Source organism: Olivibacter sp. XZL3 (assembly GCF_004368405.1).
Lineage (GTDB): Bacteria > Bacteroidota > Bacteroidia > Sphingobacteriales > Sphingobacteriaceae > Olivibacter.
Genome location: NZ_SBJH01000095.1, coordinates 57,672 through 115,342, shown reverse-complemented (window position 1 = coordinate 115,342; position 57,671 = coordinate 57,672). Strand labels below are relative to the sequence as shown.

The 57,671-nt window shown below is 44.8% G+C and carries 41 protein-coding genes (2 of these 41 cut by a window edge); 22 read left to right on the top strand and 19 right to left on the bottom strand.

The features are described from left to right. Positions 1-409 carry the 3' portion of a dCMP deaminase family protein gene (locus EPX21_RS18930; RefSeq protein ID WP_134091235.1) on the top strand. 41 nt of this gene lie to the left of the window's left edge, so only the last 409 of its 450 coding nucleotides appear in the window; the start codon falls outside the window, past its left edge; its stop codon occupies positions 407-409. On the opposite strand, the gene EPX21_RS18925 is transcribed toward EPX21_RS18930, so the two are convergent. Continuing rightward, positions 406-1,080, bottom strand: a complete 675-nt coding sequence (locus EPX21_RS18925; RefSeq protein ID WP_134091234.1) for a trans-aconitate 2-methyltransferase — start codon at positions 1,078-1,080, stop codon at positions 406-408. The two genes, EPX21_RS18930 and EPX21_RS18925, sit on opposite strands and share 4 nt — an antisense overlap. A 207-nt stretch (positions 1,081-1,287) precedes the next feature. On the opposite strand from EPX21_RS18925, the gene EPX21_RS18920 reads away from it, so the two are divergent. From EPX21_RS18920 to EPX21_RS18895, 6 genes are all read left to right on the top strand, one after another. Then, the gene (locus EPX21_RS18920) at positions 1,288-2,346 is read left to right on the top strand and encodes a class I fructose-bisphosphate aldolase (RefSeq protein ID WP_134091233.1); all 1,059 of its coding nucleotides are present in this window, start codon (positions 1,288-1,290) and stop codon (positions 2,344-2,346) included. A gap of 107 nt (positions 2,347-2,453) precedes the next feature. Beyond that, positions 2,454-4,292 carry a UbiD family decarboxylase gene (locus EPX21_RS18915; RefSeq protein ID WP_134091273.1) on the top strand — a complete coding sequence of 613 codons (1,839 nt, stop codon included), beginning with the start codon at positions 2,454-2,456 and terminating at the stop codon, positions 4,290-4,292. Positions 4,293-4,368: 76 nt separating this feature from the next. After that, complete coding sequence (locus EPX21_RS18910) at positions 4,369-4,731, top strand: DUF6686 family protein (RefSeq protein ID WP_134091232.1); 363 nt, start codon at positions 4,369-4,371, stop codon at positions 4,729-4,731. Between the two features lie 226 nt (positions 4,732-4,957). Next, positions 4,958-5,485: a ferritin gene (locus EPX21_RS18905; protein WP_134091231.1), complete on the top strand. Its 528-nt coding sequence runs from the start codon at positions 4,958-4,960 to the stop codon at positions 5,483-5,485. Positions 5,486-5,738: 253 nt separating this feature from the next. Further along, positions 5,739-8,468, top strand: a complete 2,730-nt coding sequence (locus EPX21_RS18900) for a TonB-dependent receptor (RefSeq protein WP_134091230.1) — start codon at positions 5,739-5,741, stop codon at positions 8,466-8,468. Positions 8,469-8,658: 190 nt separating this feature from the next. Continuing rightward, positions 8,659-10,947 carry a GH92 family glycosyl hydrolase gene (locus EPX21_RS18895; protein WP_134091229.1) on the top strand — a complete coding sequence of 763 codons (2,289 nt, stop codon included), beginning with the start codon at positions 8,659-8,661 and terminating at the stop codon, positions 10,945-10,947. Positions 10,948-11,018: 71 nt separating this feature from the next. Here the strand turns inward: EPX21_RS18895 and EPX21_RS18890 are convergent, their stop codons facing one another. From EPX21_RS18890 to pyrR, 9 genes are all read right to left on the bottom strand, one after another. Further along, positions 11,019-12,323, bottom strand: coding sequence for a folylpolyglutamate synthase/dihydrofolate synthase family protein (locus EPX21_RS18890; RefSeq protein WP_134091228.1), 1,305 nt, complete (start codon positions 12,321-12,323; stop codon positions 11,019-11,021). A 21-nt stretch (positions 12,324-12,344) separates the two neighbouring features. After that, positions 12,345-13,163 (bottom strand): energy transducer TonB, encoded by an 819-nt coding sequence (locus EPX21_RS18885; RefSeq protein ID WP_134091227.1) that lies wholly within the window; start codon positions 13,161-13,163, stop codon positions 12,345-12,347. A gap of 22 nt (positions 13,164-13,185) precedes the next feature. Further along, entirely contained in the window at positions 13,186-13,596 is a 411-nt protein-coding gene (locus EPX21_RS18880) for a biopolymer transporter ExbD (RefSeq protein ID WP_134091226.1), read from the bottom strand. A 26-nt stretch (positions 13,597-13,622) separates the two neighbouring features. Next, complete coding sequence (locus tag EPX21_RS18875) at positions 13,623-14,324, bottom strand: MotA/TolQ/ExbB proton channel family protein (protein WP_134091225.1); 702 nt, start codon at positions 14,322-14,324, stop codon at positions 13,623-13,625. An 81-nt stretch (positions 14,325-14,405) separates the two neighbouring features. Beyond that, positions 14,406-15,446, bottom strand: coding sequence for a hypothetical protein (locus EPX21_RS18870; protein WP_134091224.1), 1,041 nt, complete (start codon positions 15,444-15,446; stop codon positions 14,406-14,408). Positions 15,447-15,487: 41 nt separating this feature from the next. Further along, positions 15,488-17,206 (bottom strand): TonB-dependent receptor, encoded by a 1,719-nt coding sequence (locus EPX21_RS18865; protein ID WP_134091223.1) that lies wholly within the window; start codon positions 17,204-17,206, stop codon positions 15,488-15,490. A 66-nt stretch (positions 17,207-17,272) separates the two neighbouring features. Further along, the gene (locus EPX21_RS18860) at positions 17,273-20,431 is read right to left on the bottom strand and encodes a tetratricopeptide repeat protein (RefSeq protein WP_134091222.1); all 3,159 of its coding nucleotides are present in this window, start codon (positions 20,429-20,431) and stop codon (positions 17,273-17,275) included. Between the two features lie 141 nt (positions 20,432-20,572). Then, on the bottom strand, positions 20,573-21,511 hold the full coding sequence (locus tag EPX21_RS18855) for an aspartate carbamoyltransferase catalytic subunit (protein ID WP_134091221.1): 939 nt from the start codon (positions 21,509-21,511) through the stop codon (positions 20,573-20,575). 18 nt (positions 21,512-21,529) lie between these two features. After that, complete coding sequence (gene pyrR, locus EPX21_RS18850) at positions 21,530-22,081, bottom strand: bifunctional pyr operon transcriptional regulator/uracil phosphoribosyltransferase PyrR (protein ID WP_134091220.1); 552 nt, start codon at positions 22,079-22,081, stop codon at positions 21,530-21,532. Positions 22,082-22,291: 210 nt separating this feature from the next. Here pyrR and EPX21_RS18845 point away from each other — a divergent pair, with 210 nt between their 5' ends. Continuing rightward, positions 22,292-22,453: a lmo0937 family membrane protein gene (locus EPX21_RS18845; RefSeq protein ID WP_134091219.1), complete on the top strand. Its 162-nt coding sequence runs from the start codon at positions 22,292-22,294 to the stop codon at positions 22,451-22,453. On the opposite strand, the gene EPX21_RS18840 is transcribed toward EPX21_RS18845, so the two are convergent. The 5 genes from EPX21_RS18840 to EPX21_RS18820 all read right to left on the bottom strand — a co-directional run bounded on the left by EPX21_RS18840 (position 22,454) and on the right by EPX21_RS18820 (position 28,842). After that, complete coding sequence (locus tag EPX21_RS18840; protein WP_134091218.1) at positions 22,454-22,888, bottom strand: DUF983 domain-containing protein; 435 nt, start codon at positions 22,886-22,888, stop codon at positions 22,454-22,456. It abuts the gene before it with no gap. Between the two features lie 304 nt (positions 22,889-23,192). Continuing rightward, positions 23,193-23,519, bottom strand: coding sequence for a DUF3276 family protein (locus tag EPX21_RS18835; protein ID WP_134091217.1), 327 nt, complete (start codon positions 23,517-23,519; stop codon positions 23,193-23,195). A gap of 210 nt (positions 23,520-23,729) precedes the next feature. Then, positions 23,730-23,960, bottom strand: a complete 231-nt coding sequence (locus EPX21_RS18830) for a hypothetical protein (protein WP_134091216.1) — start codon at positions 23,958-23,960, stop codon at positions 23,730-23,732. A 167-nt stretch (positions 23,961-24,127) separates the two neighbouring features. After that, on the bottom strand, positions 24,128-25,588 hold the full coding sequence (locus tag EPX21_RS18825; protein WP_134091215.1) for a RagB/SusD family nutrient uptake outer membrane protein: 1,461 nt from the start codon (positions 25,586-25,588) through the stop codon (positions 24,128-24,130). A gap of 59 nt (positions 25,589-25,647) precedes the next feature. Continuing rightward, complete coding sequence (locus EPX21_RS18820; RefSeq protein ID WP_134091214.1) at positions 25,648-28,842, bottom strand: TonB-dependent receptor; 3,195 nt, start codon at positions 28,840-28,842, stop codon at positions 25,648-25,650. Between the two features lie 658 nt (positions 28,843-29,500). Here EPX21_RS18820 and EPX21_RS18815 point away from each other — a divergent pair. The 4 genes from EPX21_RS18815 (at position 29,501) to EPX21_RS18800 (ending at position 34,968) form a co-directional block, all read left to right on the top strand. Further along, positions 29,501-30,055 (top strand): RNA polymerase sigma-70 factor, encoded by a 555-nt coding sequence (locus EPX21_RS18815; RefSeq protein ID WP_166670816.1) that lies wholly within the window; start codon positions 29,501-29,503, stop codon positions 30,053-30,055. 60 nt (positions 30,056-30,115) lie between these two features. After that, positions 30,116-31,084 carry a FecR family protein gene (locus tag EPX21_RS18810; protein ID WP_134091212.1) on the top strand — a complete coding sequence of 323 codons (969 nt, stop codon included), beginning with the start codon at positions 30,116-30,118 and terminating at the stop codon, positions 31,082-31,084. A 103-nt stretch (positions 31,085-31,187) separates the two neighbouring features. Continuing rightward, entirely contained in the window at positions 31,188-33,830 is a 2,643-nt protein-coding gene (locus EPX21_RS18805) for a TonB-dependent receptor (RefSeq protein WP_134091211.1), read from the top strand. Positions 33,831-33,837: 7 nt separating this feature from the next. Then, complete coding sequence (locus EPX21_RS18800) at positions 33,838-34,968, top strand: PepSY domain-containing protein (protein WP_166670815.1); 1,131 nt, start codon at positions 33,838-33,840, stop codon at positions 34,966-34,968. A 143-nt stretch (positions 34,969-35,111) separates the two neighbouring features. Here EPX21_RS18800 and EPX21_RS18795 read toward each other — a convergent pair whose 3' ends face one another. After that, positions 35,112-37,382: an aconitate hydratase gene (locus EPX21_RS18795; RefSeq protein ID WP_134091209.1), complete on the bottom strand. Its 2,271-nt coding sequence runs from the start codon at positions 37,380-37,382 to the stop codon at positions 35,112-35,114. A gap of 291 nt (positions 37,383-37,673) precedes the next feature. Here EPX21_RS18795 and EPX21_RS18790 point away from each other — a divergent pair, with 291 nt between their 5' ends. From EPX21_RS18790 to EPX21_RS18745, 10 genes are all read left to right on the top strand, one after another. After that, a complete protein-coding gene (locus EPX21_RS18790; protein WP_134091208.1) occupies positions 37,674-38,261 on the top strand; it encodes an RNA polymerase sigma factor in 588 nt (195 codons plus the stop codon). A 119-nt stretch (positions 38,262-38,380) separates the two neighbouring features. Beyond that, positions 38,381-39,523 carry a FecR family protein gene (locus EPX21_RS18785; protein WP_134091207.1) on the top strand — a complete coding sequence of 381 codons (1,143 nt, stop codon included), beginning with the start codon at positions 38,381-38,383 and terminating at the stop codon, positions 39,521-39,523. 135 nt (positions 39,524-39,658) lie between these two features. After that, positions 39,659-42,961 (top strand): TonB-dependent receptor, encoded by a 3,303-nt coding sequence (locus tag EPX21_RS18780; protein ID WP_240768732.1) that lies wholly within the window; start codon positions 39,659-39,661, stop codon positions 42,959-42,961. A 38-nt stretch (positions 42,962-42,999) separates the two neighbouring features. After that, positions 43,000-44,463 (top strand): RagB/SusD family nutrient uptake outer membrane protein, encoded by a 1,464-nt coding sequence (locus EPX21_RS18775; RefSeq protein ID WP_166670814.1) that lies wholly within the window; start codon positions 43,000-43,002, stop codon positions 44,461-44,463. A 12-nt stretch (positions 44,464-44,475) separates the two neighbouring features. Then, positions 44,476-46,479 carry an FAD-dependent oxidoreductase gene (locus tag EPX21_RS18770; protein ID WP_134091205.1) on the top strand — a complete coding sequence of 668 codons (2,004 nt, stop codon included), beginning with the start codon at positions 44,476-44,478 and terminating at the stop codon, positions 46,477-46,479. An 18-nt stretch (positions 46,480-46,497) separates the two neighbouring features. Continuing rightward, positions 46,498-48,168 (top strand): FAD-dependent oxidoreductase, encoded by a 1,671-nt coding sequence (locus EPX21_RS18765; RefSeq protein ID WP_206106111.1) that lies wholly within the window; start codon positions 46,498-46,500, stop codon positions 48,166-48,168. Between the two features lie 90 nt (positions 48,169-48,258). After that, the gene (locus tag EPX21_RS18760) at positions 48,259-49,212 is read left to right on the top strand and encodes an acetyl-CoA carboxylase carboxyltransferase subunit alpha (RefSeq protein WP_134091204.1); all 954 of its coding nucleotides are present in this window, start codon (positions 48,259-48,261) and stop codon (positions 49,210-49,212) included. Between the two features lie 47 nt (positions 49,213-49,259). Beyond that, positions 49,260-50,810 carry a glutamine-hydrolyzing GMP synthase gene (guaA, locus tag EPX21_RS18755; protein WP_134091203.1) on the top strand — a complete coding sequence of 517 codons (1,551 nt, stop codon included), beginning with the start codon at positions 49,260-49,262 and terminating at the stop codon, positions 50,808-50,810. Then, a complete protein-coding gene (locus EPX21_RS18750; protein ID WP_134091202.1) occupies positions 50,767-52,017 on the top strand; it encodes an amino acid ABC transporter substrate-binding protein in 1,251 nt (416 codons plus the stop codon). Before guaA ends, EPX21_RS18750 begins: the two co-directional genes overlap by 44 nt. 12 nt (positions 52,018-52,029) lie before the next feature. Then, positions 52,030-53,196, top strand: coding sequence for an RsmB/NOP family class I SAM-dependent RNA methyltransferase (locus EPX21_RS18745; protein WP_134091201.1), 1,167 nt, complete (start codon positions 52,030-52,032; stop codon positions 53,194-53,196). Between the two features lie 261 nt (positions 53,197-53,457). Here EPX21_RS18745 and EPX21_RS18740 read toward each other — a convergent pair whose 3' ends face one another. The 3 genes from EPX21_RS18740 to EPX21_RS18730 all read right to left on the bottom strand — a co-directional run. Next, positions 53,458-54,024: a MarC family protein gene (locus EPX21_RS18740; RefSeq protein ID WP_134091200.1), complete on the bottom strand. Its 567-nt coding sequence runs from the start codon at positions 54,022-54,024 to the stop codon at positions 53,458-53,460. Between the two features lie 138 nt (positions 54,025-54,162). Continuing rightward, positions 54,163-55,638, bottom strand: coding sequence for an amino acid permease (locus EPX21_RS18735; RefSeq protein ID WP_134091199.1), 1,476 nt, complete (start codon positions 55,636-55,638; stop codon positions 54,163-54,165). A gap of 200 nt (positions 55,639-55,838) precedes the next feature. Next, on the bottom strand, positions 55,839-57,671 hold the 3' portion of the coding sequence (locus EPX21_RS18730) for a sodium-translocating pyrophosphatase (RefSeq protein ID WP_134091198.1). The gene runs 384 nt beyond the window's last position; 1,833 of the gene's 2,217 nt are visible here — the last part of the coding sequence; its start codon lies beyond the right edge, outside the window; its stop codon occupies positions 55,839-55,841.

The following is a 57,671-nucleotide window of genomic DNA, read 5'->3' as shown; positions in this document are numbered from 1 at the left end:
CCTGGAGCTTGCGGAACGCTCACATTGTGTAAAGGCGCATGTAGGTGCCGTTCTCGCTAAAGATACCCGAATTATCTCCATCGGGTATAACGGACCGCCGTCGGGCACGCATAATTGCGATCAGGAATGGCCGGTGGATGGTTGCGCCCGCGATTCAAAAGGGAGCTGCTCCTTGGCGTTGCATGCTGAAGAAAACGCCATTCTGTATGCCGTAAAGAACGGAGCAGGCCTGCAAGGAGCAACGCTATATACCACCTTATCGCCCTGCTTGCCCTGCGCTCGCTTAATTTATTCGGCCGGTATTATGAAGGTGTTGTATAAATATTCCTATGCCGAATATAAAGGGCTGGCTTCGGACGAAGGTGTCGACTTTCTCAATAGATTCGGCGTAAGTGCCGTTAAGTTTTAGGTCTTTCTTCCTACCATAACGACAAAGTTATGGTATCTATAAATGCAGTCTACTTCGTTGAAGCCTATGCGCTGCAGTTCATTTAGCTGCCAGGACAAAGGGGCCAACTTATCTAAAGCGGTTCTTTTAAAGGCTTCTTGTATCGCCTCTTGACTTAATCCGGATTCGATAACGGAACGACGCCATTGCTCTTTATAAAAATTATCAATCGCCGGTGTTCTACCTAGAACCTGATCGGCATTGATGAATAAGCCATCGGGCTTCAAGGCTTTAAAAATACGTTTGTAAAGAATCGACTTCTCTTGATCGGTTAAATGATGAATGGAGAGGGATGAGATAATGATGTCGTACTTTCCTACAGGCGAACGTTCTCTATAATCCATTTCCAGGTAGGAGATATTACTTAAACCGGTGAAGCGTCTTTTGGCGATGGCAAGCATTTCGGGTGAAATGTCCAGCAAGGTGTACTTAAGCTTGGGGTTAACTTGATAAACGAAATAAGAAAATAGCCCTGTGCCAGCACCGATATCTAATAGTGTTTCTGCATGACGATGGCTTTGTATCAGTGGAAGACTGATATGGTAAAAGTCCTGAAAGCAGGGGATTAGGAATTCGCGCTCTTGGTCGTATTTCTCGGATATCTCGCCAAAGCGCCTTCGTATTTCATCCATAGAATGCTTCTATTTATTGGTACTTCATAATAAGTACAGCGAAAGCAATCGCTTTATGAAAAACGAATATAGTAAATAATCAAGTTTAGGAAAAGTTTAAGGGGTAACAATTGATAGGCATTAATGTGAATTTTCTGAGAACTAACTTCCGCCTAAAGTGTTCTGAAAGAATATGTACTCTCATGAACTTCATTAAAATTCAAGACAATGGCTTTACAAAAAATTCAGGAAATATTGGGCGATCACGCGGACGACTTATTGAATCACGTTTGCAAAACGATTGACAAACAGCAAATGCATACGCCCTCACCAACGTTTATTGACGATGTCTTTGTTCCTTCCAACCGAAATCCGCAAGTATTGAAGTCGCTCGCCTCTTTATACGGACATGGCCGGTTGGCCGGTACGGGCTACTTATCGATCCTACCGGTCGATCAGGGCATTGAGCATACCGCCGGGGCTTCTTTCTCCGCAAATCCCTTGTACTTTGATCCGGAAAACATCATCAAGTTAGCCATAGAGAGCGACTGTAGTGCCGTTGCAACGACCTTCGGCAACTTAGCGCTTTTAGCACGTAAATACGCGCACAAAATCCCTTTCCTTGTCAAGATAAATCACAATGAACTGCTGACCTACCCTACCAAATATGATCAGATTATGTTTGGCTCGGTGGAGGAGGCCTGGAATTTAGGAGCGACAGCAGTCGGTGCAACCATCTATTTTGGATCCGCGGAGTCAAGTAGGCAGATTGTGGAAGTAGCAGCGGCTTTTGAGCGAGCTCATGAGCTCGGGATGGCTTGCGTTTTATGGTGCTACACCAGAAATAGTGGATTTAAGAAAGACGGAATCAATTATGAGACCGCTGCTGATATTACGGGGCAGGCAAATCATATCGGGGCGACCATACAGGCCGATTTACTGAAGCAGAAAATGCCAGAGTCCAACGGAGGCTTTACCGCTGTCCAGTTTGCTAAAAGTGACGCGCGGATGTACACCGATCTCAGCTCGGAACATCCTATCGATTTGTGTCGATATCAAGTATTAAACGGATATAACGGGCGGATCGGTTTGATAAATTCCGGAGGCGAGGCAAAGGGTGAAACAGATTTGGCGGAAGCAATCAGAAGCGCGGTAATTAATAAGCGTGCAGGTGGGACAGGATTAATTTTAGGTAGAAAAGCTTTTCAACGCCCCTTCGGCGAGGGGGTGGAGCTGTTGCGCCTGGTGCAAGAGGTATACCTCGCGAAAGAGATTACCCTAGCCTAAGGGTCCTGCTGTTGACCACTTGGTGTTCACCTATCAAAAAACCTAAACATTTGGGAAAAAAGGGCTTTTTATCTAAGTTTGACGGCGAGAGAAAAGAAACAAAATACATGGGATATAACAGCTTGGCCGAATGTGTAAAGGATCTGGAACAACATGGGCATTTAATACGAATAAAGGAAGAGGTGGACCCCTATCTGGAAATGGCTGCCATTCATTTACGGGTATACGAGCATGGCGGACCTGCACTCCTCTTTGAGCGTGTAAAAGGTAGTAAATTTCCCGCAGTTTCTAATCTGTTTGGTACCTTGGCGCGGTCGCGTTTTATGTTCAGGGATACGCTTCCTAACATGAAGTTAATGGTTGATCTCAAAATGGATCCCATGCGGGCGCTTAAAAATCCGTTGAAATACGCAGGAATCTCACTGAACGCCTTGGCAGCCTTACCCATGAAGGTTGGCAAGCAGAGCCCCATAAACTATGGAAAGACGAGCATCAGCGCCCTGCCTCAGATTGTCAATTGGCCCATGGACGGTGGTCCTTTTATTACGATGCCTCAAGTATATACGGAAGATGTCACTAAACCCGGGATCATGCAGGCCAATTTAGGCATGTATCGCATTCAGCTTGGGGGTAACGACTACCTAAAGGATAAAGAAGTCGGACTTCATTACCAGCTGCACCGGGGGATCGGCATCCATCAAACGAAGGCCAATGAGCTCGGAAAGCCGCTTAAGGTGAGTATATTTGTCGGCGGACCGCCCGCCCATCCCTTGGCAGCGGTAATGCCTTTGCCCGAAGGCCTTTCGGAGATGACTTTTGCGGGAGCGCTCGGCAATAGACGATTCCGTTATTTTTATGATGACGAAGGTTTTTGTATTTCCGCCGATGCCGACTTTGTAATTACAGGAACGGTATACCCGAATGAAAATAAACCGGAGGGACCCTTTGGCGACCATATCGGCTATTACAGCCTTACGCATCCTTTCCCTTTGATGCACGTGCATAATGTTTATCATCGAAAAGACGCCATTTGGTCATTCACTGTAGTAGGGAGGCCTCCCCAAGAGGATACCAGTTTCGGGGAACTGATTCATGAAATCAGTGGCCCGGCCATTCCCAAAGAAATCAATGGGCTCCACGCAGTCCATGCGGTCGATGCTGCCGGTGTGCATCCTTTGCTATTCGCCGTCGGCTCCGAACGGTATACCCCTTATCTCGAAATTGATAGACCGCAGGAAATCTTGACCATCGCGAATCAGATACTGGGGAAGAATCAGTTGAGTTTAGCTAAATATTTGTTTATAACTGCCAAGGAAGACAATCCATCGCTGGATATACATGATATTCCGGCCTTTTTTATCCACGTCTTCGAAAGAATAGACTTCACAAGAGATCTCCATTTTCATACACAGACGACCATTGATACGCTTGATTATAGCGGTGACGGACTGAATTCGGGCTCGAAAGTGGTTTTTGCGGCTGCGGGGACGGTTAAGAGGGCGCTCTGGACGGAAATCGCTGCGGATTTGGATCTTCCGAGACCTTTTAATCACAAAAAAATGGTAATTCCCGGCATATTGGCTGTTCAGGCTCCGCCTTTTTCGTCTTATCCACAAGTAGCTGAAGAACTGGAGTTCCTTACAAAGGAACTGGTCGCCAAGGATCTGCAAGGTATCGCCTTAATCGTGCTTTGTGATAACTTGACCTTCACCGCCGAGCATATTAACAATTTTGTTTGGGTAGCTTTTACCAGAAGCAATCCTTCGCACGATATATACGGCGTCGATAGTTTTGTCGAACATAAGCATTGGGGCTGTAGGGGCCCCTTGATCATCGATGCGCGTAGCAAACCTCATCACGCGCCGACTTTGGAGAAAGTACCCGAAATCGAAAAACGCGTGGATAGGCTCGGCAGTCGAGGAGGCTCCCTTTTTGGGATCATTTAAAATTTATATCCATTAATTTGGACTGATTATACATAATCCCTATATTCGCATGGGTAAATAAAAATGTTTGCGGAATATGCTTTGTGGTCTTGCAAGTTTAGAAGAGATTTATAGAACAGAACATGGTGCGGTATTGCAATGCAGCAATAAAAATTGTTATTGGCTGGAATTTGCAGGCGACTGTACCCCCTTTAAGGTGGCCGATTTTTTGAACTTTAGAAAGCAGGTGGCCGATATAGCGGTAGATGAATTGCTGTATGCGCCGGCATCGAGCGCTGATTTAACAATCTTAATGCCTTTTCGATCGCAACGTTGTTTTGTACTTACTGTAACCGAAGTGCTGCGATTAAAGGAGCTGCTGCAAGGTGCGAAGTTTATGATGGAATTGCCGGGCGTGATTAAGGATTGCTTAAAGGTGTCCTCCCTGCTAAGCTGCTAATATTGGCAAAACGACTATTTCCGATGTCGGCACCTTCAGCTGCCGAAAGGTGGTTATAAACCAGATCCCTGCCAATACATACGTTCCTTTCGCCTCCTGAGATAGGGTCAGTAATTTAGACTGAATACGTATTGATTTTATTTTAAGTAACTTAAGTGTTAATTCTGTTATCTTTGTTAAAGATTGAATGGCGCCGACGGCTCCATTGGTTATTAATTATTTGAGTATGAAAGACCTATTGCGATTAAAAACTTCGTTAAATGAAGAAATAGAAAACATATTAAACGAACAGGTAAAAGTGGAAGCACACTCCTCTGCTATTTATTTAGCGATGTCTTCTTGGTGCGATGATCAGGGTTTTGATTTCAGCGCCGGCTATTTCGCTAAACAGGCCGATGAGGAAAGACACCACATGCTGAAGCTGTTTAATTATATCAACGATCGCGGTGGAAAAGCGATTTCACCTGAGATTGTGAACGTACCGAAAGATTTTGAATCGTTCAGAAGTGTATTTGAGTTGGCATTAGAACAAGAGATGCATGTAACGGCTCAGTTTAATACAATAGCAGAAAAATGTTTCAAAGTAAAAGATTTTGTTACTTTTCAATTTATTCAGTGGTTCTTAGCAGAACAGATTGAGGAAGAATATGTAGCAAGGAGAATCTTGGAAATGTTTGATGTAATTGGTGAGGAAGGTACCGGTCGTTGGGAAATTGACAAACATGTACCGAAGGTGACGTATAACGCGGAATAAGTGCTGCGTTTCAAACAAAAAAAGAGCCATTAGTGATAAACTAGTGGCTCTTTTTGATTGTAACTACGACTCCCAACGGACTATTACCTACTAACTATTAACTGTTCCCGCTACAACTCCCTACTTCCCACTAGCGATCTGCATAAAAAAAATAATCCAATGAAATAAACATTAATTCAGCTATATTAGGGTGTTCATAAGATTTAAAGTTATTTCTCGTTACTATTAAAGCATCGGTAGGATTAAGTATTATATGCAGCGGGCTTTTTTTTGCATAATCGTCATTTTTTCTTTTGTTATAAGTGCAAAGGGGCAGATTCAGACAAGAGAGGTGCGCGGTGTGGTGCAGGATTCTACCGGTAGACCCCTTGTCGGCGTGACGGTTAGGCTCTACGCAAAAAACGACACCATGATGGTGAGTACCAATGAACATGGCCGTTTTATTTTTAACAAAGTCGCTGCAAATGACTTTAAGTTAGCTTTCAGTTTAATCGGCTTTCAATTATATGAAAGGCATTATACTTCCAATGTATTACTTCCTATTACCGAACTTGTAACGGTAAATTTGAAGGAACAGCCGCATGAACTCCAGGAAATTGCAGTTTATGGAGTGGTTCCCGTCGTAATTAAACAAGATACTATTCAATATAATGCAAAGGCCTATGCTGCGCGTAAGAACGCCCTGCTAGAGGATATGATTAAGCAAATGCCCGGCCTACTGGTAGACAGGCATGGGAATATTGACGCGCAGGGACAACGCGTAACGAGGGTTAAGGTAAATGGAAAGGACTTTTTCGACGGCGATGTGCTTACCGCAACGCGTAATTTGCCCGCCGAAATTGTGGAAAATGTTCAGATAATAGACGATTACGGAGATCAAGCGAATATCACAGGCATTAGAAATACCGAACCCGAAAAGGTGCTCAATGTAACCATTAAGGAGGATAGGAACTTTGGAACCTTCGGCCAGGTGACGGCGGGAGGTGGTACGGATGTGAATGATGAAGTGCACGGCCGGTATATTGGTAGTTTTTCTGCGAACAAGTTTAAAGGAAATAAGCAGGTCTCTATTTTAGGGTCAAGCAATAACACCAACACAAGCTTGTTCAGCTTTGGCGATCTCAGCGGTGCCGGAAGCAGGAATGGAGGCGACTTGAGTAGCATGATCGATGGAGGAGACGGTATTAATAGTACAAACTCTATTGGCTTTAATTACCGCGACGAGGTTGCAAAGGGTGTGTCTGTCTACGGTGGGTATACCTTTACAAAACGTAAAAATGAGACGATCGGAACAACGAGACTGACCAGTGTTTATCAGAATCGACTTATTAACTCACTCGACGAAGTTCGATCGCTTTCCAATAATACGAAACATAAGCTTACCTGGACGGTTGAAGCCAATATAGATTCAGCGAATTACTTGAAAATTACGCCCACTGCTTCCTATAATACGAATGACTTGCTAAGTGAGAGCCGCAGTGCAATTACGGATAACAGGGTGTTTACCGACAGACATTATAACACCTCCGGAACCCATAATGATCCGAACTTTGATTTGGACCTTTTTTATAATCATCGCTTTCCGACAAGAGGAAGGAATTTAAGTGTAACGGCAAAAATGGAATACTATAAGCGGACTAGAAAGGATCTGGCAGATGATTTCTCTATGAGTATCGACTCCGCGTATAGCGACCCGGAGGTAGGTTACCAACAGTTTAAACAGCGACTGGATAATTTCAGCTACAATCGCAGTGCCTTGTTGGGCATCTCTTATACCGAGCCGGTAACGAAACGGAGCTATTTGGAACTCAACTACCAATACGAATCCAACTCTATAGCCAATGCTAGAAACACGTTTGACATCGATTCTATCCGATCCAGGGAATCTCTGGTGGATTCCTTGAGCATTGACTATGACTACCTCTTTCAAACACATCAATTTGGGGTCAACTATCAAGGAAGTTTAGAACGATTTAAATATACAGTGGGTTTTGCCCTGCAACCTACCAAGTTGGATGGCAAAACACCCTCGAGGGATGTGATTACCCATATAAATAATTTGAATTTCGTTCCCAGTGCCCGTTTTCAATATACGATTAATAAAAGCAGTAACCTTTCCTTAAATTATAGAGGTCAAAATAATCAACCGGCGTTCACCCAGATTCAACCCGTGAGGGACGTCTCCAATCCACAATATATCGTCGTAGGAAATGCAAATTTGAAACCGGAGTTTATGAACACCGTCAGCCTCCAGTATAGAAGTTTTAACATACAAAACGGGAGTTCGCTTTTTACCAATTTTTCGTTTACGCATATACAGGATAAGGTGGTAACCAATCGGGTAAGTTCACTGAACAGCACCATACAGGAAACCGAATTTTTGAATGCCAATGGTTATTACGATCTGCGGGGCTTTTATCATTACAGCGCTCCCCTGGCAGGAAAAGTGCTGACACTGAACCTAAATGGCTCGATGGACTATGCGAATAATTTAGCCTACATCAATAATGTAAGGAACGTCGCGAAAAATATGATCTTCTCACAAAATTTACAGGTCAACTTCCAAATCGAGGATTTAGTCGAAGCAGATTTACGAAGCAGTTATACGCTTAATAAGATAAAGTATAACATTCCGTCTTTTATGGATGCCGGAGCGAATACCTTTAGTCTGGGTTTTGGCGGAAAGGGCTATCTGCCGGACAACTGGGTCGTCAGTGCCGATTTTTCACAAAATTTCAATTCGGGATATAGCAGCTCTATCAATGTAAATCCAACCTTGTTAAATGTCTATATAGAAAAGTCCTTTCTGCAAAACGATATGTTGGCAATTAGATTCCAAGGCTTTGATCTTTTTAACAAGAACAGGGGTGTGCGGCGCGAAATTATAGGTAATAGCATTATGGATATGCAGAACAATCGCCTTGCTCGCTACTTCTTGGTATCCCTTAATATCCGACTACAAAAATTCCCTTCTGAAATCTGATCGTGGCCGCTAAGCCCAACCGTCACCGCCTAGGCGGTTGCACTACACCAGTACGGAACAAGGAAGAAACCAATTTCAGCTTTAACGTTTTAGCTATATAAATTATTTTACATATATTAGCCCCATGAGGAAAAAATCCTCAAATTAACCAAGTCAGCACTATATTGAATCAAGCAAAATCACAAATCTAATGAAACGCTTTATCCCTTTATTTTCTATGCTTATGTTTACTTTCGGCCTTTGGGCGCAGGAAGTAAAGACAGTTTCGAGTCCGGTTGATTATGTAAGCACACTGGTAGGTACCTTGTCTAAACACAGTTTATCTACCGGCAATACATATCCTGCCATTGCTCTCCCTTGGGGCATGAATTTTTGGTCGCCCCAAACGGGAAAAATGGGCGACGGTTGGATGTATACATACGATGCGGATAAAATACGAGGCTTTAAACAAACGCATCAGCCATCGCCATGGATGAACGACTACGGGCAATTTGCCATTATGCCTGTTACCGGAGCTGCCCGATTTAACGAAGATGATAGAGCCAGTTGGTTTTCGCATAAGGCAGAAGTGGCTACCCCTTATTATTACAGTGTCTACTTAGCCGATCATGATGTAACCACAGAAATTGTCCCTACGGAAAGAGCGGCGCGCTTTCGAATGACTTTCCCAAAAACCGACAGCGCATATGTCGTCATCGACGCTTTTGATAAGGGATCCTATGTTAAAGTGATTCCTAATGAAAATAAGATTATCGGTTATTCTACCAAAAATAGCGGTGGCGTTCCGGAGAATTTCAAGAATTATTTTGTGATGGAATTTGATAGGCCCTTTGATGATGTTGCCGTATTTGATGGAGATAAGCTTCAACCGGACGATGTGGAATTGAAGGGAGAGCACGCTGGTGCAATGATCCATTTTAAAACCGATAAGGCGGGTGAACAAGTGAACGTCAAGATCGCTTCGTCGTTTATTAGTCATGAACAGGCTGCGTTAAACCTGAAGGAAATCGGAAACAAGAGTTTCGAAACGTTAAAAGAAGAAGGTAAAGCCATCTGGAACAAAGCACTGAGTAGGGTAGAAGTAGGCGGGGGCAGCATCGATCAAGTACGTACCTTTTATTCCAATCTGTATCGTACACTCTTATTTCCCCGCATGTTTTTTGAATACGATGCAAATGGAAACGTTGTTCACTATAGCCCCTATAATGGAAAAGTACTTCCGGGCCATATGTTTACTGATACTGGATTTTGGGACACTTTCCGGTGCTTATTCCCGTTCCTGAACCTTGTTTATCCCGAAATGAATACGAAGATGCAGGAAGGATTGGTAAACGCCTACAAGGAAAGTGGTTGGCTTCCAGAGTGGGCCAGCCCCGGTCTCAGAAATGTGATGGTGGGCAATAACTCTGCATCTGTAGTGGCAGACGCCTATATTAAGGGACTACGGGGGTACGATATCGAAACCCTATATGAGGCTTTGTTACACGGTGCAAATAATGCAGGACCGCTGACCGCCGTTGGACGGGCCGGTGCTGAGTTTTACAACAAGCTCGGCTATGTGCCTTATGATGTAGATATCAATGAAAATGCGGCACGGACCCTGGAATATGCTTATGACGATTTTGCCATTTACCAGCTGGCGAAAAAATTGAATAAGCCTAAAAAGGAAGTTGAACTTTATAGAAAGAGAAGTTTAAACTATAAGAAGTTATTTGATCCGGAAACGGGATTGATGCGCGGGAAAAATCAAGACGGTAATTTCCAGAAACCTTTTAATCCCTTCAAGTGGGGCGACGCCTTTACAGAAGGAAATAGCTGGCATTACTCATGGTCGGTGTTTCATGATATACAGGGACTGATTGACCTGATGGGAGGCAAAAAGGCATTCGCGAATAAGCTCGACTCGGTCTTTACTTTGCCGCCTATTTACGACGATAGTTATTACGGACAAGTTATTCATGAAATTCGCGAAATGCAGATTGCCAATATGGGGCAATATGCGCATGGAAATCAACCTATTCAGCATATGATTTACTTGTATAACTATGCAAATGAGCCTTGGAAAGCGCAATATTGGGTTCGTGAGACCATGAATAGAATGTATTTGCCTACGCCGGATGGATATTGCGGTGATGAAGATAATGGCCAGACATCGGCTTGGTATGTGTTTTCAGCCCTTGGCTTCTACCCCGTGGCACCGGCTACCGATCAGTATGTTATAGGAGCGCCTTTATTTAAACAGGCTAAGATTAAATTGGCTAGTGGAAAAGAGATTATATTAAACGCGCCGAATAATAGCGTGGATAACAGGTACATCGACAACCTACGGTTGAATGGTAACTCGTATACGCGGAATTTCTTCTCGCATGAAGCGTTAATACAAGGAGCAACGATTGATTTTGACATGGGAAGTCAACCGAATAAATCGCGCGGCGTGTTGGATGCAGATTTGCCGTATTCGCTCTCAAGAGAGCAATAAGCTAGTACATTATCGGGCTTGTCTAAAGATCATGTTTTAGACAAGCCCTTTTACCATTGCTATAGACCAGATTATTGAAAAAGGGGCAAGGCTTCGGCCACCACAAAAGTGCTTCCACCGATGAAAATCAAATCTTCTTTTAATGCGACGCCTTGAGCAGCCTTAACCGCGTCTTCCACACTATCATAAGCTTCCCCAATCAATGCATAGCCGACGGCTTGCACTTTTAACTCTACTGCAGGGAGAGCGCGTTGAAAACCCGGACTACAAAAATAGAAACTTGCTTCTTTGGGAAGCAGGGTAAGCATATGTTCGATGTCTTTATCCCGCATAACGCCCAGTACGATGTGTAGTTTCCGATGGGGCGTACGGGACAAATCTTTGATTATTTCTTTCCAGCCGGCTTCATTGTGGCCCGTATCGCAAATCGTCAGCGGTTGTGTCGACAGGGTTTGCCAGCGCCCCATTAAACCGGTCAGTGCTTGAACCTTTGCCAAGCTGTCAACCAGGTGACGCTCGGTGATTGTGAAGCCGTTTTCTTGTAATACACAAATGGAACTTAGTACGCCGGGGAGGTTCTTCTGCTGATAGCTCCCTCTCAAATCCAAATGAATATCAATTGCCTTTAAAGCGCCTGTTTCTTTGGGTATTGCCTTTAAATGTTGAGACTGTGCCTCCATGGAGCACGCCTCGATGATCCATTGATCGGTGGCAAAAACGATCGGAGCGGCTAATTCCTGCGCCCGGTTGATAAATATAGAATCGATTGCCTCCTGTCTTTCGCTAACCACAATTGGGGTTTTGCGTTTAATAATGCCGGCTTTTTCTCCGGCGATCTCCGTTAAGCTGTTCCCCAACATGTTCATATGGTCGTAACCGATATTGGTGATCAAACTCATTACCGGCTCGATAATATTGGTGGAATCCAGTCGGCCGCCAAGACCTGTTTCAATGACGGCGATATCGACCGCTGCATCGGCAAAATAACGGAAGGCCATCGCTACGGTCACCTCAAAAAAAGAAGGCTGTATGGCTTCAATCAAGTCTTGGTTGGTTTTAACGAAATCGACTACAAAGGCCTGCGGCACCAGCTCGCCGTCGATTTTTATTCGCTCTCTGAAATCCAATAAATGAGGCGAGGTATAAAGGCCGGTTTTATATCCGGCAGTCTGCAATATCGCTGCCAGCATATGGGAGCTGCTCCCTTTTCCGTTCGTGCCCGCTATATGGATGGATTTAAACGCTCTTTCCGGATTTTTCAAGGCATCACAAAGTGCCCGGATATTGGTTAAATCTTTCTTGAAAGCTGCGGAGCCGTCGCGCGTAAACATCGGCAGACGGCTATACAGATAATCTATTACTTCGAGGTAATTCATGGTTCGGGAAAACGAGCGTCCTTACTTTACTTTAAAGTTGAACACGACAATGCCTGACTGAAATTCGGGGCCTCCGTCCGTTGCATTTAACCGCGCATTTCTAACCGCCGTCTCACATTTTTCCCACAGTGACGCATCCGATAACGTGGTGCCTTTCGCACCCGCCCTTGCTCGGGTTACAACCCCGTTTCGATCGACGGTGATTTCTACGGCCACCCGCCCTGAGAGCTGTCCTTTATCTTCAATCTGTGGCATGACAGCAAAAGATCGGTTCGGTAAGCCTACCAGGCCATTGCCAGATCCTCCTTCACCGTAATTCGTGGCCATGTTATTCCCTTGTAAGCTCCCTTGATTCCCCGGCGTGGATCCCGTTCCGTCACCCACACCCACACCGTTATTTTTTTTGCCGGTGTACAGGGCATTAGGATTCACCGTTGGTTTACTTTCCTTTTTCTCTGGGGTAATTGTCGGCGTATTCGAAGTCGGTTTTGCTTTTTCTTTTGTTACCACAGCGGGCGCATCCTCTACGTCTTGTGTAACCACCGTTTTATCGTTGGTTTCCTGAGATGCCACAGGGGTAGGTTCTTCGTTGGGGATAACTTTGTCCGGACGCGTTTGATTTGCATTCGGATCCATAGAAGGCTCGTCTAGACTCATATAATCTTCTCCCATTCCTTCCTCAGCCGTCCCGTAGTTCACAATCAATCCGCCTGTTCCGAACTCGATAGCCGGTTGGCTCAACATCCAAAAGAAACTCATCAGTAGGAATGCCGCAAATACTCCCGCTGATATGGCAAATGCCTTTGGGTAGTTGTTTTCTTGCTTATGCTGATGGTTCATCACGCGCTCTCCAATTTAAATGCTAACTCTTCTCTTTAGGCTCGGTAGCTAAAACAAGTTTGATCTTCAGTTTGTTGGCAATATCCATAACCTGAATGACGTCTTCTATTGCTACCGTCCTGTCTACGTATAAAAGAACCGTTAATTCCTGCCCCTCCTGTACATAATTTTGTAAGGTAGGCGTTAACTGATCCAGCGATACCGGTTTATCCTCTACAAAGTACTGCAATTCTTTATTAATAGACAAGCTTATCGTTCGCTTCGCTACGGATTGCTCTCCCGACTGGGAACGTGGCAATAGGAGTTTCACGACTTGCGGATTAGCCACTGCAGAAGCTAATAAAAAGAAGAGCAGCAAGAAGAACATGATGTCGTTCAGTGCCGATGTATGCACTTCTGCGGCCGGTCTATGGTGTCTTTTCCTTAAATTCATCAGAAATCTTTTTTAAGAAGCCTCGCTTAGCTTCCGGGTTCATCTAATAGATCGATAAATTCGATGGCATCTGTTTCCATGCGCAGTATTAAACGGTCAACCATCATATTTAAAATATGGTAACCTACATAGGCAATGATACCAATGATAAGCCCCGAAGCCGAGGTGATCATTTTTGTATATAATCCGCCGGATACCGTGCCAATTTCAATTACGCCTTTTATAGATACTTCATGAAAGATGGTAATTACTCCAATGATCGTACCAACGAAACCCAACATAGGCGCGATACCCGCAATAATACCTAAAACGTTGATATTCTTCTCCAATTTCGATACTTCCAATTTACCTACATTCTCAATCGCTCCCTCGATATCTTTGATCGGCCGGCCAATTCGCGTAAGTCCTTTCTGGAGCATAGCACCTAACGGACCGTTGCTGTTACGGCATAACGCCAATGCAGCTTCTAAGCGGCCCGACATAATGTGCTGTTTCACCTGAATCATCAGGTTTGAATCGTAGCGCGATGCCTTTTTTATGGTTAAGTATCTTTCGATGAAAATGACTAAGCCTAAGAAAGCCAGAATAGCGATGGGAACCATCACCCATCCTCCTTTGATAAGCAGATCTAACAAACTTAAATCTTCAATGGGTGCGGTAGAGGGCCCTGGTGCTGTCAGCATGGAATCCAATGTTGCGGGTGTGTCTGTGACTTGTAATAAGAACATGTTCTATTAAATAATAATTTTGTTTTACACTGTTTGTTTAATATCGGTGCCAAGATAAAATTTATTCCCGGCATTTGTATGTCAAGGGTATATATATGCTTCTTTGGTTATCTCATTTCTAACTTTTTCCAACTCTTCTTTGGCTGCTTCTTTCGTAGCGTAGGAGCCATAGCATATTTTTTTCCTGTTGTTAGGCATATTGCTTTCCAGGACAAATGCATTGATACCGATCGTTCTAAAATATTTAGCCTGTTCAATGGCCAATCTCAGCGTTTTGAATGAGCCGATTACGATGGAAAAAGGTCTTTCTTTAGACGCTTTCCGCACCAGCGGCTCCTTTTCCGGTGCCGGCGCTTGACGCAGTGTATCGGCGACGCTATCTGCCGGATGAACGGTTGTTGCTGTATCCGGTACAATGGCCGACGGTTGCTGCCCGTCGCCACTTGCGTGATCGGTCGTGTCAACTGGTGTTATAGCTGTTTGGACAGGATCATTCGGAATAACGGCGTTTTGGCGCTTCCACACCAAGAAACCAATCAGGCCAATAAACACAACAGCCGTTAAACCCCAGAGCCATGTGCGTTTACTGCTTGCTGCTTGGCTCGGTACTTCTTCCGCCTCTGCTTCAAACGGTGCTTCTTGCTCAAGAATAGGCGCGTTCACTTCGTCTGGCCTCGCTTCTTCTGCTTCCGATATGATAGGCAGCTCTTCGGAGACAGTCGTCTTCTTATAGTCGCCAATAGGCTGTAATCCCCAAAAGCTTGGATCGGCCTCCGCAACCAATGTATAGATACCGGCAGTCTCTTTAAGCGTACCGATAGGCTGCAGTTTAGCTTCGCCCTGTTCTTTGATCGCTGTTTGTAGGTGACTTATCGCCTCGCTTATAGCAGCTAGGGCTTCTTCATTGGATAGATGAAGAGATTTCGCTACGCAGTCGACTAAATGGCTGTCGGTCACCGCCTGCGGAACCAAGGAATAGCTACTTGCTGGAGGCAAAAACTTTTCCAATTGTTCATCGTATCGAGCCGCAATACGGCTCTTTGAAAAAACACCAATACCCGGTACACCAACCTGTGGGTGGAGGAGTAAGAGCTGATACAAGTATTGGCCTAAATTGAGCATTCTTTTTTCGTTTGAGTCGGCAAATTTAAAAAGCTTAATAATTAAAACGAAACGTTAACGCCACCTATTATATTAAAGCCTAAACGTGGGTAATATAGGAATCGTTCATAACCTTTGTTCAACAGGTTATTTCCCCTTACATATACACCAATCTGTTTCGTAGCCCGGTATTCCAATCCGGCGCTAACATCAAGGAATGAGGGCATAGATACTGTTACAGGCGCAGTGGGATCCATCGTACCTATCCCAGCGTACGGCTGGTAACTTTTGGCTTTCATCGCATCGTTGAAGAACAGTTCTCCATCCAAATAGACTTTTTTGCTAATATTGATGCGTGTGTTCGCTGCTAGACGCAGTTTCGGAATAAACCACGCTTCTGCCTCATTCTCCAAATCATATTCATTGAAGAGGAGGTTACCTCCTAAGCTCACCGCCTCGGATACGCGGACGTTGACATCGCCTTCTAGACCAAAGACTTTATTTTTTTCTCCGCGGTCGTAGATGATACCGTACCTCGACGGCGCATTGGGCTGGATCGCATAAAATGGAAGATCGCTGATCTGCTTGTAAAATACACCGATTTTATAACCGAATGTCGCACCTGCATTTCCTTTTATCCCACCGAAGACATGCAGTTTTTCGAGCATATTATGAACCGCCAGCGTATTACTGGCTGTGTCGATAAATGGGCTTTCTGTAAGAAAGGGATTCTCATTGGCTAATGTTCGGAACGAGGTCTTAACAACATCACCTTTCACACCAGCATAAATACTGGCATATTCCGGCACTAAAGCAAAGTCGAAATCAACGCTTGGAAAGATGTTATTCCGCGTTTCGTCGCCGCCAAATTCGCTTACAAAGGTAGCTCCCAAGGTCAATTTATAGTTTGATCCCTGAAAACGGATATAAGGATTTAAACGGGCTATATGGTTACCTAAGGTCAAATTGTTGCTCTCTAAACCGGTGAAATCGCCAGATAAATTTGCTCCTACATTAAAGGCGTTGATCTTTTTATTGATGTTACCGCTGAGGGCAAACGAATTCTCTTTTGAAGAGAAAGCATTTCCGAAAAGATAGCCATCTACCTTTAATGAGTAACTCAACAGCTCCTCGTTGTCTACGTGATTACTATTTAATTCCCCCTTAATATAGATGTCGTTATAGTGTTGTTTAACAGGGTCTGTATTTAAATCGGGTTGCAGGGGTACGAAACCATAATAGCGAGTCGCGTAGCGATTAAACCCGATCTCTCCGTTTAGCGTAATCCGATCGAGGATACTTCTTCCAAATAAACCTATCTTTTGCTCACTGAAATTTTGTCCTTCATAATCCGAACCTTTTTGACTCAGGTGTTTAACGAAGCCGCCTACCTGAAGGGCCTCATCCTCGCCATTACTGATATACAACTCACCTAAAAGGGTGTTAAAATTCCCAGCGCCTATCTTCGCGTAATTATTGGTTAATACGTCGGGACGCATAGCCGGCAATTGCTGTATCTCCAAACGGTGAGTACCCGTGTTGATGTCTAGTTTTCGGTCGAAAGTGGAATAATTGAGTTTAGACAAATATTTGCGGTTGTTCGTGAGATCCGGACTTTGCCTGATTTTAACCGCGTCAGCCAGAATAGGCCTATAGTCTCTAACGACTTCAATTTCTCCTAAATTTCCTTTAGCCTCTTCTTGAGGTACTTGTTCTTCTTCTTGCGCGAAAGCTGCGAAAGAGCAAAAACCTAAGCCGATTAATAATGTATATTTTAACATTGAAGAATTCAATATCATGGTTCTTTTTATTTAGATAGTATGAATGATCTCTAAAATTTATAAAGCCTATTTCTCAACTGCCGACGAATCCAGCGCTACGCTGTCTGGTTCTACGACCGTGCTGTCAGTTTCAACGCTGTCTACCGCAGTAGAGTCGCTTTTCGTTTTTACACTATCTGTTGCTTTCTTATTATCTGTTTTCTTTCCGGTTATTTTTTCTAAACGTTCTTTCGCCGTCGGAATGATGTCATCTTTGCCCTCATAGTTTTCGATAATACTTTGTAGGGTGCTCTTTGCCTGGAATTCATCTTTCAGCTTGATATAACAGTCGGCCAACAAAATAAAGCTTTTGGCCACCCAGTAATCATATGACGGCATATTTTTGATTAGGTCGAAAGCAGTTTCTTGAGCCGCTTTGTATTCGCCTGCCTCATATTGCAATTTGCCGATATTATATTTTGCTTCCGCGCCAACAACGGTTTGGCTGCTTGCCACGGCACTTTCTAATTCTTTTCTGGCTGTAGTCAAGTCGCCTTTCAACATATGTGCCTTCGCTGCGTATAGGTCGGCCTTTGCCTTATCTTCTACAGACGACTTCTCATACTCTCTAACATACTGTGCGTACATAAGCGTATTATCGAAGTCGTGAATATGGAAGTAAGCCACCATCAGATTGTTAATGGCAAAGCTGTAGTGCGACTTATATTCGGCGGTCAGTTCTAATTTCTTCAAAGGAGCGATCGCCTCGTTATATTTCTTTTGATCGAGGTATAAATTAGATACGCTCAATAGCGTACGTTCCGTATAAGCGCTGGTCCAATCGTTCAAAATAATGTTGAAGTCGTGCAATGCCTCTTGTGGATGCCCGGTTTTGTACAAGCTTTCCGCCCGGATGAAGCGTGCAAATTTTTCCTGTAAGGGTTTGGGGAATTTATCAAAGTAAGCGTTTACCGCGTCAATAGCTGCTTGGTAATCTCCCCTTGAAAAATAGTTGTTTGCCACCTGGAAGGTTATATTGTCCTGTTCGGCTGTGGACAGGTCACCAATGGCGGTTGTACTTGCATAATCCAGAAATCCTTGCGCGTCACCTTTATCAATATAAATGTTCTGTATGGATTTCAGCGCTTGTTTTGCCTCTTCCGTTGTGGCGTGTTGTTCAACCACACGTTGGAAGGTTCTGATAGCGGCGTCATTATTGTCGCTGTTATATTGTACCAAGCCAATGGTTACCAGCGCTCTTGGTACATAGCTACTGCGCGGATACTTTTCAATCATATCCTGAAGTCCCTGAATAGCGATTTCGTTTTCACCTTTTAAGAAGAAGGTGTAAGGTATCTCAAAGCTGGCATCGTCCGCATAATTTGAATTGGGATATCTCGCTAGCAGATCAGTCATAATAGCGATTTTTCCGTCGGCATCGCCTTGCAAACCTCTGATAATTCCACTTTGGAACAAGGCATAGTCCTGCGTCTTTGCTTTTGAACTCATGAGCTTATTATATTGCTCCATGGCACGACCATAGTCTTTCAGCATAAAATATGAATCGCCCAAACGAGCAATCGCATCGTTTCTGGTATTAAGCTCAATCGGTTCCCCACTGTTCAGGAATTTAGCAAAATAGTTGGCGGAGGTGCGGTAATTGTCATTGCGGAATGCCGCATAAGCAAGTGCGTAGTTGGCGTAGTTGTATACGTCGGTATTCTTTGCAGCCGGATATTGTAAAAACTTGCTGAAGTTGGTGGTCGCCTCTCCGTATTTTCTTACTTCATACATTGCCTCCGCTTTCCAATAGGTGGCCAGAGCAAGCAGTTCGGGGTCGTAGGGGTTTTGCTCAGAACGCATAAAGATAGAAATCGCGTTTTCAAATGCGCGTTCATTATAGTATTCCAATCCGCGGAAATAGGTTACTTTCTGGTAAGCGGCATTCGCTTCCTTTGTCCGTTTCGGGATGGATTCCAGAATATCAACAGCTGAGCGGTAATTCTTCGTGCTAAGTAAAACTTCTGCTAACAAGGTTTTCGCTTCGTCGACGTTTTTCGAGCGGGGATAGGTTTTCAGGTATTCTTGTGTAGCATCCAGTGCTACCTGGTGAAATTCCAGCTCATAAGATAATTTCGCGTAATTCAAAAGTCCCTGCTCTTTCATAGACGGATCGAAATCAAGTTTGGACGCTCTAAAAAAGGCGTTTCGGGCGCTTTCCTTATTGCCAAGCTTTAGAAATGAATCGCCGAGAATGATCATGCCACTTTGGAAATAGGCATCGGGTTCTGTTAACTTTTCTAGCTCTTTAATAGCCTTTTCATAATTGCCATTTTTGTAAGCTATATATCCGATCTGGTAATCGTCTTGATTATTCTGGGTTTTTCCTTGATCGCGAGCCTGAAACTTATCATAGTATTCTTTTGATTTTGCTAAGTCGTTCTTCGCAAAGTAGGTAGCTCCTACAATCCGGAATATCTCTGTTTCATTTTCCTGTTTGGTGCGCTCTAATATCGGAAGTATATAAGAAAGTACATCGTCATAACGCTTGTCGAGGAAATAGAGCGCTGCAATATAATAAGGATAGCTGTTCTCGTACGTTTTCGACCCTTTGAGGCGCTCAAATTCCCTGAGTGCGACCTTATACTCAGCGTCCAGATAGGAAAGATAGGCATAATAGTAAACCGATGCTTCTTGATATTGCCCTCGCTCTTCTTTTAAGCGCTCAAACAGCGGTTTCGCGGCTTGATAATCTTCTGTCATAAAAAGCGCATAGCCAAGCTTGAAACGGTATTCTGTATTCTCGGCGCCGCTTAAATTTCCGTTATCCAGCTTTTTAAACCACTCAATCGCTTTTGGGTAGTTCTTTTTTGCAAAATAAGAGCGTCCTACTTGAAAATAAGCCGCTTTGGTATTAGCGCTCGTTGGGTGATCCTTTATGAATTTTAAGAATAAGCCTTCTGCATCATGATTACCTAATTCCAGCGCACAGACGGCTTGGTAGAATCGTGCGTTTTCTTTAAGCAAAGAAATTTGATCGCCTTCATCCTGTTGAATCGTGGTGCTTGTACGTAAGGTTTCCACTTTACCCAGTTGGTTGTAAGCGGAGGCATATTTCCCTTTTTCGTATAGCTCCATACCTGTTTTGTAAGCTTGGTTGAGAGATTGCCAAGCACTTTGTTGGGCCACTGCACTACTGGCAAAAAGACTAAGTGCTAGACTAATACGAGTGAATTTATTAAACATGTTGTTCAAATTCTTTTATACTAAATTAATGGGACGTTATGAAGTTTTGTACACTATTACTTAACAAATGTTAATAACCTCTTACTATAACGGCAATAGTTGTGAAATAATGTGCACGGTGATTTTTTTCGGTTGCTGCGTCTAAATTCGTTTTCCGGCAAGTAGATACAGCACAGCCATCCTGACGGCGACACCATTTTGTACCTGATCAAGTATAATCGAATGCTTGCTGTCAGCCACGTCACTGGTGATTTCCACGCCGCGGTTAATCGGACCGGGATGCATGATGGTTATTTTTTTATCCAACGATTCGAGGATGGTTTTATTTAAACCATACAACATGGAGTACTCGCGTAAAGACGGAAAGTAGTTGATGTCTTGCCTTTCCAATTGAATCCGCAGCATGTTTGCTACATCACACCAACGAAGCGCTTTGAGTAAATCATGCTCTATCTTGACGCCTAAGGAAGCGATATATTTCGGAATGAGTGTCGTTGGACCGCAAACGAGCACCTCGGCCCCTAATTTTTGCAGGCATAGTATGTTCGAAAGGGCAACACGCGAATGTAGGATATCGCCAATGATGGCAACCTTCTTTCCCGCAACGTCGCCGTATTGCTCGCTAATGGAGAAGGCGTCGAGTAAGGCTTGTGTAGGGTGCTCATGTGCACCGTCGCCGGCATTTATGATCTGCGCATTGACATGTTTGCTCAAGAATACGCCCGCACCCGGATAGGGGTGACGCATAACAATCATATCCACTTTCATTGCTAATATGTTGTTGACCGTGTCAATCAGCGTTTCTCCTTTGCTCACCGACGACGAGGAGGCCGCAAAGTTGATGACATCGGCAGACAGGCGCTTTTCGGCGAGCTCAAAAGAAAGCCGCGTCCGCGTGGAATTTTCGAAAAATACATTCGCTATGGTAATATCTCGCAAGGAAGGCACCTTTTTGATTGGGCGGTTAATGACATCTTTGAAAGTGCTAGCCGTTTCCAAAATCAAGTGTATATCTTCTGTGGTAAGATCTTTTATGCCGAGAAGGTGTTGAGTGCTTAGCTGTTGTGCTGTTTCTGCCATTTTTATGCAATCAAAAATTTAATCGTTTTCTTCTGTTAAGAGAATTATTTGGTCTTGCGTATCAGTTTCATGCCAATTGACGATCACGCGTTGTGAGTTAATGGAGTCGACCTGTATGCCTATGTAATCTGGCTGTATAGGTAGATGCCTAGAGAATCGGCGATCAACCAGCACCAGTAATTCCACTTTCTCGGGCCGACCAAAGGCTTGTATCGCATCGAGCGAAGACCGAATAGTCCGACCTGTCCATAGCACGTCATCAATCAAAATGACCTTTTTGTTTTCAATTACGAAATTTATATTGGTGCTGTTCGGAACAAGCGGGCCATTTTCTTTGCGCCGAAAGTCATCTCTGTAAAATGTGATGTCTAGCTCTCCGAACAAAATGTCGTCTACCTTTAATGTCCGCTGGAGCTCCTCGCGTATCCGTTTTGCAAGATATATTCCTCTTGGTTGGATACCGATGATGACCGAGTTCTTAAAATCGTGGTGGTTTTCGATTAACTGCTGGCAAAGACGCTGGATGGTGATCTGGAATTTTGGACCACTTAATAGTATAGATTGTTGCATTAGAAATCTGTTTGGTTAAGCGTATAAAACCTTGTTTTCTTCTTTTTCCCCGCTAATCTTTGTAATTGCCTCAAGCTAATGGAAGTATTACTTATGTTTTGCAAACTTAGATAAAATTGGCTTTATATGCAATGATTGTGCGATTGTTATCCCTTGCTGAAAAACAAAAGGATAAGCTCGTCGGTTGTTCTAGTAACAGACAGATACTCTATGAGAACACTATTTTATATTATCGCAATTATATTATTGGTAGGATGGGCAATCGGTACTTTTGTGTACGCTGTAGGAAACCTGATTTATATAGCGTTGGTGCTGGCCATCGTAGCACTTGTATTAGGTTTGGCGCGTAGGCGGAACACAAGGCGCAGTTAGCTAGGCCTTATTGTCTTTTGCTTCTTGCGGATCCGTTTTGTCGCCTGATAACTCCGGTCGGTATTTGAGCGTCGGGTCTAGCCAATACATTTGTATAATACGGGAATACCGAAAGTTGAGTGGTGCCAAAAGTAAGATTCCCGGAATAATAATACCTACATATAACCAAGGGTTGTCGGATCCGCCCGACAGCACAAAGGTGGCAATGCCAAGCGTTACGATTTCGGCGACATTAAAAACATAGGTTACATACATGGCCGTGTAGAAATAACCCGGATTGCGTTCAAAAGTTAAGCCGCAATGGCTGCACTCTTCATACATAGCACTCGAGAAAAAGCTCTTAAACATGTTGCCCCGCCTACAGCGAGCGCATTTTCCTTTTAGCATTGCCGGAAAGGCTGGAATAAATTTAGTGGAATGATTGTCGTGCTCCATGTAGATTGAACAATTTTATCTTCAGATTGTGCTAATTTCATCGTTGTTTACTTCTCTACACAACCTCTTCCCGACATCCCTCTGCGGTCTTCAAAGTTGTCGCTTTCCCTTCTGCCTTTCGGGCGCATAATAGTCCAATTTGGTGTATGATGTTTTTTAAAAACAAAACCTTCATGATCGAACGCACAATCATGGGATGAAGGATCATGAAGATTATTGATGGCCGCTATTAAACAGATACTTTAAGAAAAAAAAGCCTCAAATCGTTGAGGCTCTTAACTGATTTCGGTCAATTAAGCAGTCTTTAGAATGAAAAATCGTCGTCTTTTTTCAAGTCAGCAGTCACTCCGTTTTCGCTGAACTCATAACGTTTTTCAACTACTTCTTGATGGGCCTTAATATATTCGACAGTGTCATTAAGTCCTTCAGCAAATTTTTCAAAATCTTCTTTGTACAAGAAAATTTTATGTTTCACAAACACGCCATCTTCCAGTCTCTTTTTACTTTCTGTAATGGTTACATAGTAATCATTCGATCTCGTGGCCTTCACGTCAAAAAAATAGGTGCGCTTTCCTGCTCTTACCTTTTTTGAAAAAACTTCTTCCCGTTCTTTGTTGTCAAAATCTCCCATTGTCAAATCTTTAAGTTTAAGTTCTCCGATTCGGTATAAATATAAATCAATATTTTCTAATAATGCAAATAGATTTTTACAATGGTAGAAAAATAGTTTATCAACGGCTGGTTTTTTGGTTTAAAAAGCGACTTGAATGCCTCTTTCAGCATTTTTTTTATCTTTTAGAGGTGCAATAAAAAAATGAAAAAATATTGTGCGTTTAAACGATTATTTATCTAATAAATAGTCGAAACGATCGCCTAGATCCTCTTCGTTTCGATAACTTTTGATCATGTCGTCGTCCAAATCAATGCGATTGCTCCTAAAAGAGGGTATATCGGCACCTAAATTTTTTAACAAGGTGTACAAAGTGTTCAGATCAAACTCTGAACGCTGTAAACGTATCAAATATTGATTGTCAGTGATTTCGATGTTGAAGCTTTCCATGGTTGTAGACATTGTTTTTAGCAAATTTTATAATCACGTATGAGTTGCGGGTTAATTTTCTGTGAAATTTCGGTTAAATAAGGGGCGGTTTCAACTTCGGCTTGATCTTGGAGAACGTGGCTGTCTCCTATGTTTGTTCCAAGCAAATATAGAAGACAGCCTCGTGTAAAGCTAACAACCTAATTGATCAAAGCATTTGTTACTAACTCATTGTTCGAAATCGGCCAAATATAATTGCTGGCACTTGGCGCTACAGCCTGAGCAGGTGTTGGCCCCGACTTGGCGGGGAACGTTTGCAAGCGCCGCCTAATATCGTTCGAACGGAATCCTTCTCCTAAGAGTTCTATGCGTCTTTCTTTTAAAATGGCATCTACCAGACCGGTACTGTTGGATAACACCTCATTGGAAAAAGTATAGGATTCATCCGATCGCGCATGGACGGCATTCAGTAGACTGGCGGCCATCGTTACATCTCCTGTCTCAGCGGCCGCTTCGGCGTAGTTCAATAAAACTTCAGAATAGCGGATAACCGGGATGTAGATGAGGTAAGGAGACTGATTTCCGAATTTCGTTAGGAAACTGCGCCCGTTGTTGGCGTTTAAGCGTAAAAAGCCCCTTCGTGCATCTGTCTCCGCCCATTGGCTATCTCCGAATATACCGGCAGGGTTTAAGTAATATTCGGCATTCTGATCGTACATATAACCAATGGCGTTCTGGCCGCTGTAATAGTCTAAATTGGTAAAAGGCATGGATAGAATAGATTCCGTGGTGGTCATGTCTATCATAATAGCGCTGACCGGGTCCGCTTGTAGCGCGTGTTGTACGCCAAAGGTGGTCGAGAAAGGTGCGCTCGCCTGAGGGACGATTTTCTGTGCTTCGGCAATTACACGAGGCCAATTAGCTTGACTGAGGTAAACGCGGGTTTTTAGCGCAATAGCCGTGCTGCTATGTGCTCTCGTGGTGTTGAGTAAAGCGTTGGCATAGTTGTCTGGCAGATCGGATTCTGCTTCATCCAGATCTTGGATGATCTGTTGGTACACTTCCGCAACGGTGCTGCGCGCTAAATCGTTGTTTTCTGTCGATGTTTCAGCCTGAAGCCTTAAAGGCAATCCCGGAGAAGCTCCGTTGTCGTCGATATAAGGACGGGCAAATAGGGTAATCATCGTATAATACGATAAGGCACGTAGAAACTTCGCCTCGGCGATATATTGGGCTGCCAGCTGATCGCCAACAACGGCTGCGTTTTCCGGATCACTCAGTCCATCGATCACTATATTGGCGTTATTGATTGTGGTATAGCCCGCCGACCATACATTAATCACATCTGCTGATCCGGAATTCACTGTGTGCGCCCAGGCTTCAAAACCGGTAAAGGAATTTACGGTGGTATTGATAAAATCTTCTCCGCCGGCATCCAGAAACATGAGCAGCCGACCTCCGTAGAAATTAGCGTCCTTTAAAGCGGCATATATGCCATTAACCAATCCTTCGATTCGGGCAGGAGTGCTGAAAATATCGGCGTCGCTCAGCTCGGTGGGAGAGACGCGGTCGAGGTATTCCGATTCGCTACAAGACGTGAACTGTAAGGTGCTGAAGACGGAGACGAAGCAAACTATTTTGAGAATATTTTTTGTTTTCATTTTTTCTTTGTTATAAAAGTTCAAAATTGCTTTCAATAATTCTTTACATTCCATAGGGGTTAAAAGGCTACGTTAACGCCCAGTGTAAAAGTGCGTGAGTTTGGCAAAGAATTATAGTCAAGTCCCGACGAGGTCGTGGTGTTGCCATTAATACTCGCCTCCGGGTCGAGGCCGGTATAGCCTGTGATCAAGAACAAATTAGTTGCCTGTAAATAAACCCTGAGTGAATTGATGTGTGCTTTTGATAAGAATGTCTTTGGAAGGGAATAACCAAGGGCTAGATTTTGCAGACGCAGGAAATCTGCTTTTTCTACATTGGCCGATATATTCGGGATATTGGCACTGCCAAAATTGTCGTTATAAACCAACCTTGGTACGTCGGTTACCTGACCAGGGCTTGTCCATCGGTCGAGTACACGCGTCGAGTTGTTGAACATCCGCTGATCAATCCAGGTTCCCCTGTTTCCGTTGAACATATAGTAACCGCCTCCGTAGGTGAAATTAAAGGAGAGGTCAAAGCTACCGTAATTTAACGTATTGTTGATACCGCCCTGCCACTTCGGTAAGGTGTTGCCCATGGGCTGGTAATCGGAAGCGGTAATTGCAGGGGCTTCGGTTCCGTCGAGGTACGACCAGCGATAATCGCCGTTTTCCGTGTCTGCTACATGGGTGAATTGAACGCGTTCGCCTGCTGCGTTAACAAAGATGAGTCGGCCGTTATCCGGATTGACTCCATCGGTAATGGCACCGAACAGGGTTCCTACGGGTAAGCCGACCTGGGTGACATTGAAAATGTTGGCATCGCCCGAGGAGGTTGTTAAAATCCGGTCTCCCTCATTAACCAGGGAAGTAACATTGTTCTTCAGGTAGGTAAAATTGAAAGAGGTGTTCCACGAGAACTTCGAAGTCCGTATGTTGTCAGAGCTAATGCTGAATTCTAAACCTTTGTTGGTCAAAGAGCCCACATTTCCCAAAATTGAATTATCGGGAATACCCTTAGAAGGTGCTTGCGGAACGCTGAGGATAAGGCCGTTCACATTGTTGTAGAAATAGGTGAGCTCTACCTGCATCTTATTGTTGAAGAAGCTTAGGTCGGCACCAATATTCGTTTGTTCGCTGGTTTCCCAGCCGAGGTCTGCGTTCCCGGCCTGACTAAGCGCCCAGGTTGGGGCACCTCCATAAAGGTCCGAACCGAATAAGGTCAGTGCGGCATATTCATCTACATTGCCATTTCCAACACGGCCCCAGCTGGCCCGTAATTTTACGGAATTCATCACATTGGCTAAGGAAGAGTTCTTATAGAAAGATTCGTCAGATAACAACCACCCGCCGGAGATCCCGCCGAAGTTTCCCCATTTCTTGTCTGCCCCCAGCGAAGAAACACCGTCCCTTCGGAAGTTGAGCGTGAAGAAATACTTTCCGCCAAAGTCATAGGATACCCGGGAGAAGTAAGAGAGAAAGGACTTCGTGGCAAGTCGGTTGCCGCTCTGTGTTACAGCGCCCCAGTTTCCTTGGTAATCAGTGAAAAAGGGATCGGCTGCTTGCTGCACATTCGCTCCCCAGCGATTTACCTCAAAGTTTTGAGCATCGTAACCGCCTAATAGGGTGAGGTGGTGGTTTCCAAATCGTGTGTCGTAATTTAATGTGTTGGTGAAATTCCAGTTATCCATAACGCCCGAAACGTTTGTAACCGAACCATTGGTAGAAGAACCCGATCCTTGAACAGGGCTGACTGCACTGATCGTTGATATATTGGTTCGATCCAGGGAATAGTTGGTGGTAAAGGTGAGTCCTTTGGCTAGGTTCAAAGTAGCACCGACGTTCCCTATAATATGGTCGTTTGCCGAGCTATACCTCGCGAGGTCAAAAAAAGCAATCGGGTTATAGTAAACCCAGGTCACTTCATTATTTCCATTGCCGATCGTTCCGGCAGGTGATTCCGTATTGATATAAGGGGTGCCGTCCGGATTATAGGGCGGGACATTCGGAGGTAGGATGTATGACATCCTCGCAGCGCCGGCGATCGCCTGGGCCTGTCCGCTTCTGGAACCTGTATTGGGCGATTGGTTAAAGGATTTTGTGTAGTTCAAGCTCCCTTTCACTTGTAACCAAGGCGTCACTTGATGATCTAAATTAAAGCGGACGCCTCTTCTGTTGAATTCATTGGTCCGCAGGATGCCGTTTTGGTCGGTAGAGTTGGCAGAGAAGTAATAGTGCGTCGTTTCGCTTGCTCCACTGACATTGATGGAGTGATTATGCGACACGCCCGTTTGATAAATATAATCGTACCAGTTTGTGTTTACCAGGGAACCGTCTTCATTATACATAGGGAAGAACAATGCAGAAGCGACATTATCGTTGTTTTCATTGCCTCCGAGTATTTTACTGTTCAACACTGCTTCATTCTTGATCGCCATATATTGTTCAGCATCCAATTGTGTCGGCAACCTCGCGGCATTCGAAATGCCCACCCATCCTTGGTAATTTACTTTGGCAGAACCTTGTTTTCCTTTTTTGGTCGTAACTAATAAAACCCCCGCTGCGGCACGCGAGCCGTAAATAGCCGTTGAAGCGGCATCTTTTAATACATCAATGGATTCAATATCTGCCGGGTTGATGTCTGCCAAAGGATTATTGGCCACATTGGAACTGGCCGACACGTCGCCGGTATTGATTGGAATTCCATCCACAACAATGAGCGGATAAGAGCTTAGGGAAATAGAGTTTATGCCTCGCACCCGTATGACCGGTGCATTGTTCAGTTGGCCGTTCGGGATGGAAATATTGACACCGGCGGCACGCCCCGATAAGGCCTGATCGAAACTTTGGACAGGAACATCTTTTACTTCGTCTGCCAAAATTTGGGCGGCAGATCCGGTAAATTCTTTCTTGCTTTGTGTGCCATAACCAACAACTACGATTTCACTTAGCTCTTGGGCATCAGTAACCATTTTTACGTTAAGTACATGTTGACTGCCAATAGCGATTTCTTTTCGCTGATACCCAATGTAGGAGAAAACAAGTTTGGCGTTGGGGGCAACCGTAATCGCAAAACGACCGTCTGCATCGGTTGCTACGCCTCTTGTTGTGCCTATTTCGATGATAGACACATTGGTCAAGGCCTCACCGCTTACGGAATCGGTGACGGTACCCGTAATTCTTTGCGTGGCTGTTTGCGCCAAGGCAAGCTGAGCGAAGGAAATAAAAGTTAACAGAGATAAGAAATAGGACAGATTTAATAAACGATTTGTCATGATTATTGGGTTAATGGTTCATATAATAATAAAGAATTAGATGTAATACCTTCGTTAATGACACACAAATCTCCCTGTGACTACCTTTTTGATAGTACAAATTGTCCCTTATCCCTTTTTTTAGCTAAATTTTAGGCCTATTGGTGTTTGTTTTTGGCTTTATATCTATAAAAGGGCTCTGTTTAATAGAAATGCTTATGAAAATTGGTTAATGTTTTTATGGGTTTTTGTTGTATATAACCCATGTATTGTATAAAATATCTTTTTTGTTCTTTTATGGTACAAAAAAAATGGACGATCCCTGTTTTAAGATCGATTGTTTGATTTAGTTGGATTTTTTTTTCTAAACTAGCTAAAATATTGATAATGTCAAACTGTTTTGAATAAAAAGTTGGTTTTATTTCTATTTTCTATCTTTTTTTTTGATAAAAAAGCAGTAAATACCGCTTATGTTTGGGGATAATGAAATAAAAAAAATAGAAAAATGGTTTGCTTTAGGGTTACCGACGGTTGTGGTAAAAAACTTCAATAATTAGGACTTTCTTTCTAACTTTCTTATCTCCGCCCTTGCATAACGCTATTTAGATAAATAAAGAGTCTATTTAGAATTATTCCAATTAAAAAAGTATATTTGTTGCCGTCTAAAAAAAGCAACCTGGTGATAACGTTTAAAAAGCATAGGAAAGCTAACGCGGATGATTTGATCGACGAAGTCGGCTTTCGCTCCCTTTTTGACCAATATTGGAAACCACTAGTCGCTTTTTGTCAACACCATATTCGGGATGACGAAGCTGCTATGGATCTGGTGCAGGATGTTTTTTGCTCCATCTGGAAGCGCCGGAAGCATTTGCAGGTGAATAACAGCATGGAACATTACTTGTTTCGTGCGGTTCGCATCCGGATTAGCGATTATTACCGCGAAAAATTTAAAAGGGAAAATCAGCGGCATCTGCTGTCGAACGATTTCCAAGAGAGCATTAATAATACGGAAGAAGCGGTATTTTACAAAGACCTGAATCATTTTCTGGAAGAGCAGGTCGGAAGGTTGCCCTATAAATGTCAGCAGGTGTATACCTTGAGCCGGAACAAGGGACTGACCATTCCGGAGATTGCCCAACAATTTTCGCTCTCTGAAAAGACGGTAGAGGCGCACCTCACTAAAGCCCTTCGTTTCCTAAAAACGAAATTGACCAATCAGCTTACCGAAAAATAATTTTCTTTTTGACTAAGGGTAAATGGCCCGAACTCCGACTGGTATGTTAAAAAGCATAGCATGGAAGTGAATCAGCATTTGCTGGAGAAGTACTGGTCTGGTAAGTGTACAACAGAAGAGCGGAAAGCAGTGGAGCAATGGATGACTGCTGATGTCCCTGAAGTGGCCTATGAGTTGCGGAATGCTACCGATGAAGAGCAGACGAAGGAAAAATTGTGGCAGCGTATTTTGGAACAACAAGAATCCAATGAGCAAGATGTAAGGGAAACACGGAATCTGTTTCAGCCTGCCCGGGTGCAAAGAACCATGGTCGCGGCTTTGCTGCTCTTGCTGATGGCTGGTGGTGTTTATGTGTTTCAATCTGCCGGGTTGAATCTGTTCGGTGAAAAAGCCCATGCCTTGAAAGAGTTAAAAGTTCCCTATGGGAAAAAAATGAAATTGGCGCTTCCCGACGGTTCGCAGGTCTACTTAAATGCAGGCACTACGTTTCGCTACCCCTCGAAATTTTCGAAAAAAGAAAGAAAAGTTTATCTGGAAGGAGAGGCCTTCTTTATGGTAGCGAAGGAGGCGGAACATCCCTTTTTGGTGCAAACTAAAAGGACAACGACCAAGGTGTTAGGTACCAAATTCAATCTAACGAGTAGGGAAAATGACGCCGACGTATTGACGGTAGCAGAAGGGAGTGTGCAATTTACCGCGCCAGGTCAATCAGACACACTCATTCTTGGGGTTAATACTCAAGGCCGGTTCAACGGTACGGAGATGCTGAAATTAAAGGTAGATAGCCACCGGAAAACAGCTTGGACCCAAGGTGGGCTAGTGTTCGATAACCTACCGCTACCAGAGGTGGCGGCAGAACTGGAACGATGCTTTGACGTCAAAATCAACTGGGATGACCCGCAGCTGGCGGCCTACCGTGTGAAAGCAAACTTCGAAAATGCTTCATTGTCGGCAGTTTTGCAAGACGTGGCTTTTTCACTTCATATACATTATAAAATTAAAGACAAGGAGGTTACTTTATATAGATAGTTAATACAGAGGAAGAAGCCCGGCATACGCATCGCCAAAATTGTATACCGGGCGCAAGCAATGGAATTTTTCGTTTTTTAATCACATTACTTTTATCAAAAATATGAACTTTTTGCTACTTAGCACTACGTTGTTTTCCCGTGCGTTGAAAACAAGCCTTTTAATTATTCTTTTTACACTGCTTACCTTGTGTGTCACCGCTCAACAGGCCTTATTAGAGAAGAAAATCAGCGTGCATAGAAGCCGTGTTTCCATTTCCGAGGTGCTGGAAGAGATTGAAACAACCACCGGGTGCAGCTTTACTTATAGTCCTAACTTATTGGACGTGGAAAAGATTGTTACAATCGATCAGGATGATGTTTCGGTAGAACAGGTGCTTACCACGCTTTTTGGAGATGGGGTCGCGCGGATTTCGGTAAATGGAAATCGCATCAACTTGCAGGCTTCGGAAGGGAAGGGGCACTTGAAGGGGAAGGTAAGCACCCGGGATGGGCAACCCTTGGGTTTTGCGACCATTTCGGTCGTTGGGGGAGCAAGGACTATGACGGACGACCAAGGGAATTTCACTTTAAGCGGAGTGGAGGCGGGCGAGCGAACGCTTGCCATTAGCTTCGTGGGTGGAACGGCTGAGAAAAAAACGGTCGAGGTACAGGCCGGTAAAGTTAGTACCGTGAATTTTACGGTGGAAGCTTCTGAACAGGCCTTACAGGAAGTGGAGGTGACGGGACAGAAGAGAAAAACTTCCTCGGTGACCAAAAGTGACATCCCTTTGGAGAATCTTCCAATGATGGTGCAGATCATTGGGCAGGAACAACTTCAACAGCGGCAGGTGACTTCTATTCGGGAAGCTATTACGAATGTCAGCGGCGTAACCTATGCGAGTTCCTATGCTGGGGGCTATGATAGTTTTACAGGACGTGGTTTTGCGCTGAATATCATGCGTAATGGAGTGGCGGTATCCAATGCTGCCGGACAGTTGTATGGCGATAATATTGAGCAGATCGATGTGCTGAAAGGCCCTGCCTCCATCCAATATGGGGATATCGCTCCGGGATCGGTGATGAACTTGGTGACTAAAAAGCCTTTGGATTATGATTATAAACGTTTTGAAATGAAGTTAGGGCAGTACTCCTTGCTGCGCCCGACCTTCGATATCTCAGGGCCGTTGAATGAACGCAAAACGGTGCTGTTCCGATTGAATTCTTCCTTGGAAAAATCAAATAGCTTCCGGGATGAAATCAGCAATAAAAGCTTTTTATTTGCACCATCCCTAACCTGGAAAGTCCTTCCTAACCTGACCTGGAATCTAGAAGGGGTGTATTATGATGATGACCGGACAATGGATCCAGGTGTAATTTCTCCGGATAATACCTATGCTGGACTGTCGAAATTGCGATTCGGGACTTTTTTGGGGGAACCGGCCAATGTGTACCGGAGTACCGACCAGAATATTTTTTCGACCTTGGAGTTCAAGCTGTCGGACGACTGGCGTTTACGCAATATGTCCTATTACACCAAGGCTACGAGGGAATATGGCTGGATGTCTTTTACCTTGGCCAGTTTAACGGAGGCGGGAGATATTGACCGAACGTATTCATCCGAAACGGGCGAATACGGGGGCTGGGGATCGACCTTAGACCTGTTTGGTAAGCTTGATATCGGTGCCACGAAGCACCATGTCTTATTAGGACTGGAATACCTCTATGATGATCGCGACCGTTCGCTTTCGGGTTGGGGTACCTTAGACAGTGCCATTAACTTATATCATCCGGTGTATGGGCAATCTACCCTGATTATCGACAATCGGGGAACACCAGGGGATCCTTCTACGCAGCGGAGACGCTTCGGTGCTTATGCGCAAGATCAGATTTCACTGTTCGAGGAGCGATTGCAATTGCTCATAGGGTTACGCCTGAATCACGTGGAACGGTCTTCTACTTGGTCTACCGGTCCGGCTCCGGCAGCCTATGTGCCGGATAAGCAGACGATCTTCAACCCGCGCTTTGGGGTGTTGTTTAAACCGCTTACATGGATGTCTGCCTTTGCTTCTTATACTAACTCCTTTGAGATGAACGGGCAAGATCGGTTCACAGGGCAATTGCTGGATCCTTCTGATTCGCATCAGTACGAGGCGGGGATTAAAAGCAGCTTATTGGATGATCGATTCGGGATCACCCTGGCGGCCTTTAAGATTGATAAGAAGAATATTACGGGATATGTAACCGGACTGACAGAAGAACCTACTTTTGAACATAGCTATTATAGCGCGGAATCGGGAACGGCTACCTACCTGGGAGCCAATCATTCCAGTAAAGGGCTGGAATTGGATATGAACGGCTATATTTTACCGAATTTATTTTTCAACGGGGCTTTTTCGTATATCGATGCCACCATTGTGGATGATCCCGCTTATCCCAAAGACAATCAGTTGGGAGGTTCGCCCAAAGTGATCGCCAATTTATGGTTAAACTATAAATTCCAGCAAAAGGCCTTGAAAGGTTTTGAGCTGGGCGGCGGCTATTCGTTCAGAGGGAAGAATTATGCAACGAGCTATAACCGGGAAACAGAACTGGTGCCTGATTACGGTACGGTAGACCTGTCGGTAGCTTATGGCTTTAAAAACTTCTTTACCCGGATGAATGTCACGAATTTGACCGACGAAAAAAGCTATACCTATGGGATGTACGGAGGCTATTATCCGTTGTGGTCGAGAAGAGCTATTTTGAGTATTGGGATTAAATTGTAAAGGGGCGTTGAAAAAGAGATTGTTGAAAATTAATGCTTTCTTACACCGCTGGCTCGGATTATTGTCTGGGCTGGTGGTGTTTATCTTAGGGATAACGGGCTGTATCCTGACTTTTCAATCGGAAATTGAAGATTACCGGGAGCCTTGGAGACGTGTGGAACGCGCTCCTGCCTTTCATGAATCACCTAAGAAAATGGGAGCCATCTTATTGGATTCCCTGCCCAAGAGTGATATCAGAGGGCTGCGTTACCTAGGAAAGGGGCGGAGTGTGGTGATGGATTTTGTGTTGGAAGGGAAGCCGAGGACGGCTTTCGTAGATCCTTATCAGCACCGGATATTGAAAATTAAAGAGAATACAATCAGTTTCTTTCCGGTGGTATTGCATTTGCACGTGAACTTGCTATTGCCGGGGATGATTGGCCATGCGATTATTTCTTATGCAACATTGGTGTACATCGTTTTGTTGTTGGGTGGATTGGTTTTGTGGTGGCCAAAGAAATGGAACAAAAGGCTCTTACGAAATGCCTTGACCATGAAGTGGGGGGCGGGGCCAAAGCGGGTAAATTATGATCTCCACAATGTGCCGGGCTTTTATGCTTTCTTGCCTTTCCTGGTAATTGCTTGTACCGGTATTTTTATCAGTTTATCCTGGTTCTCCGGTTCGGTCTATTGGCTCGCCTCTGGTGGAAAACAACTGCCTAAGCGGGAACTACCCAAAAGCATCGTGCAAGAGCGGAGCAATCTGAGCCCTATGGACGCAGTAGATTCGGTTTGGCAACTTTTGGGGGCGGATAAACATCGTCCTGACTACGCTTTAAGTTTTGTAATGCCCGATAAAGAGGAGGATGTCGTCACCGTAACGGATAATCCGGCTCCGGAAACGGCTCATCTAGCGGTGATCCGCCATTTCGATCGGTATTCGCTGAAGCCTATTTCCATGCCTCATTATTGGCAGAAAGATATAGAGCAGGCTAATGGGGGAGATTGGATAGGCCGCTATAACTACGATGTGCATGTTGGGCGTATTGGTGGTATAGGAGGAAAATGCCTGGCCTTTATGATATCACTGGTATGCGCTTCCTTGCCCATAACAGGATTCTTTATCTGGTATAATAAAAGAACGGGCAAAAAGAGATAAAGAGGTCGATTTCTTTGTGTTCTTATCAGATGATTACCAAAAGGTTGGAATCAAAACTTAAGGAACCGCCCTGTACCGAACGGTACGCAGCGTGGTGTGAAAGGATAGATAGGGAATTAATCCCTATCTTCCTACTCAATTTATTAAGCCTGTTGGCTTTGATTCTTGCGAATTATATTTAAAGCGCCTCCGGCTTTAAACCATTCAATCTGTTGCGCATTGTAAGTGTGATTTACCTGAATGCGATCTTCCGTTCCATCATGATGTAATACCACGGTTAATTGCTTGTCAGGAGCAAATTCAGTTAAGCCAACAATGTCGAAGGTATCATCTTCTTTAATAAGATCGTAGTCGGCCGGATTGTCGAATGTGAGCGCCAACATTCCCTGCTTTTTCAGGTTGGTCTCATGGATACGTGCAAAGGATTTAACCAATATCACCCGAACCCCTAAGTGGCGAGGCTCCATCGCTGCGTGCTCCCTTGAAGAACCTTCTCCATAGTTTTCGTCTCCAACAACAATGGTGTTGATTCCGGCAGCTTTATAAGCACGTTGCGTAGCCGGAACCGGGCCATATTCTCCTGTAAGTTGGTTTTTAACATTATCGGCGGAATCGTTAAAATAATTAATAGCGCCGATCAGCATATTATTGGAGATATTGTCCAAATGTCCGCGATATTTGAGCCAAGGACCTGCCATAGAGATATGATCCGTGGTACATTTACCTTTTGCCTTTATAAGCAATTTTAAACCGGTTAGATCAGTGCCTTCCCATGCTTTGAACGGTTCAAGCAGTTGCAGACGATCGGATGTCGGACTTACAAGCACTTGTACTTGGCTTCCGTCTTCTGCAGGCGCTTGGTAGCCCGCATCTTCTACGGCAAAACCTTTTATCGGTAATTCCAATCCTTGTGGCTCGTCTAATTTAACCTGCTCTCCTTTTTCATTGGTTAGCGTATCGGTTAACGGATTGAATAACAAAGAGCCGGATATCGCCATAGCGGTAACAATTTCTGGAGACGCTACAAACGAATGCGTATTCGGGTTACCGTCGGCACGTTTTGCAAAGTTGCGGTTGAAAGAAGTGATGATGGAGTTCTTTTCTTTCTTTTCTGCACCATGACGAGCCCATTGTCCAATACAAGGTCCGCAGGCATTGGCTAAAACAACGCCACCGATCTTGTCGAAAGTATCAAGGAAGCCGTCGCGCTCTACCGTATACCGAACCTGCTCAGAACCTGGCGTAACGGTGTATTCCGATTTAGCTACTAAGTTTTTATCCACCGCTTGTTGAGCCAGCGAAGCAGCGCGGCTGATGTCTTCATAAGAAGAGTTTGTACAAGAGCCAATCAGTCCTACTTCTAATTTCTCAGGCCAGCCGTTTTCTTTAACGGCAGCGGCGAATTTAGAAATTGGCCAAGCAAGATCCGGAGTAAACGGACCGTTGATATGTGGTTCTAACTCAGAGAGATTGATTTCAATTACTTGATCAAAATATTGCTCAGGATTTTCATATACTTCACTGTCGCCAGTAAGGTGATCTTTGATGCTGTTTGCTAAGTCTGCTATGTCCGCACGATCGGTACCGCGCAAATAGGCTTCTGATTTTTCGTCATAACCGAAAATAGAAGTCGTAGCGCCGATCTCTGCTCCCATATTACAAATGGTACCTTTACCGGTTGCAGATAAAGAACGGGCACCTTCTCCGAAGTATTCAACAATAGCTCCGGTGCCACCTTTTACGGTTAAAATGCCTGCAACTTTCAGAATCACGTCTTTTGCTGCTGTCCAACCGCTTAATTTGCCCGTTAATTTTACCCCGATCAGCTTAGGGAATTTGAGCTCCCACGGAAGTCCTGCCATCACATCGCAAGCGTCCGCACCGCCCACACCAATGGCAATCATACCCAAACCACCGGCATTCGGCGTGTGTGAGTCTGTTCCGATCATCATCCCACCTGGGAATGCGTAATTTTCTAATACCACTTGGTGGATAATACCCGCTCCCGGTTTCCAGAAGCCAATGCCGTATTTGTTTGACACAGATGCTAAGAAATCGTACACCTCTTTGTTTTGGTCAGTCGCTACCGCCAAATCGCTTGAAGCACCCACTTTCGCTTGAATCAGGTGATCACAGTGTACTGTTGAAGGAACAGCTACTTGCGGACGGCCAGCCTGCATAAATTGAAGAAGAGCCATCTGCGCCGTTGCATCTTGCATCGCTACACGGTCGGGTGCGAAATCTACATAAGACTTGCCACGGCCATACGCTTCTTTTGCTTCACCATCCCAAAGGTGGGCATATAAAATTTTCTCAGTTAAAGTAAGAGGTTTACCAACAGCGTTGCGGGCCGCTGCTATACGGCTTTCGTAGCGTCCGTAAACCGCTTTGATCATGTCTATGTCAAATGCCATTTTATATATGTTTTTTGTTTTGGATGTTACAACGCTTTAGGGGCTGTGATGGAGCAACAAACCCAGCTATATTGCTCTGCTGCGCTCATTCTCAGCTGTTAAAGCGAGGCGAATTTAAGAAAAAAAAGAGATGAAAGGTGTATGTTTAGCGGTTAAGCGCTTATTTGGAAATGTTCTAAACAGGTGTGGAGATAAAGGCATAGGGATCAAGGTCTACGCAGAACGACTTCCTTTTTCTACGGAATTTTGTATTATTGCAGTATAGACCAAGGAAGCCTAATTCACCATTTTATGGCAAAGGAACGCGATCACGACCAATTATGCCTACTCAAAAAGGGAGATGAGCAGGCTTTTGCCGCTTTATACAATGAATACTGGGAAGCACTGTTCAGATTTGTGAAGCGTATTCTGCCCGAACAGGAGGAGGTTGCCGATGTTTTACAGGAAACATTCGTCTCGTTTTGGGAACTGCGCAATAATTTGCATCGCGTGCGATCGATAAAAGCCTATCTTTTTATTATGGCCCGCAATTTTGCCTTTAAGCGCTTACGTGAGCATTTAAAACGAACGGAGGTCGTAGATCGACTGGTAATCTTCTATGGCGAGCCTTTAAACAGCCCGGAGGAAAATCTCGATTTGAAAGAGCTTGCCAATCTCATAGATGCTGAAATTGATAAACTGCCGGAAAGGATGCGCGAAGTGTTTCTGTTAAGCCGGAAAGAGCATCTTTCCTATAAGGAGATCGCCGAAAAGTTGCAGATATCCGATTTAACTGTCAAGAAGCAAATTAACAATGCGTTAAAAAGCCTCCGCTTAAAAATCGATGAGGAATATATCCCCTATTTAGTCTTGCTCATCATCATTGATCTTGCTCGCTGACTAGGCGCTTGAAGAACGGACGCCACCTCTTGCAAAAAAAATAAATTTCCTCTACTACTTTGCAGTGGTAAAAAGCTCTTATCTATAAAAGACCGATTATCCAATTATCAAACGAAGCCATGCAACCAGAAAAATTGCGCGAACTTTTACGGAAATATGCTGCTGGCGAGTGCACGGTACAAGAGCAAAAATGGCTCGAAGACAAGATGCTTCGTAAACCTATAGCGGGTGCTTGGGATTGGAGCAGTGAGGAAGAAAAGATCCAAATGGGCCTCCGGATCAAGAAAAATATTGATAGGCAACGACTAGCCAAAAGAGATAAAATAATTAGGCGTTTATGGATCAAAGGCGTGGCCGCTTCTTTCTTACTGTTGCTAGGATATCTATGGATAGCACAATATCAACAGAAAAAAGAGGAGAAAATAGATCGACTGGTTATTAACGAATCGGTTTCACATGCAGTAGACGGCATCGTTTTAACGCTGGCCGATGGAACCAAGATAAACCTCGATCAACAAGAAGGAGCGCTTATTGAAGAACAGGGGGTGTCGATCCGAAAAACGCGCGATGGTTTGCTTGTTTATGAATCCGATGGAGACGCTTCGCCAATGGCAGCGGAAGCGGTTGCACAAAATACAATCTCAACACCCAATGGCAAGCAGTTTCAGCTGAGTTTGCCAGATGGCACTCAAGTTTGGTTGAATACAGCAAGTAAATTAAGCTATCCACTCGTTTTTACGGGTGGAGAACGGCGGGTGTCCTTAGAGGGGGAGGCCTACTTTGAGGTAGCGCCTAATTCCGCCAGGCCATTTAAGATTACGGCTTTGGAGACGGAGATCGAGGTAACAGGTACGCACTTTAACGTATCAGCCTATACTTCTGATAAAAAAGTAATCACCACATTGCTGGAGGGCGGCGTCCGGGTATATAAAGACGAAAAGCAAGTAGCGCTTGGCCCGGGTTATCAAGCTACGACTTATCAAGGAAAACAGGGAATTGAAAAGCGTGTCGGGAATATAGAACAAACCATGGCCTGGAAAAACGGCTACTTCATATTCGATAATATGGATATCGTCTCCATCATGAAGAATGTGGCCAGATGGTATGATATACAGATCGTCGTGGAGGGAAAAATGCCGTTTAAACAGTTTGGTGGCACTTTTCCGATGACCGGAGGTCTTGATGAATTATTAAATGACTTGAGTACAATAGGACAAGTGCAATTTGAAAAAAAAGGAAAGGAGGTGCGGATTATATGGTAACATAAAGTCGAAGAGTCCGAAGGCCTAAAAACCAGAAGTGCGGCTAACACCTCTGGCTGAAGGCGATAAAAATATCGCTTTAGGTCTTAAATATGGGTCGCTAAACCACATTAAACTTTAAAACCTGAATGACAAATGTATAAAAAATTGATTGCATTTAATGGCAAGGACACTGCACATGTCCTGCTTAAACTGCTTGTAATGTTAAAAATCTCGCTATTGCTTTTAATGATTACCGTTTCGCAAGCGGGGGCGGAGGTCTTTGCTCAAAAGGCAAGTATTAAAGCGAATAAGATAACGCTCAAAGAAGTATTTAGTGAATTACGGAAGCAGACAGGATACCATTTCCTTTATTTAACGGAGGATTTGCGGGATACGCATCCGATAAGCTTGGATTTTAAGCAAACGGATTTGGAAGAGATTCTACAGTACTGTTTCGCTGATCAACCGCTTAATTATCAGATTAGACAAAATCGGGTGTTGATCTCGCGTAAGGAGATTTCAAATCCCAGAACGCCGACAGTACAGGAATTCCTCATAAGAGGAAAAGTGACGGACGACAAAGGCAATGCCTTGGAAGGGGTTACCGTTGCCTTGAAAGGTACGTCACAGGTGACGATGACAAATGCTGCGGGACAGTATCAGCTAAATATGAACAAGGAAAGCGGTACCGTGGTGTTTTCTATCGTCGGTTTTACGGTAGAGGAACGGAGTGTACAGGCCGGTGCCACGATGAATGTGACCTTAAAGGAGCTTGTTGCAAACATGGATGAGGTCGTGGTGGTGGGCTATGGAACGGTGCGCAAAGGCGATCTGACAGGATCGGTCACTTCCGTAAAATCGGAGGATATTACGGCTTTGCCGTCCATTAATGCGATGCAAAGTCTTACCGGTCGCAGTGCGGGCGTACAGGTGATTCAAGGATCTGGCGCCCCGGGCTCGGGTATCAATGTGCGGGTTCGTGGCGGGAATTCTTTGTTGGCAAGCAACGAGCCGCTTTACGTGGTGGACGGTTTTGCTATCTCCGGTAGCCCCACCATCCTGGATCCGGCCGACATTGAGTCGATGGAAGTATTGAAAGATGCCTCGGCAACGGCTATCTATGGGTCTAGGGGTGCCAATGGTGTCGTGATTATTACAACAAAGGCAGGCAAGAAAGACCTGAATCAAGTGAGCTTTAATAGCTATCTCGGCTTTCAACACGTGATCAAGAAGCTGGATATGCTGAATGCCCAAGAGTTCGCAAGCATTGCCAATGAACGTGCGCGGAATGATGGTGTAACACCTTATTTTACGGAGGAGGAGGTCGCCGCTTTTGGAGAGGGAACCGATTGGCAGGACGCGATCTTTCGTACGGCTCCCATTCAAAATCACAGCTTGAGTATCGGCGGTGGAAATGATCGAACACGCTATGCTGTTTCGGGTAGTTATTTCGGGCAGGACGGCATCGTGATTAATTCGGGATATAAAAGAGCTTCTATCCGATCCAATCTAGAGCAGAAAGTTTCCGACAAGTTCAAGGTGAACTTAAGCACGATTTTAAGCCGGACCATCAGTGATGCTTTAACCAATGATAACCAGTCGAGAGGATCTGGTGTTGTTTCCGCCGCGCTGGTTGCCCCTCCCACGGTGCCGGTTTACGATGAAAACGGTAACTACTCCAATGTTGTGCCGTACTCGTTTAGCTCCAATGCAGCAGAAAATCCGGTAGCATTGGCTTATGAACGCTTGAATAAAACAACGGGAAGTGGTGTCCTCTCCAATTTGGCCCTTTCTTATACCTTTGTAGAAGGGTTAACCTTGCGTGTCTCCGCGGGGATCGACTATGCAAATTCCAAACAGGATTATTACTCTTCGCGCTTAATCCGTTCCACACCGGCCGGAAATGCCAGTACCACTTATTATACGCGGACGAACTTTCTGAATGAAAACATTTTAAACTATAATAAGACCTTTGGCATCCATCAGCTAGACCTTACCGGAGGAATCACCTATCAATCGGAGATTGTACATAATAACAGTCAGACCGCAAGTGGCTTTACCACCGATGTCCTGAAAAACAATAACCTGCAAGCAGCAACGGTAATCGGAACGCCGCAGGCCAGCGTTTTGGAGTGGAAACTGCTGTCAGGATTGTTGCGGGCGAATTATACCCTCCAAGGTAAGTATTTGTTCACGGCGAGTATTCGTGCAGATGGCTCCTCGCGATTTGGAACGACCAACCAATGGGGGTATTTCCCATCAACGGCTTTTGCCTGGCGGATAAACCAAGAGGATTTTCTGAAAGATGTGGAAGCTATTTCAAACTTGAAATTCAGGGCCAGTTGGGGGCAATCGGGTAATACGGCCATTAATCCCTACGGGTCGCTCAATGTATTGTCGGGCTTTAATATCATTCTTGGTGATAATTTATATACAGGCTTCGCCCCACAGGATATCCGTCCAAATCCTGACCTTAAATGGGAAACCACCACGCAAACCAATGTGGGTTTTGATCTCGGCCTGCTGAACGAACGCATTCGGTTTACATTCGATTTTTATAATAAGAATACGCGTGATCTGTTGGCGAGTGTTCCGCAGCCAACCTCCACTGGCTACGTTTCTCAGTTCCAGAACATCGGTAAAATCCGTAACCGTGGAGTCGAATTTGAACTAGGGGCAGATCTTTTCAGAGGCGATTTTAAGTGGGACGCTTCCCTGAATTTTTCGGCCAATAGAAATAAGGTATTGGAACTGGCGAATAACGCGGACGTTTTCGGACAGGCGCTTTCCATACCTTTAAGTGTAAGTCCGAATTTAGTAAGGCAAGGCCATCCCGTGGGTGTGTTTTTTGGATTTGAAGAAGATGGTTTGAATGAACAAGGACGTATTCAATACCGGGATCTAGATAATAATGGCGTAATCAATAATTTGGATCGCACCATTATCGGCAACCCAAATCCTGATTTTATTTTTGGATTTAACAATAATTTGAGCTACAAGAATTTTACGCTTAATGTTTTCTTTCAGGGAACGCAGGGAGTGGACGTGTTTAATTTTAACTTATCCAATCATGCCAATGCCTTCAATTTCGGAGAGAATCAGGTGCGCAGTAGTTTAGACCGCTGGACGCCGGAGAATCCGGATCCAAATGCGCCTAATCCCATGGTCAGTGTCGCTTCCAGCTTCCGTGAATCAGATCGTTTCATTGAAGACGGCTCTTTTATCCGCCTAAAAAACATTCGGCTGGGATATAATTTTCCGGTGAGCAAGCTTTCCTTTATTAAGGCGCTTCAGGTATATGCAAGTGGCCAGAATTTATGGACGCGTACCAACTATTCTTGGTATGATCCTGAGGTAAGTACCCGTACGAACCAATCAGCAACCACCATCGGAATCGATCAAACCAGTTATCCGGTTGCTAAAACTTTTACGTTCGGACTACAGGCTAGTTTTTAAAGGTATTCACAACTTTTTGAATCTTTATTATGTACACAATGAAACCATTCCAATATCTCTTTATAGTCATGCTTTTTTTGGCGGGATGTGCAAAGACCCTCGAAGAAGTTCCAAGCGATCGCTTGTCGGAAGAAAATTTTTATCAAACCGAGCAAGATGCCGAAGCTGCGGTTAATGCAATTTATGCGCCTTTTCGCGAGTTAGGGTATTATGGCGGCTTTTATATGTTGCTAACGGAATCATGTTCCGATTATGCAAATGGCAGGGGCTCCTTTGCACCGGTAAGTGAATACAATGGCTTGGATGGTGCAAATATTGCCCGGGCAGAAACCATTTGGACGCTAGCCTATCGTGCTATTTTAAGAGCCAATACGGTTTTGGATAAGGTGCCGAATATTGCCATGGATGAAGCTGGAAAGGCCGCTCTTTTGGCCGAAGCACGCTTTTTACGGGCTTTGGCTTATTTTGATCTGGTAAGAAATTTTGCCGGTGTACCCTTGAGGCAATCGTTAAATGACCCGACCGACATGCCGCGCAGTAGCGTGGAGGAGGTGTATCAGTTTATTATTGCCGATTTGGAAATCGCCGGTAACGATTTACCCAATATAGCAACGGTACCGGGCAGGCCGAGCGCGCTGGCGGCCAAAACGCTGTTAGCTTATGTTTACTTGACCTTGGAAAATTGGGAAGCGGCACGCGACCTTTCGAATGAGGTAATCCGCGCCGGAACCTATCAACTCGTTCCGGTAGCCGAAGCAGAAGATTTCGATAATTTATTCGGGGCCGGCGTCACGAGTAGTCCGGAAGAAATATTCTCCTTTAAATATTCCTCCTCGGGCGGACAAGGCTTTCAATATCTTGTGTATATTCATGGGGAGAATACCTTATACGCGCCTTATGGATTTCGAACCATCTATGCGCGCGAGACTTTTCCGCTCATAGCGAATTGGTCGGACGACGACCTTCGGAAAGCGTTCAATTTATACGGCTCTTATGTCCATCGAAATAGCGGTGCCCTCGTGCAGCTGCCATCCAATGAGCCTTATCAATTTAAGAAGTTCTCGGACTTGTCTTCGGTAGCAGTAGATGCTAGCGGGAATGATATGCCGGTACTTCGATACGCGGATGTGCTGTTGATCTATGCGGAGGCGGCAAGTCAGGCAGAGGGCGGGCCGAGTCCGGCAGCCTTTGAGGCTATTAACCAAGTAAGAAGGCGCGCATACGGAGCAAATACGCAGGTTGCTAATCCAGCAATCGATCTGGCGGGCTTAGACCAAGCGGCTTTTAGGAATGCGGTATTCGAAGAACGTGCCTATGAGTTTATGGTAGAAGGGAAGCGATGGAATGATCTCAAACGTCTCGGGAACGACCGTGTTAAAGAAATTATCCGCACAGCCAAAGGAAAAGAAGTAAGCGATAGTCAGTTTTTATGGCCAATTCCAAAGGCCGAAATGGATAATAACAATGCCTTGGATGCAAACGATCAGAATCTTGGATACTAATGATGAAATAATATGAGAATTTTAAGTATTTATTGTTTACTGCCACTTTTCTTTTGCTCTCTTTTAAAGGCTCAATCCCTAAAAGAAGAATACGATATCTGCATCTATGGTGGTACATCAGCAGGGGTGATCGCTGCTTATACGGCTTCAAAAGCAGGTAAGTCGGTCGTTTTGGTAGAACCGGGCGGTCGCTTGGGCGGTATGTCGTCAGGTGGCCTCGGTTATACCGATATCGGTAATAAATATGTTGTGAAAGGTTTGGCACTTGATTTTTATCGGAAGCTCGGGCTGCATTATGGAAAATTTGAGCAGTGGATCTTTGAACCTAAAGTAGCGGAAGCAATCTTTCGGCAATATATGAAGAAAAGTGAGGTGACCATATTATATCGTCAGCAGCTGGCGGAGGTTGAGAAGAAGGGAGGTGTCATACAACAAGTCCGGTTTTCTCCGACGGGCGGAGCGTCGAAATCGACCTTGGTTAAGGCAAAGGTATACTTGGATTGCACCTATGAAGGGGACTTGATGGCTCGGTCGGGCGTAGCTTATCACGTTGGGAGGGAGGATAACCGGGTGTACGGTGAAACGCTAAATGGCGTGCAGCTAATGACCGGTCATCAAATACCGGATGGGATTGACCCTTATAAGATCCCCGGCGATTCAAGCAGTGGTTTGCTTTGGGGTATCAGCAATAGCCGTTTACAAGCGACTGGTACCGGCGATAAAAAGGTACAGGCTTATAATTACCGCATTACCTTAACCAATGTGCCCGAAAATCGCATAGCAATCGAAAAGCCTGAAAATTACGATCCCACACGATACGAATTGCTGAAAAGAATAAAGGAGAAGAATCCATGGAAAGGCTTAAATGATGTCTTTATATGGAGCCTGATGCCGAATGGGAAAACGGATATTAATAACCGGAATGGTTTTTCTACGGATATGATTGCAATGAATTGGGAGTATCCGGAAGCCGATTATAATCGTAGACGTGAAATCATCAAAGCGCACGAGGATTATACAAAAGGCTTGCTCTACTTTGTAGGACATGATGCTTCGGTGCCACAAAAGGTGCGCGATGAAATGTTGCAATGGGGTTATCCGAAAGACGAGTATTTGGATAACAACCACTGGAGCCCTCAATTATATATACGGGAAGCCCGCCGAATGATTGGAGCGCTTGTGATGACACAACATCATTGCCAAGGTAGGGAACGGGTGGATGATGAGGTGGCATTTGCCGCTTATACCATGGATTCTCATAACTGCGACCGACTGGTGGTGAACGGGATGGTGAAAAACGAAGGGAACGTGGAAGTTGGCGGCTTTCCACCCTTTCCAATTTCCTACCGCGCTATGGTGCCGCAGCAAGTGCAAGCTGAAAATCTGCTTGTACCGGTTTGTTTATCTGCCAGCCATATTGCTTACGGATCGATCCGTATGGAACCGGTATTTATGGTGCTGGGCCAGTCTGCTGCGGTGGCCGCCTGCCTCGCCATCGATGAAAGCAAAGCGGTACAGGATGTTGATGTAAATGAAATACGAAGGACCGTCGCCGCAAACCCAAAAGCGGATGGCAGAAAAGCGGACGTATTGATTGACAGTCAGGATAGCAGTCGGATAACACGAAGCGGTAAATGGGAGTTGCGGCATAGCGGCGGTTTTGGTAGGGCCTACCTCGTGGCCGATAATACTGACGCCAACGTGAAGTTCCGTTTTATTGCAAAAGAACTAAAAGCAGGAGATTACAGGCTTTATACGTATTTTCCTAAATTAAAAGAAGGTGCAAATCGGCTGAACTTGAGTGTTTTCAACGGTAATGATACGATCGAACAGCAAATCGATGTGTCAAAAATCAATATAGAGGGGCAGACCTCGGGCGACTGGATCGAACTGGCCACAGTGAGCATTCAGCCGAATACCGGTAAAGACGCTTATGTGGAAATGCGTGCAAGTGGAGAAAAAGGAGTAATAGCCGCCAATGCGGTCCTCTTTGTTCCTAAGGACGACCAAGAATAACCTTAAATTGTAAATCGAATGATGAATACACGATTTTTTATTTTGTTTTTGATTGCCGGATGCCTGTTGGCCTGCAAAGCGAGGGATCCGCATAACTATGATGCAGATATCGTTATTTACGGAGGCACTTCGGCTGCCATCAGCGCGGCGGTGCAAGCGAAGAAGTCCGGGAAATCGGTCATTGTCGTTGCTCCCGACACCCATTTAGGCGGTTTGTCCGCAGGCGGACTTGGCTTTACCGATACCGGTGATAAATCGGTTATCGGTGGTCTGGCGAGGGATTTTTACCATCGCGTTTATCAGCATTATCAGGACAGCGCTGCCTGGAAATGGGAAGAACATAGTGCATATGGCAACAAAGGGCAGGGTACGCCGGCAATGGACGGCGCCGCCCGTACGATGTGGATTTTTGAGCCGCATGTCGCCGAGCAGACTTTTGAGAATTATGTAAAAGAATACGCTTTGGAAATACACCGGAATGAATGGCTGGATCGGGAATCGGGCGTAGAAAAAGAGGGGAGTAGGATTATTTCTATACGCACCTTAAGTGGAAAAACTTACCAAGGCAAGATGTTTATCGATGCAAGCTATGAAGGCGATTTGATGGCAGCAGCCGGTGTGAGTTATCATGTTGGCCGGGAGGCTAAGAATGTTTATGGCGAGCAATGGAATGGGGTACAAACGGGGGTGTTGCATCATCGCCATTATTTCGATACAAATATCAGTCCGTATAAAGTGCCGGGCGACTCAACCAGTGGCTTACTCTATGGGGTTTCAGCAGTAGATCCCGGAGCATACGGCGCGGGCGATCGGCGTGTCCAAGCTTACTGTTTCAGGATGTGTTTAAGTAATCATCCGGATAATCGGGTGCCTTTTCCAAAGCCTCCAGGTTATCAGGCGGAAAATTATGAACTGTTGGCGAGGGTCTTTGCTGCGGGTTGGAACGAAACGTTCCAAAAATTTGACATGATTCCAAACAGGAAGACGGATACCAATAACCATGGACCCTTCAGTACGGATTTCATCGGCATGAATTACGATTATCCGGAGGCAAGCTATGAAAGAAGAAAAGAAATTATCGAGGAGCATGAGCAATATCAAAAAGGATTGATGTACTTCCTGGCAAATGACCCGAAGGTGCCGGAACATGTTCGAGAAGAAATGGCGCAGTGGGGACTGGCAAAGGATGAGTTTACCGATAATGATCACTGGCCTCATCAACTGTATATCCGGGAGGCCCGTAGGATGATCGGACAATACGTCATGACCGAACACGATACCTTCAGCGAAAGGGAAATAAAAGATCCCGTGGGGATGGGATCCTACGCATTGGATTCACATAATGTGCAACGCTATATTAAGGAGGATGGCTATGTTCAAAACGAAGGGGATATCGGGGTAACACCGAAAAAGGGACCTTATCAGATTTCCTATGGCTCACTTATTCCTAAACAGGAGGAATGCATCAATCTCCTGGTGCCGGTATGTATGTCGAGTTCCCACATAGCCTTTGGCTCCATCAGGATGGAGCCGGTGTTTATGATCCTCGGACAGAGCGCCGCCTTGGCGGCCGAAATTGCGATCGATAAACAATTGGCAATACAGGATGTTCCCTATACGCTGTTGAAAGAAAAGTTGCTGAGCGAAAAGCAAGTGTTGACAAAAGATCAAATACCGAAGCACCACTGATCAAACAGAATCCATGGCAAAGATGAATTTTAAACAGGCTTTTATGGTATAAAAAAATAATCTGTATCTTAGCAGCCCCAAATTTTCTTTATGGAAACAACATTTGATTTTGAAAAGCCGATTGCGGATCTCTTAATGCAGATTGAGAAGGTAAACCAAGTGGCCGAGAAGACGAAAGTAGATATGTCGGCAACCGTTACCGAATTGCAAGGCAAACTGGAAGAAACCCGTAAGGAGATCTATAGCAGCCTCAGCGGTTGGCAAAAGGTGCAAATGGCACGTCATCCGGACAGACCGCAGACCTTAGATTATATTCAAATGATCTGTGACGAATTTGTGGAACTGCATGGCGACCGCAATGTGCGGGATGATAAGGCGATTGTGGGAGGCTTGGCTAAATTGGGTGGACATTCGGTCATGGTTATTGGTCATCAGAAAGGTAAGAATACCAAGGAGCGACAATTTCGCAATTTTGGTATGGCTAACCCCGAAGGGTATCGGAAGGCTTTGCGACTCATGCGGATGGCAGAGAAATTCGGCAAACCCGTTGTGACCTTTGTTGATACAATGGGCGCTTATCCAGGCATCGAAGCCGAAGAACGCGGACAGGCAGAAGCAATTGCCCGGAACTTGCTGGAAATGTCTGTGCTGAAGGTGCCGGTTATTTGTATTATCATTGGCGAAGGTGCATCCGGTGGCGCTATCGGTATCGGTGTTGGTGATAAGGTGTATATGTTGGAGCATTCCTGGTATTCGGTCATTTCCCCCGAGTCTTGCTCATCTATTTTGTGGCGAAGCTGGGATTATAAAGAAAAGGCAGCTGAATGTTTAAAACTGACAGCCGAAAACATGTACAGCAATGGCCTCATTGATGGGATATTGCCCGAACCCTTAGGAGGTGCACATCAAAACCCCACTCAAATGGCCGAAACGATAAAAGACCAAGTGGTAAAAGATATTCTTGCGCTCAGCTCGAAAGACGTCAAAACACTGGTGAATGAACGGATTGAAAAATTCTGTTCAATGGGCGTTGTCGTGGAGTAAATCTACTTTCTGCGGAAGAAAGTAAAAAAAATACCTAACTTTGGCCCATGCAAGAAAAAATTATTATTCTTGACTTTGGTTCGCAGTACACACAGTTGATCGCTCGCCGGGTCAGAGAGCTAAATGTATATTGTGAAATACATCCTTTCAACCATCTTCCTGCCGTTGACGAATATGTAAAAGGCGTTATTTTGTCGGGCAGCCCTTCGTCAGTTCGCCAAGAAGGCGCGCCGCAGATAGACTTCAATCAGTTTCACGGAACGGTTCCGCTGTTGGGGGTTTGCTATGGCGCTCAGTATATCGCTCAACATTCCGGTGGAGAGGTGACTCCTTCCGAAATAAGGGAATATGGCCGGGCGAATCTACTGTTCGTTAATCAAGAAAGCGCCTTGCTTAAGGGCGTTCCGCTTGATTCACAGGTGTGGATGTCGCATGGTGACACGATCAAACAGGTGCCCGAGGGCTTTGAGATCATTGCCAGTACGGATAAAGTCGAAGTAGCCGCCTATCATATTAAGAATTCCGATACCTACGGGATTCAGTTTCACCCGGAAGTTACCCATAGTTTAGACGGGAAGAAATTACTGGAAAATTTCGTGATAAATATTTGTGGATGCAGCCAAGATTGGACGCCTGATACCTTTATTGAAACGACTATTGCCGAGTTAAAAGAAAAATTACAAAACGATCATGTAATTCTTGCGTTATCTGGAGGAGTCGATTCGTCTGTAGCAGCGGTGCTTTTACATCAGGCCATTGGAAAAAACCTGCATTGTATATTTGTCGACAATGGCTTGCTCCGCAAAGACGAGTTTGAGCAGGTGCTCGATTCGTATAAGCATATGGGGTTAAACATAAAAGGTATCGACGCCAAAGCGCTTTTTTATGATAAACTGAAAGGCGTAAGCGATCCGGAAAGGAAGCGAAAAATCATCGGAGGAGCTTTCATCGAAGTGTTTGACAGCGCCGCCCATGAGGTACAGCAGGAGCTGCCCGAAGGTGTGGAAGTAAAGTGGTTGGGTCAAGGCACCATTTATCCGGATGTAATTGAATCAGTATCCGTTAAAGGGCCTTCTGCCACCATCAAATCACACCATAATGTGGGCGGACTTCCGGACTTCATGAAACTCAAGGTGGTAGAACCGTTAAATACACTGTTTAAAGATGAGGTGCGCCGCGTCGGAGCAGCCTTGGGGATCGATCCCTTGATTCTGGGCCGGCATCCTTTTCCCGGACCAGGATTAGGTATCCGTATCCTCGGTGAAATTACCGCTGAAAAAGTAAACATCCTGCAACAGGCCGACGCTATTTATATTAGAAATCTACGCGAGTCGGGCTGGTATAATAAAGTCTGGCAAGCAGGGGCAATCTTTTTGCCTGTGCAGTCTGTAGGTGTCATGGGAGATGAACGTACTTATGAGTATGTCGTTGCACTGAGGGCCGTCGGTTCGCTGGATGGAATGACGGCTGATTGGATCCATCTTCCATATGATCTTTTAGCGAAGATATCAAACGAAATTATTAATCACGTAAAAGGGATAAACCGAGTTGTTTATGATATTAGTTCAAAACCACCGGCTACCATTGAGTGGGAGTAAAATACTCGCTTTTGTGCTGCTTTTAGGTACACTCGGAGCTTGCGCTCCCAAGGTTTTAAGACCTGGAGGAGGTAGCAAAGATACAAAAGAGCCTTCCAAAGAGGCGCCGACTAAAGAGGAGCGTAAGGAACGGGATAAGGAGATTGTCGAGAAGCGGCATTTCAACAATATCGCCCTGCTACTGCCTTTCCAATTGGATAAGGTAGTGGACTCTTTGCCTGGCAAAAGAGATGTAGAGCGCGCTAGCTTGGCATTGGATTTTTATCAGGGTTTCAAATTAGGACTGGATAATCTGACCAGGAATGGCAATAATTTTAAACTGGAGGTGCTGGACAGTCGCGACAATGCCGGCGAAGTAAAAAGATTAGCGGTTGGAAAAAGTGTAGAAGAAGCGGCTTTGATAGTTGGCCCGATCTTTCCAACAGAAATCGATGCTTTCAGCACGGCGGCAAACTTGGCTGGCAAGTTGCAGATTTCGCCTTTGGCGGCCCGCAGTCCTTCTCAATATCAGACGAATAAGCTGGTGACGGTTACACCGCCAATTGGCGTTCATGCACAGGTGTTGGCCAACTATATTGCGTCCGAATTTGAGATTGGGGATCATGTTGTCATCATAAATAACATAGATGAAGACAGTGAAAAGCTGCTCGTTCCACTCCGTGCCAGCTTGGATAAATTAGATGTGAAGTATAATGAGGTAACCGACTTAGGTGAAATCGAAATAAATTTGAACACCGTCGGAAGGAACATCGTTGTAAACGCTTCTACTAATCAGTTTTTTATAGCACAGCTGCTGGCAGGCCTCTATAAACTGAAAACGGAAAGTGCCTACGATATTTCCTTAATCGGTCACCCGAACTGGAGCCGGTTCGATTTGAACCCGGATTACCTGGCAGCCCTTCGTACTTCTATCAGTTCTTCTTACTTTGTTGATGAGAAAAATCTGGAAGTACAGCAATTTAAAAGGGATTACTTCTCTTCGTTTAACGTTAATCCCACCGAGTTCGCTTTTAAAGGCTATGATACGGGCGTGTTCTTCGGCAGGTTGTTAGCGATGTATCCAAAAGATTACGCCGACCGACTACTCAAAGAAAAACACAAAGGGGTATCAATAGGCTTTGAATTTGTGCGTGATCCCGCTACCGGTTATGTCAATAACAGTGTGCGTTTATTGCAATTTAATGGTCAGTCTTACAGACCATTATAAAGAAAAATCGGAATGAATGAAAAGCGTGTTTCACAACAGCTAAGAAGCTTCGAACGTTTGTTGAACACCTATGAGGGTAAAGAGCCGCTTTCGAGGTTCCTTACCCTTTTTTTTAAAGAAAATAAGCAAATGGGATCCAATGATAGACGTACGCTCTCGCGTTGGGTCTATAATTATTTCCGACTGGGTAAGGCACTTGCGGATTGGCCATTTTTAGAACGTTTGACGGTTGCTGAATATTTATGCGCGGCTGAAAGTGATGTAGTAGCATTGTTCAATCCGGTTTTGGCTGACTCCATAGGAGAAGAGATCGACAAAAAGCTGCACCTTTTATCCGAATTGTTCCCTTTTAATATAGATGATGTTTTTCCTTTAATAAAGGATGCTTCGACGGGCTTGGAGCCACAGCGCTTTCTGAAAAGTTTGTTTCAGCAACCAAAACTTTTTATACGGATCCACCCGGGGGCGGAGAACGTTGTTAAAAACTGTTTGACGCGCAACAACCTGCACTACGAATCAGTTGATAGCCACTGTCTGGCACTCGATAATGGTGTCAAACTTGATCAATATGCAGAAATAAAAGGTGCTTATGAAGTGCAAGATCGCTCTTCCCAACAAACAAGTACCTATTTTGAAGCGAAAGCGGGAGAGAAATGGTGGGACGCTTGTGCCGCTTCCGGAGGAAAGTCGCTTCTTTTAATGCAAACATACCCCGGTGTCGACCTGCTTGTTAGTGATGTAAGGTCCAGTATATTAAGAAACTTGGATGAACGCTTTGAGCAGGCTGCCATTAAGCACTATCGAAGGAAAATTATTGACCTTACCAAAGATCCATCCGTCATACTTGGTGATGAAACCTTTGATGGGATTATACTGGATGCGCCTTGTTCGGGCTCCGGAACCTGGGGTAGAACCCCCGAAATGATGCAGCATTTTAATAGCAGAAGACTGCAGTATTTTGTGGAACTTCAGCGCGCTATTCTGGAAAATACCGTTCGACACTTGAAGGCCAATAAGCCGCTCGTGTATATTACCTGCTCCATGTATAGACAAGAAAATGAAGAGCAGATAGCTTTTGCCGAAAAACTGGGTTTAACCGTAGAGCGTATGACCCTGTTGAAAGGCTATGAACACCGAGCCGATACCATGTTCGTGGCTAGGCTGATAAAGAGATCTTGATAGTTGTCGGTTGCCGGTTGCCAGTTGCCAGTTGTCAGTTGCGGTTGTCAGTTGCCGGTTGTCAGTTATCAGTTGCAGGTGTTCCTCCAGTCGTCACCCTCAGCAAAGCCTTTTGACTTTTTACTTTTGAATTATTGATGTCTTGCTTATTTTAATAAGGCATCAATGAGCCCTTCGGGGTTTTTACTTTTGAATTTTTACTTTTTACTTTTTACTTTTTACTTTTGAATTTTGAATTTTGAATTTTTACTTTTGAATTTATTACAACCCCGTATTACTCCTAAAAAGCTTAATGGCAATCGCTAATAAGATAACACCAAAAGCCTTCCTTAGCACTGCGAGTCCGGTACGCCCCAATAACTTTTCAAGTCTATACGTATTCTTTAATACCACATATATAATAGCGATATTAACGAGTATACCGACAATAATATTCTGTGTGGCGTATTCCGATTTCAGGGAGAGAATGGTCGTCATCGTCCCCGCTCCGGCGATCAAGGGGAAGGCCAAAGGTACAATGGAAGCGGTTTCAAAACTATCTTCTTTAAAGAAAGTCATGCCGAGTACCATCTCCATGGCGATAAAAAAGATCACCAAAGAACCGGCAATAGCGAATGAGGCCACGTCAATGCCGATTAATTTCAACATGCTCTCACCAATGAATAGAAAGGCGATCATCAGCACCATGGCAACAATACTGGCTTTCCCTGACTCTATTTTTCCCGCCTTTTGGCGCAGGTCGATAATAATAGGGATAGAACCTAATATGTCGATGATCGCGAAGAGGATCATGGAGACGGACGCAATTTCCTTTATATTGAAAAACATGCAGATGACTTTAGCGGGTCAAACTTATGTAAATCTTATGTTATATACAAAGTTATATTTTTCCGTTGCTAAGCCTAATGTAGGAAAGCGTCGATAACCGTAAATAAAAAAAGGGCCGAGGCCCTTTTTTATGGTGTGTTATTTATTACGTTCTGCTTGTAAGCGGGCAAGACTGTGCTTCTTGCTATAGGCAAAATAAATAATAATACCGAGCGCCATCCAAATGGCTAGGCGCTCCCAGCTCTCTATCGGTAAACCGGCCATCATCGTTACGCATATCACAATACCTAAAATAGGTACAAGCGGTACGAGCGGGGTTTTAAAAGGGCGATCCATATGCGGATCTTTCTTGCGTAATATAATCACGCCGATACAAACCAAGGTGAATGCAAATAAAGTACCTATACTTACCATGTGTCCCAAATCAGATACGGGTACAAAACCGGCAAAAATGCTGACGAAAACCATGAAAAGTAGGTTCGACTTCCAAGGCGTCTGGTTTTTAGAAAGGTCAGAAAAGAACTTTGGCAACAGGCCATCTTTACTCATGGTATAGAAAACACGGCTTTGCCCTAACAACATCACCAAGATAACCGATGTATATCCGGCAAGAATAGCAATGATCAACGCTAAATTAAGGAAGGTATAGCCTGTCTTGGCAAAGGCAGTGGCTACCGGTTTTGCATCGTTTGCAAAGGCCGTATAGTTTTCCAAGCCGGTCATGACATAGGAAAACAACACATATAATAAAGTACATACCAAGAGCGAGCCGATGATGCCGATCGGCATACCTTTTTGTGGATTTTTCGCCTCTTGTGCAGCAGTACTAACCGCATCGAAACCGATAAACGCAAAGAAGACAACGCCCGCGCCCCTTAATACGCCGCTGATTCCGAAATGACCGAACTCCGGACTACTGAAGAAATCGAAGAAGCCAATTTGGCCTGCTTTTAAGGCCTCTTCCCCCGGATTAGTTGGGATAAATGGACTGTGATTGGCTGGATCGATAAATTTCCATCCCAAGGCGATAAAAACCAGGACCACTGCAATCTTAACGATTACCAATACGTTATTTACAAAAGAGGATTCTTGTGTCCCGCGCATAAGTAGGAGTGATAACAAGCAAACGATGACGATAGCAGGTACATTAATCATTCCTCCCTCCCAGGGGCCATGCAAAAGTGAAGCTGGCAGATGGACACCTATTTCGGCTAAGAACTGAGAAAAGTATTGTGACCAGCTCACCGATACCGTTGCCGCTGCAAGCGCGTATTCCAGCACGAGGTCCCAACCAATGATCCAGGCAATAAACTCACCCATCGTAGCATACGAATAGGTATAAGCGCTTCCTGCAACGGGAATCATAGAGGCAAATTCAGCATAACACAAACCAGCGAAGCCGCATCCGATTGCTGCAATAATAAAAGACAGGATAACTGCGGGTCCGGCATTATCCGCGGCGGCAATGCCCGTTAATGAAAAAAGTCCGGCGCCGATGATGGCTCCAACCCCTAAAGCTACTAGATGATAGCTGGATAAGGTTCTTTTTAAAGTGCCTTCTCCGCTTTCTTGTGCTTCTTTGATCAGTGAGGGGATCGATTTCTTATAAAACATAAAAACTAGTTTTTACTTGAAGTACTTTGAATTGAATTTATTTTAAAATAGGGTGTGGTTTTTTCTAAAATGATAGCATGTTTGCGCAGGTTGATGTCTTTTTTGTTTAAAATCATCGCTTTTTATTAAAAGAAAGTCAAACCTACAACTTTTATTTGATAAACAAAGAAGGCGCTATTTATTTTAGCGCCTTCGGAAAGTTATAGCTGGTTTTTCTGCGGATTTGTTACATGCTTTGCGTGGATCGACTGATGGACATGCTCGGTTTTGGGACTCCTTCGGTTTTCGCTGAGTGCCGCTTTATTGACGTGTATGTGCGGCGCAATGATCAGCGACACAATGGACATCAGCTTAATTAAAATATTCATAGACGGCCCGGACGTATCCTTAAAAGGATCGCCAACGGTATCGCCGGTAACCGATGCCTTGTGCGGATCGGATTTTTTGTAATAGATTTCGCCCCTGATTTCGACCCCTTTTTCGAAGGACTTTTTGGCATTGTCCCAAGCCCCGCCGGCGTTTGATTGAAACATGCCCATCAGTACGCCCGACACGGTAACGCCGGCCAGTAAGCCACCTAACACTTCCGGACCGAAACTAAATCCGACCACAATAGGCACAATAAGCGCAATGGCGCCCGGCAACATCATCTCCCGTATAGAAGCCTTCGTAGAAATCTCTACACATCGGTTATACTCGGGTTTTGCCTTATATTCCATAATGCCGGGTATTTCCCTAAATTGTCTTCTTACTTCCTGCACCATGTCCATCGCCGCTCTCCCTACAGCAGCAATACACAGGGCCGAAAAGATAAAGGGTATCATACCGCCGACAAATAAACCGGCCAGCACGTCGGCTTTATAGATATCTATGCGGTCAATCCCGGCAATGCCCACAAAAGCGGCAAACAAAGCCAAGGAGGTTAGGGCAGCCGAAGCGATGGCAAAACCTTTTCCCGTTGCTGCCGTTGTGTTCCCCACAGCATCTAGGTTATCTGTCCGTCCGCGAACTTCCTCCGGAAGCTGGCTCATTTCGGCAATGCCTCCCGCATTGTCGGCTATGGGGCCGAATGCGTCAATGGCCAATTGCATGGCGGTTGTAGCCATCATCCCTGCCGCCGCAATCGCTACCCCATAAAGGCCTGCAAAGTGATAAGAGCCATAGATACCTGATGCTAAAACGAGGATAGGAAGTACGGTCGACTCCATGCCTACGGCTAAGCCGGCGATGATATTGGTGGCATGACCGGTTAACGATTGCTGAATAATGGATTGCACCGGGCGCTTTGACATGGCGGTATAATATTCCGTAATGATGCTCATCAGGGCGCCTACGATCAACCCGACAATAATCGCCATGTAGGTGTCCGTTTTGGTGAATTCAAATCCCCTGATGTTCATCGTATCGGGTAACAACCAGTTCACGGCAAAGAAAGAGGCTACCGCCGTCAATACGATGGAAGTCCAGTTGCCAATGTTCAGTGCTTTTTGAACATTTCCTTGTTCATCGGAAATCCTTACAAGGGAAGCGCCGATGATAGAAAATAAAAGGCCTAAGCCTGCGATAAGCATAGGCAGCAGAATAGGAGCGATGCCGCCAAAATCGTCATTTGAAACGATTTCTCTCCCCAATACCATGGTTGCTAAAATGGTGGCCACATAAGAGCCGAACAAATCGGCACCCATACCTGCTACATCGCCCACATTGTCGCCTACATTATCTGCAATGGTGGCCGGGTTGCGAACATCGTCTTCCGGTATCCCGGCCTCTACCTTACCTACTAGATCGGCGCCTACATCGGCGGCTTTGGTGTAGATGCCACCGCCAACGCGCGCAAATAGGGCAATGGATTCGGCACCTAGTGAAAACCCCGCTAACACTTCCAGCGCTCTCTCCATTTCCATACCGTTGACCTCGCCATTGGTGTTGACAACATAAATGGTATAAAAAACAATAAAAAGTGAACCGAGCCCGAGAACCGCTAAACCAGCCACGCCCAGCCCCATAACGGTACCTCCCGTGAAGGAAACTTT

What these genes read in the sequence shown, in the direction of transcription:
- EPX21_RS18885 (WP_134091227.1), bottom strand. Translation starts at nt 13,163, where the DNA reads ATGAACCATCAGCATAAGCAAGAAAACAACTACCCAAAGGCATTTGCC.
- EPX21_RS18860 (WP_134091222.1), bottom strand. Translation starts at nt 20,431, where the DNA reads ATGTTTAATAAATTCACTCGTATTAGTCTAGCACTTAGTCTTTTTGCC.
- EPX21_RS18825 (WP_134091215.1), bottom strand. Translation starts at nt 25,588, where the DNA reads ATGAAAACAAAAAATATTCTCAAAATAGTTTGCTTCGTCTCCGTCTTC.
- EPX21_RS18920 (WP_134091233.1), top strand. Translation starts at nt 1,288, where the DNA reads ATGGCTTTACAAAAAATTCAGGAAATATTGGGCGATCACGCGGACGAC.
- EPX21_RS18905 (WP_134091231.1), top strand. Translation starts at nt 4,958, where the DNA reads ATGAAAGACCTATTGCGATTAAAAACTTCGTTAAATGAAGAAATAGAA.
- EPX21_RS18740 (WP_134091200.1), bottom strand. Translation starts at nt 54,024, where the DNA reads ATGTTTTTCAATATAAAGGAAATTGCGTCCGTCTCCATGATCCTCTTC.
- EPX21_RS18735 (WP_134091199.1), bottom strand. Translation starts at nt 55,638, where the DNA reads ATGTTTTATAAGAAATCGATCCCCTCACTGATCAAAGAAGCACAAGAA.
- EPX21_RS18745 (WP_134091201.1), top strand. Translation starts at nt 52,030, where the DNA reads ATGAATGAAAAGCGTGTTTCACAACAGCTAAGAAGCTTCGAACGTTTG.
- EPX21_RS18785 (WP_134091207.1), top strand. Translation starts at nt 38,381, where the DNA reads ATGCAACCAGAAAAATTGCGCGAACTTTTACGGAAATATGCTGCTGGC.
- pyrR (WP_134091220.1), bottom strand. Translation starts at nt 22,081, where the DNA reads ATGCAACAATCTATACTATTAAGTGGTCCAAAATTCCAGATCACCATC.
- EPX21_RS18910 (WP_134091232.1), top strand. Translation starts at nt 4,369, where the DNA reads ATGCTTTGTGGTCTTGCAAGTTTAGAAGAGATTTATAGAACAGAACAT.
- EPX21_RS18795 (WP_134091209.1), bottom strand. Translation starts at nt 37,382, where the DNA reads ATGGCATTTGACATAGACATGATCAAAGCGGTTTACGGACGCTACGAA.
- EPX21_RS18830 (WP_134091216.1), bottom strand. Translation starts at nt 23,960, where the DNA reads ATGTCTACAACCATGGAAAGCTTCAACATCGAAATCACTGACAATCAA.
- EPX21_RS18810 (WP_134091212.1), top strand. Translation starts at nt 30,116, where the DNA reads ATGGAAGTGAATCAGCATTTGCTGGAGAAGTACTGGTCTGGTAAGTGT.
- EPX21_RS18820 (WP_134091214.1), bottom strand. Translation starts at nt 28,842, where the DNA reads ATGACAAATCGTTTATTAAATCTGTCCTATTTCTTATCTCTGTTAACT.
- EPX21_RS18880 (WP_134091226.1), bottom strand. Translation starts at nt 13,596, where the DNA reads ATGAATTTAAGGAAAAGACACCATAGACCGGCCGCAGAAGTGCATACA.
- EPX21_RS18900 (WP_134091230.1), top strand. Translation starts at nt 5,739, where the DNA reads ATGCAGCGGGCTTTTTTTTGCATAATCGTCATTTTTTCTTTTGTTATA.
- EPX21_RS18805 (WP_134091211.1), top strand. Translation starts at nt 31,188, where the DNA reads ATGAACTTTTTGCTACTTAGCACTACGTTGTTTTCCCGTGCGTTGAAA.
- EPX21_RS18770 (WP_134091205.1), top strand. Translation starts at nt 44,476, where the DNA reads ATGAGAATTTTAAGTATTTATTGTTTACTGCCACTTTTCTTTTGCTCT.
- EPX21_RS18780 (WP_240768732.1), top strand. Translation starts at nt 39,659, where the DNA reads ATGTATAAAAAATTGATTGCATTTAATGGCAAGGACACTGCACATGTC.
- EPX21_RS18845 (WP_134091219.1), top strand. Translation starts at nt 22,292, where the DNA reads ATGAGAACACTATTTTATATTATCGCAATTATATTATTGGTAGGATGG.
- EPX21_RS18750 (WP_134091202.1), top strand. Translation starts at nt 50,767, where the DNA reads ATGATATTAGTTCAAAACCACCGGCTACCATTGAGTGGGAGTAAAATA.
- EPX21_RS18835 (WP_134091217.1), bottom strand. Translation starts at nt 23,519, where the DNA reads ATGGGAGATTTTGACAACAAAGAACGGGAAGAAGTTTTTTCAAAAAAG.
- guaA (WP_134091203.1), top strand. Translation starts at nt 49,260, where the DNA reads ATGCAAGAAAAAATTATTATTCTTGACTTTGGTTCGCAGTACACACAG.
- EPX21_RS18865 (WP_134091223.1), bottom strand. Translation starts at nt 17,206, where the DNA reads ATGTTAAAATATACATTATTAATCGGCTTAGGTTTTTGCTCTTTCGCA.
- EPX21_RS18870 (WP_134091224.1), bottom strand. Translation starts at nt 15,446, where the DNA reads ATGCTCAATTTAGGCCAATACTTGTATCAGCTCTTACTCCTCCACCCA.
- EPX21_RS18790 (WP_134091208.1), top strand. Translation starts at nt 37,674, where the DNA reads ATGGCAAAGGAACGCGATCACGACCAATTATGCCTACTCAAAAAGGGA.
- EPX21_RS18915 (WP_134091273.1), top strand. Translation starts at nt 2,454, where the DNA reads ATGGGATATAACAGCTTGGCCGAATGTGTAAAGGATCTGGAACAACAT.
- EPX21_RS18765 (WP_206106111.1), top strand. Translation starts at nt 46,498, where the DNA reads ATGATGAATACACGATTTTTTATTTTGTTTTTGATTGCCGGATGCCTG.
- EPX21_RS18760 (WP_134091204.1), top strand. Translation starts at nt 48,259, where the DNA reads ATGGAAACAACATTTGATTTTGAAAAGCCGATTGCGGATCTCTTAATG.
- EPX21_RS18925 (WP_134091234.1), bottom strand. Translation starts at nt 1,080, where the DNA reads ATGGATGAAATACGAAGGCGCTTTGGCGAGATATCCGAGAAATACGAC.
- EPX21_RS18775 (WP_166670814.1), top strand. Translation starts at nt 43,000, where the DNA reads ATGAAACCATTCCAATATCTCTTTATAGTCATGCTTTTTTTGGCGGGA.
- EPX21_RS18855 (WP_134091221.1), bottom strand. Translation starts at nt 21,511, where the DNA reads ATGGCAGAAACAGCACAACAGCTAAGCACTCAACACCTTCTCGGCATA.
- EPX21_RS18840 (WP_134091218.1), bottom strand. Translation starts at nt 22,888, where the DNA reads ATGGAGCACGACAATCATTCCACTAAATTTATTCCAGCCTTTCCGGCA.
- EPX21_RS18895 (WP_134091229.1), top strand. Translation starts at nt 8,659, where the DNA reads ATGAAACGCTTTATCCCTTTATTTTCTATGCTTATGTTTACTTTCGGC.
- EPX21_RS18890 (WP_134091228.1), bottom strand. Translation starts at nt 12,323, where the DNA reads ATGAATTACCTCGAAGTAATAGATTATCTGTATAGCCGTCTGCCGATG.
- EPX21_RS18875 (WP_134091225.1), bottom strand. Translation starts at nt 14,324, where the DNA reads ATGTTCTTATTACAAGTCACAGACACACCCGCAACATTGGATTCCATG.